61 protein-coding genes and 2 pseudogenes (1 of these 63 running past the window's edge) are annotated in these 57,671 nt (G+C 33.8%); 54 read left to right on the top strand and 9 right to left on the bottom strand.

Going from position 1 to position 57,671, the window contains the following annotated elements; genetic code table 11:
- From brnQ4 to AC1DS7_RS06725, 3 genes are all read left to right on the top strand, one after another.
- Nucleotides 1–686, top strand: the 3' portion of a protein-coding gene (gene brnQ4, locus AC1DS7_RS06735; RefSeq protein WP_431182189.1) for a branched-chain amino acid transport system II carrier protein BrnQ4. 652 nt of this gene lie to the left of the window's left edge; 686 of the gene's 1,338 nt are visible here — the last part of the coding sequence; its start codon lies off the left edge, out of view; it ends in the stop codon at nt 684–686.
- A 65-nt stretch (nt 687–751) separates the two neighbouring features.
- Nucleotides 752–1,081 (top strand): chaperone CsaA, encoded by a 330-nt coding sequence (csaA, locus tag AC1DS7_RS06730; protein ID WP_215588967.1) that lies wholly within the window; start codon nt 752–754, stop codon nt 1,079–1,081.
- Nucleotides 1,062–1,628, top strand: coding sequence for a DUF1572 domain-containing protein (locus AC1DS7_RS06725; protein WP_002165929.1), 567 nt, complete (start codon nt 1,062–1,064; stop codon nt 1,626–1,628). Before csaA ends, AC1DS7_RS06725 begins: the two co-directional genes overlap by 20 nt.
- On the opposite strand, the pseudogene AC1DS7_RS06720 reads toward AC1DS7_RS06725, so the two are convergent.
- Both AC1DS7_RS06720 and AC1DS7_RS06715 read right to left on the bottom strand, forming a co-directional pair.
- A pseudogene (locus tag AC1DS7_RS06720) lies at nt 1,601–1,905 on the bottom strand (permease). The gene AC1DS7_RS06725 and the pseudogene AC1DS7_RS06720 overlap by 28 nt on opposite strands.
- A 4-nt stretch (nt 1,906–1,909) precedes the next feature.
- Nucleotides 1,910–2,206 (bottom strand): hypothetical protein, encoded by a 297-nt coding sequence (locus tag AC1DS7_RS06715; RefSeq protein ID WP_002012463.1) that lies wholly within the window; start codon nt 2,204–2,206, stop codon nt 1,910–1,912.
- A gap of 89 nt (nt 2,207–2,295) precedes the next feature.
- On the opposite strand from AC1DS7_RS06715, the gene spoIIP (AC1DS7_RS06710) reads away from it, so the two are divergent.
- From spoIIP (AC1DS7_RS06710) to AC1DS7_RS06655, 12 genes are all read left to right on the top strand, one after another.
- Nucleotides 2,296–3,450, top strand: coding sequence for a stage II sporulation protein SpoIIP (spoIIP, locus tag AC1DS7_RS06710; RefSeq protein WP_201067007.1), 1,155 nt, complete (start codon nt 2,296–2,298; stop codon nt 3,448–3,450).
- Between the two features lie 266 nt (nt 3,451–3,716).
- On the top strand, nt 3,717–4,214 hold the full coding sequence (locus tag AC1DS7_RS06705; RefSeq protein ID WP_002141410.1) for a GNAT family N-acetyltransferase: 498 nt from the start codon (nt 3,717–3,719) through the stop codon (nt 4,212–4,214).
- Between the two features lie 11 nt (nt 4,215–4,225).
- Nucleotides 4,226–4,966 (top strand): M15 family metallopeptidase, encoded by a 741-nt coding sequence (locus AC1DS7_RS06700; protein WP_002031537.1) that lies wholly within the window; start codon nt 4,226–4,228, stop codon nt 4,964–4,966.
- Nucleotides 4,967–4,989: 23 nt separating this feature from the next.
- Entirely contained in the window at nt 4,990–5,436 is a 447-nt protein-coding gene (locus tag AC1DS7_RS06695; protein WP_002141412.1) for an NUDIX hydrolase, read from the top strand.
- A 187-nt stretch (nt 5,437–5,623) separates the two neighbouring features.
- A complete protein-coding gene (locus AC1DS7_RS06690; RefSeq protein ID WP_016102163.1) occupies nt 5,624–7,099 on the top strand; it encodes an amidase family protein in 1,476 nt (491 codons plus the stop codon).
- Between the two features lie 701 nt (nt 7,100–7,800).
- Nucleotides 7,801–8,229: an NfeD family protein gene (locus tag AC1DS7_RS06685; RefSeq protein ID WP_002012470.1), complete on the top strand. Its 429-nt coding sequence runs from the start codon at nt 7,801–7,803 to the stop codon at nt 8,227–8,229.
- A gap of 2 nt (nt 8,230–8,231) precedes the next feature.
- The gene (locus AC1DS7_RS06680; RefSeq protein ID WP_002031527.1) at nt 8,232–9,200 is read left to right on the top strand and encodes an SPFH domain-containing protein; all 969 of its coding nucleotides are present in this window, start codon (nt 8,232–8,234) and stop codon (nt 9,198–9,200) included.
- A gap of 18 nt (nt 9,201–9,218) precedes the next feature.
- Nucleotides 9,219–10,430 (top strand): stage II sporulation protein P, encoded by a 1,212-nt coding sequence (gene spoIIP / locus AC1DS7_RS06675; protein ID WP_350457429.1) that lies wholly within the window; start codon nt 9,219–9,221, stop codon nt 10,428–10,430.
- A 91-nt stretch (nt 10,431–10,521) separates the two neighbouring features.
- A complete protein-coding gene (locus tag AC1DS7_RS06670) occupies nt 10,522–11,112 on the top strand; it encodes a histidine phosphatase family protein (protein ID WP_002141416.1) in 591 nt (196 codons plus the stop codon).
- Between the two features lie 6 nt (nt 11,113–11,118).
- Nucleotides 11,119–11,895 carry a Cof-type HAD-IIB family hydrolase gene (locus tag AC1DS7_RS06665; protein ID WP_215588969.1) on the top strand — a complete coding sequence of 259 codons (777 nt, stop codon included), beginning with the start codon at nt 11,119–11,121 and terminating at the stop codon, nt 11,893–11,895.
- Nucleotides 11,896–12,042: 147 nt separating this feature from the next.
- Nucleotides 12,043–12,588, top strand: a complete 546-nt coding sequence (locus tag AC1DS7_RS06660; protein ID WP_098635355.1) for a MarR family winged helix-turn-helix transcriptional regulator — start codon at nt 12,043–12,045, stop codon at nt 12,586–12,588.
- Nucleotides 12,589–12,792: 204 nt separating this feature from the next.
- Nucleotides 12,793–13,989: an MFS transporter gene (locus tag AC1DS7_RS06655; protein WP_098635410.1), complete on the top strand. Its 1,197-nt coding sequence runs from the start codon at nt 12,793–12,795 to the stop codon at nt 13,987–13,989.
- Here the strand turns inward: AC1DS7_RS06655 and AC1DS7_RS06650 are convergent.
- The gene (locus tag AC1DS7_RS06650; RefSeq protein WP_078204815.1) at nt 13,958–14,419 is read right to left on the bottom strand and encodes a DinB family protein; all 462 of its coding nucleotides are present in this window, start codon (nt 14,417–14,419) and stop codon (nt 13,958–13,960) included. The two genes, AC1DS7_RS06655 and AC1DS7_RS06650, sit on opposite strands and share 32 nt — an antisense overlap.
- A 171-nt stretch (nt 14,420–14,590) precedes the next feature.
- Here AC1DS7_RS06650 and alr point away from each other — a divergent pair, with 171 nt between their 5' ends.
- Nucleotides 14,591–15,766: an alanine racemase gene (alr, locus tag AC1DS7_RS06645; protein WP_016120086.1), complete on the top strand. Its 1,176-nt coding sequence runs from the start codon at nt 14,591–14,593 to the stop codon at nt 15,764–15,766.
- 31 nt (nt 15,767–15,797) lie between these two features.
- Here alr and AC1DS7_RS06640 read toward each other — a convergent pair whose 3' ends face one another.
- Genes AC1DS7_RS06640 through AC1DS7_RS06630 form a run of 3 tightly spaced genes read right to left on the bottom strand, consistent with a single transcriptional unit; the run spans nt 15,798 to nt 18,293 of the window.
- The gene (locus AC1DS7_RS06640; RefSeq protein ID WP_002189385.1) at nt 15,798–16,511 is read right to left on the bottom strand and encodes a class I SAM-dependent methyltransferase; all 714 of its coding nucleotides are present in this window, start codon (nt 16,509–16,511) and stop codon (nt 15,798–15,800) included.
- On the bottom strand, nt 16,504–17,391 hold the full coding sequence (locus AC1DS7_RS06635) for a GNAT family N-acetyltransferase (protein ID WP_215588970.1): 888 nt from the start codon (nt 17,389–17,391) through the stop codon (nt 16,504–16,506). Before AC1DS7_RS06635 ends, AC1DS7_RS06640 begins: the two co-directional genes overlap by 8 nt.
- Nucleotides 17,392–17,414: 23 nt before the next feature.
- Nucleotides 17,415–18,293, bottom strand: a complete 879-nt coding sequence (locus tag AC1DS7_RS06630; protein ID WP_215588971.1) for an aminoglycoside phosphotransferase family protein — start codon at nt 18,291–18,293, stop codon at nt 17,415–17,417.
- Between the two features lie 363 nt (nt 18,294–18,656).
- Here AC1DS7_RS06630 and AC1DS7_RS06625 point away from each other — a divergent pair, with 363 nt between their 5' ends.
- The gene (locus tag AC1DS7_RS06625; protein ID WP_215588972.1) at nt 18,657–19,865 is read left to right on the top strand and encodes a macrolide family glycosyltransferase; all 1,209 of its coding nucleotides are present in this window, start codon (nt 18,657–18,659) and stop codon (nt 19,863–19,865) included.
- Nucleotides 19,866–20,034: 169 nt separating this feature from the next.
- Nucleotides 20,035–20,892 carry a YitT family protein gene (locus AC1DS7_RS06620; protein ID WP_476998867.1) on the top strand — a complete coding sequence of 286 codons (858 nt, stop codon included), beginning with the start codon at nt 20,035–20,037 and terminating at the stop codon, nt 20,890–20,892.
- 44 nt (nt 20,893–20,936) lie between these two features.
- Here AC1DS7_RS06620 and pdxR read toward each other — a convergent pair whose 3' ends face one another.
- Nucleotides 20,937–22,337, bottom strand: a complete 1,401-nt coding sequence (gene pdxR, locus AC1DS7_RS06615; RefSeq protein WP_476998866.1) for a MocR-like pyridoxine biosynthesis transcription factor PdxR — start codon at nt 22,335–22,337, stop codon at nt 20,937–20,939.
- A 131-nt stretch (nt 22,338–22,468) separates the two neighbouring features.
- Between pdxR and AC1DS7_RS06610 the strand changes: the two genes are divergently transcribed.
- The 28 genes and pseudogenes from AC1DS7_RS06610 to AC1DS7_RS06475 all read left to right on the top strand — a co-directional run bounded on the left by AC1DS7_RS06610 (nt 22,469) and on the right by AC1DS7_RS06475 (nt 49,318).
- Nucleotides 22,469–22,891, top strand: coding sequence for a GNAT family N-acetyltransferase (locus AC1DS7_RS06610; RefSeq protein ID WP_098632210.1), 423 nt, complete (start codon nt 22,469–22,471; stop codon nt 22,889–22,891).
- A gap of 150 nt (nt 22,892–23,041) precedes the next feature.
- A complete protein-coding gene (locus AC1DS7_RS06605) occupies nt 23,042–24,169 on the top strand; it encodes a metallophosphoesterase (protein ID WP_476998865.1) in 1,128 nt (375 codons plus the stop codon).
- A gap of 231 nt (nt 24,170–24,400) precedes the next feature.
- Nucleotides 24,401–24,979, top strand: a complete 579-nt coding sequence (locus AC1DS7_RS06600; protein ID WP_476998864.1) for a GNAT family N-acetyltransferase — start codon at nt 24,401–24,403, stop codon at nt 24,977–24,979.
- On the top strand, nt 24,954–25,514 hold the full coding sequence (locus AC1DS7_RS06595; RefSeq protein WP_002127032.1) for a 2'-5' RNA ligase family protein: 561 nt from the start codon (nt 24,954–24,956) through the stop codon (nt 25,512–25,514). The genes AC1DS7_RS06600 and AC1DS7_RS06595 overlap by 26 nt, the downstream gene beginning before the upstream one ends.
- Nucleotides 25,511–25,996 carry a GNAT family N-acetyltransferase gene (locus tag AC1DS7_RS06590; protein ID WP_002127033.1) on the top strand — a complete coding sequence of 162 codons (486 nt, stop codon included), beginning with the start codon at nt 25,511–25,513 and terminating at the stop codon, nt 25,994–25,996. The genes AC1DS7_RS06595 and AC1DS7_RS06590 overlap by 4 nt, the downstream gene beginning before the upstream one ends.
- A gap of 12 nt (nt 25,997–26,008) precedes the next feature.
- The gene (locus AC1DS7_RS06585; RefSeq protein ID WP_002012492.1) at nt 26,009–26,398 is read left to right on the top strand and encodes a cupin domain-containing protein; all 390 of its coding nucleotides are present in this window, start codon (nt 26,009–26,011) and stop codon (nt 26,396–26,398) included.
- Nucleotides 26,379–26,807 carry a GNAT family N-acetyltransferase gene (locus tag AC1DS7_RS06580; protein WP_002127034.1) on the top strand — a complete coding sequence of 143 codons (429 nt, stop codon included), beginning with the start codon at nt 26,379–26,381 and terminating at the stop codon, nt 26,805–26,807. Before AC1DS7_RS06585 ends, AC1DS7_RS06580 begins: the two co-directional genes overlap by 20 nt.
- Before the next feature lie 308 nt (nt 26,808–27,115).
- Entirely contained in the window at nt 27,116–27,412 is a 297-nt protein-coding gene (locus AC1DS7_RS06575; RefSeq protein WP_000918598.1) for a WXG100 family type VII secretion target, read from the top strand.
- A gap of 125 nt (nt 27,413–27,537) precedes the next feature.
- The gene (esaA, locus tag AC1DS7_RS06570; protein WP_476998863.1) at nt 27,538–31,275 is read left to right on the top strand and encodes a type VII secretion protein EsaA; all 3,738 of its coding nucleotides are present in this window, start codon (nt 27,538–27,540) and stop codon (nt 31,273–31,275) included.
- Nucleotides 31,247–31,750: a type VII secretion protein EssA gene (gene essA, locus AC1DS7_RS06565; protein WP_002127039.1), complete on the top strand. Its 504-nt coding sequence runs from the start codon at nt 31,247–31,249 to the stop codon at nt 31,748–31,750. The genes esaA and essA overlap by 29 nt, the downstream gene beginning before the upstream one ends.
- Nucleotides 31,751–31,754: 4 nt before the next feature.
- A complete protein-coding gene (locus AC1DS7_RS06560) occupies nt 31,755–32,006 on the top strand; it encodes an EsaB/YukD family protein (RefSeq protein ID WP_016120098.1) in 252 nt (83 codons plus the stop codon).
- A gap of 72 nt (nt 32,007–32,078) precedes the next feature.
- Nucleotides 32,079–33,278 (top strand): type VII secretion protein EssB, encoded by a 1,200-nt coding sequence (gene essB, locus AC1DS7_RS06555; RefSeq protein ID WP_002127042.1) that lies wholly within the window; start codon nt 32,079–32,081, stop codon nt 33,276–33,278.
- 43 nt (nt 33,279–33,321) lie between these two features.
- Nucleotides 33,322–37,833, top strand: coding sequence for a type VII secretion protein EssC (essC, locus tag AC1DS7_RS06550; protein ID WP_476998862.1), 4,512 nt, complete (start codon nt 33,322–33,324; stop codon nt 37,831–37,833).
- Between the two features lie 12 nt (nt 37,834–37,845).
- The gene (locus tag AC1DS7_RS06545; protein ID WP_002127046.1) at nt 37,846–38,268 is read left to right on the top strand and encodes a YwqH-like family protein; all 423 of its coding nucleotides are present in this window, start codon (nt 37,846–37,848) and stop codon (nt 38,266–38,268) included.
- Nucleotides 38,269–38,271: 3 nt separating this feature from the next.
- Nucleotides 38,272–38,568, top strand: a complete 297-nt coding sequence (locus AC1DS7_RS06540) for a TIGR04197 family type VII secretion effector (RefSeq protein ID WP_000503886.1) — start codon at nt 38,272–38,274, stop codon at nt 38,566–38,568.
- A 20-nt stretch (nt 38,569–38,588) separates the two neighbouring features.
- Nucleotides 38,589–40,091: a T7SS effector LXG polymorphic toxin gene (locus AC1DS7_RS06535; RefSeq protein ID WP_476998861.1), complete on the top strand. Its 1,503-nt coding sequence runs from the start codon at nt 38,589–38,591 to the stop codon at nt 40,089–40,091.
- Between the two features lie 29 nt (nt 40,092–40,120).
- Nucleotides 40,121–40,903: a hypothetical protein gene (locus AC1DS7_RS06530; protein WP_033732157.1), complete on the top strand. Its 783-nt coding sequence runs from the start codon at nt 40,121–40,123 to the stop codon at nt 40,901–40,903.
- A 135-nt stretch (nt 40,904–41,038) separates the two neighbouring features.
- Nucleotides 41,039–41,500, top strand: a complete 462-nt coding sequence (locus AC1DS7_RS06525; protein ID WP_002186034.1) for a DUF5085 family protein — start codon at nt 41,039–41,041, stop codon at nt 41,498–41,500.
- Nucleotides 41,497–41,943: a DUF5085 family protein gene (locus tag AC1DS7_RS06520; RefSeq protein WP_002186033.1), complete on the top strand. Its 447-nt coding sequence runs from the start codon at nt 41,497–41,499 to the stop codon at nt 41,941–41,943. The genes AC1DS7_RS06525 and AC1DS7_RS06520 overlap by 4 nt, the downstream gene beginning before the upstream one ends.
- 116 nt (nt 41,944–42,059) lie before the next feature.
- A complete protein-coding gene (locus AC1DS7_RS06515) occupies nt 42,060–42,593 on the top strand; it encodes a hypothetical protein (RefSeq protein ID WP_002186031.1) in 534 nt (177 codons plus the stop codon).
- Nucleotides 42,594–42,823: 230 nt separating this feature from the next.
- A complete protein-coding gene (locus AC1DS7_RS06510; RefSeq protein ID WP_476998860.1) occupies nt 42,824–43,069 on the top strand; it encodes a hypothetical protein in 246 nt (81 codons plus the stop codon).
- Between the two features lie 182 nt (nt 43,070–43,251).
- Nucleotides 43,252–44,034 (top strand): hypothetical protein, encoded by a 783-nt coding sequence (locus AC1DS7_RS06505; protein WP_476998859.1) that lies wholly within the window; start codon nt 43,252–43,254, stop codon nt 44,032–44,034.
- 61 nt (nt 44,035–44,095) lie between these two features.
- Nucleotides 44,096–44,872, top strand: a complete 777-nt coding sequence (locus AC1DS7_RS06500) for a hypothetical protein (RefSeq protein ID WP_050000273.1) — start codon at nt 44,096–44,098, stop codon at nt 44,870–44,872.
- Between the two features lie 168 nt (nt 44,873–45,040).
- A complete protein-coding gene (locus AC1DS7_RS06495; protein ID WP_050000274.1) occupies nt 45,041–45,814 on the top strand; it encodes a DUF3952 domain-containing protein in 774 nt (257 codons plus the stop codon).
- Between the two features lie 277 nt (nt 45,815–46,091).
- Nucleotides 46,092–46,307, top strand: a pseudogene (locus AC1DS7_RS06490) (hypothetical protein); the annotation flags it as partial.
- Between the two features lie 132 nt (nt 46,308–46,439).
- Nucleotides 46,440–47,234, top strand: coding sequence for a hypothetical protein (locus tag AC1DS7_RS06485; RefSeq protein ID WP_078422406.1), 795 nt, complete (start codon nt 46,440–46,442; stop codon nt 47,232–47,234).
- A gap of 199 nt (nt 47,235–47,433) precedes the next feature.
- The gene (locus AC1DS7_RS06480; protein ID WP_476998858.1) at nt 47,434–48,267 is read left to right on the top strand and encodes a DUF3952 domain-containing protein; all 834 of its coding nucleotides are present in this window, start codon (nt 47,434–47,436) and stop codon (nt 48,265–48,267) included.
- A 208-nt stretch (nt 48,268–48,475) separates the two neighbouring features.
- Nucleotides 48,476–49,318, top strand: a complete 843-nt coding sequence (locus AC1DS7_RS06475) for a DUF3952 domain-containing protein (protein ID WP_476998857.1) — start codon at nt 48,476–48,478, stop codon at nt 49,316–49,318.
- 104 nt (nt 49,319–49,422) lie between these two features.
- Here AC1DS7_RS06475 and AC1DS7_RS06470 read toward each other — a convergent pair whose 3' ends face one another.
- Nucleotides 49,423–50,208, bottom strand: coding sequence for a GNAT family N-acetyltransferase (locus AC1DS7_RS06470; protein WP_088045639.1), 786 nt, complete (start codon nt 50,206–50,208; stop codon nt 49,423–49,425).
- 131 nt (nt 50,209–50,339) lie between these two features.
- On the opposite strand from AC1DS7_RS06470, the gene ytfJ reads away from it, so the two are divergent.
- The 4 genes from ytfJ (at nt 50,340) to AC1DS7_RS06450 (ending at nt 52,356) form a co-directional block, all read left to right on the top strand.
- The gene (gene ytfJ, locus AC1DS7_RS06465) at nt 50,340–50,765 is read left to right on the top strand and encodes a GerW family sporulation protein (RefSeq protein ID WP_002127061.1); all 426 of its coding nucleotides are present in this window, start codon (nt 50,340–50,342) and stop codon (nt 50,763–50,765) included.
- 160 nt (nt 50,766–50,925) lie between these two features.
- Nucleotides 50,926–51,702 carry a hypothetical protein gene (locus tag AC1DS7_RS06460; RefSeq protein ID WP_002085994.1) on the top strand — a complete coding sequence of 259 codons (777 nt, stop codon included), beginning with the start codon at nt 50,926–50,928 and terminating at the stop codon, nt 51,700–51,702.
- Between the two features lie 51 nt (nt 51,703–51,753).
- Nucleotides 51,754–52,074, top strand: coding sequence for a hypothetical protein (locus AC1DS7_RS06455; RefSeq protein WP_002118741.1), 321 nt, complete (start codon nt 51,754–51,756; stop codon nt 52,072–52,074).
- A 69-nt stretch (nt 52,075–52,143) separates the two neighbouring features.
- Nucleotides 52,144–52,356 carry a hypothetical protein gene (locus AC1DS7_RS06450; RefSeq protein ID WP_002012518.1) on the top strand — a complete coding sequence of 71 codons (213 nt, stop codon included), beginning with the start codon at nt 52,144–52,146 and terminating at the stop codon, nt 52,354–52,356.
- 30 nt (nt 52,357–52,386) lie between these two features.
- Here AC1DS7_RS06450 and AC1DS7_RS06445 read toward each other — a convergent pair whose 3' ends face one another.
- Nucleotides 52,387–52,725 (bottom strand): hypothetical protein, encoded by a 339-nt coding sequence (locus AC1DS7_RS06445; RefSeq protein ID WP_001253195.1) that lies wholly within the window; start codon nt 52,723–52,725, stop codon nt 52,387–52,389.
- Nucleotides 52,726–53,083: 358 nt separating this feature from the next.
- On the opposite strand from AC1DS7_RS06445, the gene AC1DS7_RS06440 reads away from it, so the two are divergent.
- From AC1DS7_RS06440 to AC1DS7_RS06425, 4 genes are all read left to right on the top strand, one after another.
- Complete coding sequence (locus AC1DS7_RS06440) at nt 53,084–53,764, top strand: class I SAM-dependent methyltransferase (protein ID WP_002127066.1); 681 nt, start codon at nt 53,084–53,086, stop codon at nt 53,762–53,764.
- 93 nt (nt 53,765–53,857) lie between these two features.
- Nucleotides 53,858–55,546, top strand: coding sequence for a formate--tetrahydrofolate ligase (locus tag AC1DS7_RS06435; RefSeq protein ID WP_002031556.1), 1,689 nt, complete (start codon nt 53,858–53,860; stop codon nt 55,544–55,546).
- A 90-nt stretch (nt 55,547–55,636) separates the two neighbouring features.
- On the top strand, nt 55,637–56,164 hold the full coding sequence (locus AC1DS7_RS06430; RefSeq protein WP_002065080.1) for a hypothetical protein: 528 nt from the start codon (nt 55,637–55,639) through the stop codon (nt 56,162–56,164).
- Nucleotides 56,165–56,183: 19 nt separating this feature from the next.
- Nucleotides 56,184–57,353 carry a DEAD/DEAH box helicase gene (locus AC1DS7_RS06425; protein ID WP_002012513.1) on the top strand — a complete coding sequence of 390 codons (1,170 nt, stop codon included), beginning with the start codon at nt 56,184–56,186 and terminating at the stop codon, nt 57,351–57,353.
- Nucleotides 57,354–57,671 lie beyond the last annotated feature (318 nt).

The following is a 57,671-nucleotide window of genomic DNA, read 5'->3' as shown; positions in this document are numbered from 1 at the left end:
GCTCTAAAGGGATAAAAGAGAGTAGTCAAGTTGCAAAAATAACAATTGTATCAGGTATTATTGCTGTACTTGGTTTAACGTTAATCTATTTATCACTTGCTTATCTTGGTTCAACAAGTACATCACTTGGGATCTCAGAGAATGGTGGACTTATTTTAACGAATGTTGTAAATGAGTTATATGGAACAAGTGGTAAAATTTTATTAGGACTTGTTATTATACTCGCTTGTTTAACAACTTCTGTTGGATTAACATCTGCTTGTGCGGGCTTCTTTACAAACGTATTCCCAAAACTTTCGCATAAAACGATTGTAACAATGGTATGTGTGTTTAGTTTAATTGTATCTAACTTAGGTTTAACACAATTAATCGCAGTCACTTTACCAGTGTTAATGATTATTTATCCAGTTGCAATCGTATTAATCGTACTTTCATATTTCCATAAATGGATTGGAAAGCGAAATACAATTTATATTGGTGCAATATTAGGTGCATTGTCAATTAGTTTATTTAATGGCTTAGAAAGTGCGAACATAAAAATTGACGGGGTTTCAAATGTACTACAAATGTTACCATTATATAAAGAAGGAATAGGATGGTTAATCCCAGCATGTATTGGCGGGGTTCTCGGTTTCTTCTTCTATAAATCAAATGAATCAAGTGAGTTACAAAAGAAAGGTGCCTAGGCGCCTTTCTTTTTTGAAGGGGATTTTTATGTTTTGTCTAAGTAATAATTGGGAGGATTGATAAAATGGCTAGTTTTGAAGATTTTTTGACTTTGGATTTACGAATTGGAACTGTAACACATGCAGAGGAATTTAAAGAAGCGAGAGTGCCAGCGATTAAACTAGAAATTGATTTTGGGGAGCTTGGGGTCAAGCAGTCAAGTGCTCAAATTACGAAGAGATATAATCCAGAAGACTTAATCGGTCAGCAAATTGTTGCTGTTGTAAGTTTTCCGCCAAAGCGTGTAGCTGGATTTAAATCGGAAGTGCTTGTATTAGGTGGAGTTCCTGAAGCTGGTGATGTTGTGTTGCTTCAGCCTAATATGGAATTGCCAAATGGAACGAAAATTAGTTAGTGTGAAGGTAGGGGTAAACATGGATATCGGACGAGAATATTTACAATGTGCCATTTCGAATTTCAAGGCAACACAAAAACAAGGAGAACGTGTACTTTCTCAATTATCTTATGAACAGATAATGTGGTCTGCTTATGAAGAGACAAATAGTATCGCGATTATTATTAAACATTTACATGGTAATATGCGTTCAAGATGGACGGAATTTTTAACGTCTGATGGCGAAAAAATAGATCGTAACCGAGATGGTGAATTTGAAGGTGGGTACAATTCAAAACAAGAAGCGCTTGCTGCGTGGCAAGAAGGGTGGGAGTATGTCTTTAAAACGATGGATACTTTAACAGCAGAGCAGATTTTGCAGAAAGTATACATTCGCGGAGAAGAACACACTGTCATGCAAGCGATCGAAAGGCAAATTTCTCATTATGCTTTACATATTGGACAAATCATTTACATTGGTAAAATGTTAAAAGAAAATGAATGGGAGTGTTTAAGCATTCCTAGAGGTCAATCTACTAGTTATTTACAGAAAAAACGTTCAACGTAATAATAGGAAAGAAACCGATATAAAATAGGAAGCAAAAAATAAGCCAATTGATAGAGGGCTCCGTGAACATTAGAATGCTGCCAGCAATAAGCCCATATGTAATAAGAAAGAAACCAAAGAGTGTATTTATAGGAATAAAACGTGAGACAAATAATTGCTGATTTTTGAAACAAGTGTTGTGAAACAAATAAAAGCGGAAATGCCATGTAGAGGTAATAAGATCTTTCCTTCTCGTTATTCTTTTTTTACATTTATGACAGATGAACGGTGGTTGCATTTTATTACGCTCCATTTTTTATATTTGTAATAATGTAAGACAAAAGTAAGTATAAAGTGTATGTTCCTATATACGCTCCTGCAATAAGGAAAAATGGATTCAGTAAAATTCCATGAATGCTTGTCATGAAAACTAAATTTTGTATTAAAACATCATATATATTAATAGAAATAATTGTCCCGAGTACATACAGTGCTAAGTATGCGGAAATATGTAGCACAATACGAATTTTAGGATGTAAAGCAAACAAATAAAAAATAAATGATAAGACGATTGGTAATGTTCCTATTAGTAGCTTCAATTCATTTCACCTCATTAACAATATAGCCGGAATTTAAGCGGTCTATTCTCTAGAGCTTGTACATAACTTGAAATAGAGAGGGTGATAGTATGAATCGAGGCTTTTTTTACGTGAAATTAACAAGTGTACGCAAGTTAATTATATTTATTATTACTACGGTATTAGCGACTTTCTTTCTTATTAGTGTAATGGTAACTTCCATGAAAGAGACAAAGTCAACGTATTTATATAATTGGTTAAATGAGTTATCAATGAATGGTTACATGTACGTTATTGGGAAGGAGAATCATTATTTTACACAGGAGTACCGGAATTTGAATCAAGACTTTTCTATTTCTTCATTCCTCTTTTCGATGGCTACGAATATTCGTTTTGATGATGTACGTAGTTTTGTCGGGAAAGAGCTTCCTGGCTTTGGTAAGTACGATACAGAAATCGTTATCGCAGGTGAGGGAACAAATTATTCTAACTTACCGATAGAGTCGAGTGTTCCTCTTGAAGAAGTAGTGAAAGAACGGACTGGAGAAGGTGGACAAGCGCCAAAGCCTGATACGAATAAAGAGAAAAAACAACCAGCTCAAACGACTGGAAAAAGACAAGTTGCATTTATATATCATTCACATAGCTGGGAATCTTATTTGCCGTTACTTAACTTAACAAATGATCCTAATCCAAATAAAGCAACGAGTTCTGTAACGAATATTTCAATAGTTGGAGATCGCTTTCGTGAACAACTGGCAAGTGAAGGGATAGGTGCTACTAACGATAAGACTAATGTCGGTCAAAAGTTAATAAGTAAAGGATTGAATGATACTAGTTCTTATAAAATGTCACGGGAAATTGTACAAGAAGCGATGGCTGGTAATAAAGAATTACAATACTTCTTCGATTTACACCGTGATAGTGCACGGAAAAATGTAACAACAAAAACAATTGGAGATAAATCATATGCTAAGCTTGCTTTTGTAATTGGGAAAGGTAACAAAAACTATGAAAAAAACTTACAATTAGCAACTGCGTTACATGAGACGATTAGTAAGAAATATCCGGGAATGAGCCGTGGTGTAATTCAAAAAGGATTCCAAACAGGAAATGGAGTCTACAATCAAGACCTATCAGGACAAGCGATATTAATTGAAGTTGGCGGGGTAGATAATACAGAGGAAGAATTAAATCGATCAATTGATGCACTTGCTAAAGCATTTGGTGAATATTTTTGGCAAGCAGAAAAAGTGAATGGATAAAGTGAAATTTGAATTAGTGGTAGGCATTGCCGATGGTTATCAGCCTACATCAATTGGGGGAAAACGTAAGTGTACAGCTTACGTTTTTTGTTTGTCATGAAATGAGGATGATAAGATGTCACATTATAGACATAATTTGTAATTGCTATAGTAATATCGAAATTTGTCTATTTATAATAGGAGAATTAGAAAGGGATTTTCGCAAAAATAGAGAAAATCTTTTTACAAGGAAAATTTTTAACTAACAGAATGGGTAGGGGATCAAGGTGATACGAGAGATTCGAGTAGAAGATGCAACATCGTTTTTGCAATTAAATAAGCAATTGGACGAAGAAACGAAATTTATGTTATACGAACTAGGAGAAAGAAAAACTACAGTAGAGCAACAAGAAAAGATGGTCCACCGTTTTATTGAAAATGAATATGCGACAATATTTGTAGCAGTTGAAGAAGAGAGAATAGTAGGGTTTATTTTAGTTAATGGAAATAATATTCAAAGAAAGAGACATGTGGCAGGCATTGTAATTGGTATTTTGCAAGAGTATAGTGGCCGAGGTATTGGAACGAGTTTGTTTAAAGAAGTGGAGAAGTGGGCAAGATTACATGATGTATGGCGTTTAGAATTAACGGTAATGGCCCACAATACAAGAGCTCAGGCACTATATAGCAAAATTGGATTTGAACAAGAAGGTGTCAAAAAATCTGCTCTTATCATCGATGGAAAAGGTATCGATGAGTATGAAATGGCCAAATTATTAAAATAAGAGGTCGTTATATGAAAAAAAGATGGGCACTACTTGGTATCGTAGCAATGATACTGATCATTGGAGTAGCAGGAATAAATTATAAGATGTACAAGGAGCAAGAGGCGAAGGAAGTAAATGTAAACAATATATTTCCGAAAGCTAAAGAAACGATTGCTAATATGGATGGGGATATCGCAGTCATTAGTAATCCAAGTTCGATGCTTGTACTTGTGAATAAAAATAGGCGTTTACCAGATGGGTATAGACCGCCAGATTTAGTTGTTCCGAAAGTACGTTACTCTAGTGAAGGTGATCAAGAGAAGAAAAAGATGAGGAAAGAGGCAGCGGTGGCACTTGAGGAAATGTTTCAGCAAGCCAATAATGAGCGGATTTTCCTTTTTGCAGTCTCTGGATTTAGATCTTTTGATCGACAAAAAGCATTAAATACAATGTATAAAAGACAAGATGGAGAAGCAAAGACAGCGATGTCTAGTGCAGTCCCTGGTACGAGTGAACATCAAACAGGACTAGCTATGGATATTACATCTCAATCTGCTAAATTTCAGCTAGAAACTGTTTTTGGGGAGACGAAAGAAGGAAAGTGGCTTTCTGAAAATGCCCATAAGTTTGGTTTTGTTATTCGATATACGAAAGAGAAAGAAGGGATTACCGGTTATCGTTATGAACCGTGGCATGTACGGTATGTTGGGAATCCGCAAGCTACATATTTATATGAAAACCAACTGACGATTGAAGAAGTAACGCAGTAATGAATTGAGGGGAGAGGGCTAAGATGACGATGTTATATAAGAAAAAGGTACATGCATATATTACGAGAGAAAAAGAAGGGGCTATGCAACTACTCGTTTTTAAACATCGTGATATACGAGAGGCTGGTATCCAAGTTCCAGGCGGGACGGTAGATGAAGGCGAAACGTTAGAGGCAGCAATTTTACGTGAAGTACAAGAAGAGTCAGGACTACGCCATTTTTGTATCGAGCGCTTCCTTTCTGATTACATTATTTATATGAAAGAAAAAAAGGAATATCAAAAACGTCATTTTTTCCACATTTCATTATTAACAGATGTGAAAGATACGTGGGAACATATAGTAAGTGCTGGTGAGGAAGACAAAGGTTTAGTATTTTGTTATGAATGGATTGATATTAACAAATGCCCTGAATTAGCAGGTAAACAAGGCGAGTTTTTACATTTGTTAGAAGAGGTATATGTAAAATAATAAAAAGAGTCTGAGGCGATATTGTATTCGTTTCAGACTCTTTTTATTTCTCTGGAAATTAAAGGTTTTTAAACTGGTGAGTTGAATTCCTGTATAGGGATAGTAGTTGTTAATACGAGGAGCGGAGAAAATGAAAAAGTAATAGATACACGTCATATATATAAGGGCTTATAAAAGGAGAATGAAAATGGAAATTCAGTTTAATACATTATTGCAAAAAGAATTAACAATTCATGATATTCAAAAGGAAATGGAAGCTGGGAAGTTAACTTCAAAAGAACTAGTCATGTATTATCTTCATAGAATCGCAAAGTATGACCAAGATGGACCGAAAATCAATTCTATTTTAGAAATCAATCCAGATGCTATCTTTATTGCAGAAGCGTTAGATTATGAAAGAAAGACAAAAGGTGTAAGAGGTCCATTACATGGTATACCTGTTTTACTTAAGGATAATATTGAAACGAATGACTCGATGCATACAAGTGCTGGTACGATTGCTCTAGAACAAAATATAAGTAGTGAAGATGCATTTCTTGTTAAAAAGCTCCGAGAAGCAGGTGCGATTATACTAGGGAAAGCAAATATGACAGAGTTAGCAAACGGAATGTCTTTTGAAATGTGGGCTGGATATAGCGCTAGAGGCGGTCAAACGATTAATCCTTACGGTACAGGAAAGGATGATATGTTTGTTGGTGGATCGAGTACAGGATCTGCCGTTGCAGTTGCTGCTAACTTTACTGTATTATCCGTTGGAACAGAGACAGATGCTTCTATTTTAAGTCCAGCTGTTCAAAACTCTGTAGTAGGTATTAAACCGACAGTTGGTTTAATTAGCCGTAGTGGAATTATTCCGTTCACATATTCTCAAGATACAGCCGGTCCGTTTGCTAGAACGGTAACAGATGCTGCTATTTTACTAGGGAGTCTAACTGGGGTGGATGAAAAAGATGTAGCTACTCATAAAAGTGAAGGCATGGCATATCAAGATTATACATCTTATCTTGATGCTAATGGTTTAAAGGGAGCGAAGATTGGTGTTTATAGCAATGCGCCAAAAGATTATTCCGAAAATGGTGAGTACGATGAAAAATTGTTTGAGGAAACGATCCAAGTATTACGTAGTGAGGGAGCGACAGTAGTAGAAGATATTGATATTCCGTCTTTTCATAGGGAATGGAGTTGGGGAGTTCCACTTTATGAGCTGAAGCACAGCTTGGATAACTATCTTTCTAAATTACCTTCTACTATTCCAGTACATTCTATTTCGGAGTTAATGGAGTTTAATAAAAACATAGCAGAAAGAGCTTTGAAATATGGACAAACTAAATTAGAAAGAAGAAAAGATTATCCTAATACGTTAAGAAATCCAGAATATTTAAACGCAAGATTAGAAGATATATATTTTTCGCAAAAACAAGGTATTGATTTTGCGTTGGAAAAATATAATCTGGATGCGATACTGTTCCCTTCTTATATAGGATCTACTATATGTGCGAAAGCAGGTTATCCGTCTATAGCAATGCCTGCGGGATATATGGATAATGGGAGGCCTTTTGGAATTACTCTTGCAAGTGCTGCTTTTAGTGAAGGGGCATTAATTAAACTAGCATATGCTTTTGAACAAGCGACAAAACATAGAAAAATGCCAAACTTATCGTAAATAGAAACGAGAGAAGGTTGCCTGAAATGGATTTATGGAGGCCAGCCTGCTCTTATTAATAGCTAAAAGTATTGTCGATTTCTTTTGAGGAATCGATATCTCATATCGAATCGTTGATATATTGTAAGTTGTAATATATATAATTGAAAAATCGTTGATATAAATTCATTGGACTATTTAGTTGGAAGTCTTATATAAGAAATAAATCACTTAGATACAATATGTTAAATAGAAATCTCTTTCTTTGGCAATCTCTGATGCTTTAATTAACGAAAAGACAAACAAGTAGAACATAAAATAAGAAAAGAAGCGATAATATAAATAGTACGAACATCGAAAATATCGGTAATTGTAGCTGATTTAGTTGTATACAATGTCAGCGAGGATAATACACATTTTGGAGCCTAAATAGTAAGCTAGTGAACGTTTCGGCAATAAGAAGCCCATCTTCAAATCAATAATATTTTTCAAATTATAATCAGAAAAATATATTTTTGAAAGAATTAAATTTTTTGTCATTTTTTGAAAGGGGTTTTCGTGTATAATGAAGAATATATTAATATAGCATTATATTAATGCTTGTTGTAACAGTGAATACATATAATAGCTTGTAGCAAACGCCCCCTCTATGAGAAAGGGCGGATAAACCATTCTTTTCTTCATATACATATAGAAAATGAGAAAGAAAGTGAGGGTTGCATATGGCTGGATGGGTGATTTGGTTTATAATAGCGGGTATTTTATTTATTGCAGAAATGTTGTCGATTACGTTTTACATGCTTTGGCTTGGAATTGGAGCTGTTGTCGGAGGTCTTATTGCTTTGTTTGCTCCTGATGCACTATTTTTACAAGTTGTTGTTGGGGCAATTGTAAGTTTAACATTGACTTTCTTTACGAAAAGAATTTCTAAAAACTTTCGAGAAGCAAAAGGTTTTACTGATACAGTAGATAAACTTGTTGGTAAAAAGGGAATTGTTATGCAAACGATTACAAGCGAAGTGAACGGTATTGTGAAAGTGGATGGAGATACTTGGACAGCTATTTCGGATACTCCTATTGATGCTGGAGAAAAAGTCGTTGTTATACAGAGGCATAGTACTATTTTACAAGTGAAAAAGGAGAGTGAATAAATATGGCAGTAGCATTAACGTTAACGATTATTTTCGCATTGATTGTCGTTGTATTTATTGCATTGACAATTAAAATTATTTCTCAGCAAAAAGTTGGGGTCGTTGAAAGGTTTGGTAAATTTCAACGGATTATGCACCCAGGATTAAATATTCTAATCCCAATTGTAGACCGCGTTCGTGTATATCACGATTTGCGTATTCAACAAACGAATGTACCACCACAAAAGGTAATAACGAAAGATAATGTACAAGTAGAAATTGATACAATTATTTTCTATCAAATTGTTGAACCAGAGCTTGCGACATATGGTATTTCAAACTATGAATATGGTGTTCGTAATATTACATCTGCAACAATGCGTCAAATTATTGGTAAAATGGAGCTTGATGAAACATTATCAGGTCGTGAAAAAATTTCAACAGAAATTCGTTTAGCACTTGATGAAGCGACAGAAAAATGGGGCGTTCGTATTGAGCGTGTCGAAATAGTCGATATTAATCCACCAAAAGATGTGCAAGTATCAATGGAAAAACAAATGAAAGCAGAACGTAATAAACGTGCGATCATTTTAGAAGCTGAAGCAGCGAAACAAGATAAAGTCCTTCGGGCTGAAGGGGAAAAACAAAGTAAAATTTTAATGGCTGAAGGGGATAAAGAAGCGCGTATTCGAGAAGCTGAAGGTTTAAAAGAAGCAAAAGAATTAGAAGCGCAAGGGGAAGCAAGAGCGATTGAGGAAATCGCAAAAGCAGAACAAAACCGAATTGAATTACTTCGCGCAGCAGATTTAGATGAACGCGTACTTGCTTATAAATCGTTTGAATCATTAATTGAGGTTGCAAAAGGACCAGCGAATAAAGTCTTTATTCCGTCTAATGCAATTGAAACACTTGGTACTCTTGGTGCAATTGGGGAAATCTTCAAAGAAAAACAAGCGAAGAAATTACCTTCGTCAGATACAGAAAAAGAATAATAAGAGTGAGAAAGAGAAATGGGATGCCATTTCTCTTTTTTTTTTGCGTATATTACGAAAAGCTTGTACATATCCATGTATAAAGAAGGTGATACAGTGAAGAAGTATGCAACCCGTATACATGGGAAGAAACTAATCTCGTTACTCTTTCTATATGCACTAGTCATAATTATTATTGCGTCGATTTTGACGTCGCTTTTACATACAATGAAATCGAATTACGTGAATCAATGGTTTGGAAAAGTATCGATGCAAGGTTTTGTTCAAATGATAGAAAGTGAGAATCGCTATTACGGATTTGATTATTTTAAGCAGAATAAAAGGGAGTCATTTGGAAATTTAATGTTCTCGATTGCGACGGATTTGAAAATTAAAGATTTAAGAACGTTTGTCGGTAAAGAAGTGCCTGGTATGTCAAAGTATTACTCTAACATTATCGTAGCTGGGGAAGGGACAAACTTTACGAATATCCCAAATGAATCTAGTGTACCGATTGAAGAAGTAACGAAAGAGCGAGAAGTAGCAAAAGATAAAGTTACAGAAGCTGAAAAGAATAATCCGGTTCAGAAAAAGAACGGAGCGAAAAAAGGTGAAAGTGCAGTATATATTTATCATACACATAGCTGGGAATCTTTCTTTCCGTTATTACCAGGGGCTACCGATCCATCAAGTCCAGATGTAAATGTGTCCTTACTAGGGAAACGTATGAAAGAACAACTTGAAGGACAAGGAATTCCGGTAGTTCATGATAAAACGAATATGGGGGATTTATTAGCGAGTAAAAAATGGAAATGGCCGCAATCATATAAAGCGTCTCATGAATATGTAAAAGAAACATTAGCACAAAATAATAAAATTGCGTTTCCGATTGATATACACCGTGATGATCAGCGGAAGAAGGTAACAACAAAAGTAATTAACGGGAAATCGTATGCAAGATTATATTTTATAATTGGGATGGAAAATGAAGGGCGTGCTGAAAATGAAAAAATTGCAAGAGCAATCAATAGTTATTTAGATGAAAACTATTACGGGTTAAGCAGAGGGATCTTTCCAAAGTATAAAAAAGATGGAAATGGCGTTTATAATCAAGATTTATCTAAAAATGCGATGTTAATTGAAGTTGGTGGTGTGGATAATACGCTAGACGAACTATATAATACTATTGATGTGTTAACGGAAGCGTTTAGTAAGTATTATTGGAATGATGCAGAGAAAGTGAATGGATGAGGGGCGGGAAACCGTTCCTTTTTTGTTATATAAAGTTAAGAATGTGATATAATGGAGTTTTGTGAATATAAAACAAGGGAGCGGAAGAAACATGCAAATACTACTAATACGCCACGGTGAATCAGAAGCAGATATTTTAAATGTACATGAAGGTCGAGCTGACTTTGAATTAACAGAAAAGGGAAGACAGCAAGTACAAAGACTTGTACAGAAAGTGAAAGCAGATTTCCCGCCAGATTTCATTTGGGCAAGCACATTAAAACGTGCTCGCGAAACTGGTGAAACATTAGCAGAAGGAATTGGGTGCCCAATTCAACTAGAAGAAGAATTAATGGAGTTTAATAATGGGGTACAAGCAGGGTTATCATTTGAAGAAGCGAAAAAATATCCAGAGCCAAAATTTCTTCATGATCGTTTTGAAAACGGGGAATCATTTATTGAATTTAGAATGAGAATAGAAGGGATTTTTTCTAAAATCGTGACAGAGAATACATATGACCGAATTGCAATTGTTGCACACGGTGGTGTAATAAATAGTATTTTACGAGCGTTTTTCCAAATGCCAATTAGCATGGACTATTATTTTAAAATGGGAGATACGGGAATTAGTTTGATTGAACTTACGGATAAACAGAAAACTATTCATTTTATAAATGATACAAATCATTTAGAGGGAATGTAAGAGGATATGTACAAAGTTGTATTTTTTGATGTGGATGGTACTCTTTTAAGTGAGATTGATAGAAGTATGCATGAAAGCACAAAAGAAGCGATACAAAGGTTAATAGATAAAGAAATTCACGTAGTTGTTACAACAGGGAGACCATATAGTTTATGCTCACAATTTAAAGAGCTGGGCATAAATACGTTTATTTCTGCAAATGGTGCACATATAAAATGTGCTGATGAAGTTATACATAAATCGGTACTTTCAAGTGGAATTGTTCATGATATTTCAAATTTCGCTGAATTACATGGTCACAGTGTTTCTTATTTTACAGAGGAATTTGTAATGAATGGTATTGCCTCAAAAGACGAACGTGTAATACGAGCATTAAATGAAACGTTAAATTTAGAGCGGTATCCTGACAAAGTTAGAAACTTATCAGAAGAGATTTATTGTGTATGTCTGTATGCTGATGAAACAGAAGCTCAAAAATTCTTTGAAAGATATCCAGCACTTACGTTTGAACGTTTTCATGGTTACGTTATGAATGTGTTGGAAGATAGTAAAGTATCGAAGCTAACTGCAATTCAAAAGGTATTGGAACATCTGGAAATTTGTAAATCAGAAGCAATTGCTTTTGGTGACGGTGGAAATGATGTTGAGATGTTACAGTATGTAGGACTAGGAATTGCGATGGGGAATGGCGGAGAAGAGTTAAGAACAAGAGCAGATTTCGTTACAAAGAAATCAAGTGAAGGTGGCATTTCTGTTGCTTTAAAAGAGTTTGGGATTATTTAGAAATATTAGTTAGTCAGTGTGGAAAATCCTGTTTTAAAAACAGGATTTTTTTGTCTAACAATATTCTTGCAATAGAAGGAAGAAAATGAGTATAATGAAAAGTAGTTAGGTAAGCTAATTAAATAAAAGGAAGGAGAGTGAAAATGAATGGATTCAAAAAAAGATGCTCTTCCTTTAGGGATTGAGCCTTATGCAGAGTTAATAAAAAAGACAGCATCAGCGGATACGGATCCAATCGCAGCAAAACTTGGTTTGTTAATGTTATGGACGTCTGATAATGTTCTAGATGCAGTTGACGTAGATTTAGCTCCGCTTGGTATTTCAGAAAGTAAATTAGATTTTTTACTGTTGTTTATTTTGCGTGAAATGGAATCGAATGGGGGAGAAGTGAACATGAGCCCTTCGGATATTGCGAGCCGATTAGGGATTACACGTGCTTCTGTCACTGGCTTATTAGATTGGATGGAGAAACGAGAGTTAATCGTAAGATTCAATCATTCTGAAGATCGAAGAAGATTAAAGGTGAAAATTACTCCGAAAGGAAAAGAACTAGTTGCGCATTCTTTACCGACTTTTTGGTTATCTTGCGCGTCGTTAGTTGATGACTTTAGTCAAGAAGAGCGTCAAACTTTAGAGAATCTCTTAAATAAAATGCAAGTAACTATGCAGAAGAAATTAGGAGAAGGCAGATAAAGCAGTTGATTGTGTGAGTCAACTTTTTTATTTAGACAAATAATTAGGTTACCTTATTATATGTCTAGCTAATTTGATGAAGGGTGGTGATATGTCTTTTAACGTAAACAAATTAAGTACGTGTTAAAGGAATGGCGTTTTGAGTAGTTTACTTTAGATGTTTTAAACCGATGGGGAAAATCATTGTAAGGGGGAGATTTTATGATGGAAATATCAAAAGAAGTAAATAGTGAAAGGAATTACACAATAATGACAGCGGTGTTATGTTGGGCGGGCATGGTAGTTATGTCCAGCCTATATGTGACGATTCCTTTAACCGCTCTATTTTCAGACCTTTTTAAGGTTTCATTAGCACAATCTGCGGCTACAGGCAGTATATTTTCTGTTGGCTTTGCTATAGGTTGTTTGTTATTTGGGGCAATCTCTGATAAATATGGGAGAAAAAAAGTGATCTTTATTGGACTGCTTGCACTGTCGATTGTTTCTTTTTTCTTAGGGATTGTGGATAGTTTATTTTGGCTTGTTATTCTTCGAGGGCTACAGGGGATAGCAGCAGCTACATTTTCTCCAGTAGCGTTAGCTTACGTTGTAGAAATGTTTCCGTTAGAAAAAAAGGTTACAACAATAGGGTTTGTTAGTACCGGTTTTTTAGTAGCTGGAATTGCAGGACAAGTAATAAGTACAGCTGTTAGTCAGCATTTTGGATGGCATATGGTGTTCTTTCTTCTTAGTATTGTCTATATCATTACTGCTGTATTGGTTCATTATTCTCTTCCGAAAGGGGAAACGTCTCAATCCAATACTGATATTTTGGGACCAATTAAACAGATGGGTAAAGTTTTTACACATAAAAGCTTAGTATTGAGCTATATGATTGCATTTGTTTTATTAATGGCTTTTGTTAACATGTATACTGTTTTAGGGAATTATTTGAGCAGTCCTACTTACAATTTAACTCCAGAACAAATTCTTTATTTTCGCTTAGCGGGGCTATTTGGTATGTTGCTGTCACCACTTGCGGGTCGTTTAACAAAGAGATTCGGAGTAAGGCAAGTTCTTCAGGGCGGATTGTTGGTCGCTATTTTTAGTTTAAGTTCAATGGGCTTTATTTCGAACCTGCCGCTACTTGTAATGATGAGCGTCTTTTTTGTAATAGGTATTGCTATATCCGTTCCGTCTTTAGTTTCTCTTGTCGGCCAATTAGGAGGAAAATCAAGGGGAATAGCAGTTTCTATTTATACTTTCGTTTTATTTTTAGGAACTAGTATAGGACCTATTATTTCTATTTATCTTATGAAAATAGGGGACTATGCTCAGACGTTTATTTTATTAGGATTGATACTCTTTATTGGTTTTGTTTTCGCTCTTTTTATTCGAATAAAGGAATGTAAGGGTCTTTAATATGCTCACATAATAAAATATGAATTTGTCCGCGATGATGATAAAAATGTGCAACGATTTCAAGCAACCATTCGAATCGAGAGTAAGAAATACCCCAATAAGCAGTCATAATTTCCGCTAACTCTTCGTTGGAATAGGATAAAAAAGTTTTAGAAAGTAAATCGTACCCTTGTATCATCGTTTGCTGTATTTGAGTAATTGTTTCTGGTGTTTGTTCTATATAAAAGGTATGTAAGTCTTTTTCCGTAATACCATTTAATATGAGTAAATCAGCATGGAAAATAAGGGAAAGATGTGTGCACATTTCAAATAATGACCGCTTTGATTCAATCGGCTTTATTTTCAAATCACTTTCAGTATATTGGTTCAGTATTTGAATGGAAGTATCGATAGCAATTTTAACTTGATTCAATGCAGATGGAACAAACATTGTAATTATTCTCACCTCCGTATATAATAGTTTCTTAAGGGTATTATATCATACTAAAAATTCCGAAAATTCTAGTAGTTTGACTAGCATAGTGAAAAGTATTATATTGTAAAAGGTCATATGAAACGTGAAATAGAATGGAATGTAATTATTGAGTTAGGAGTTAGACCAATGAGCTTGAAATATGGAAGAGATACAATTGTTGAAGTTGACTTAAATGCGGTAAAACATAATGTAAAAGAATTTAAAAAACGTGTGAATGATGAAAATATTGCAATGATGGCTGCTGTAAAAGCGAATGGGTATGGTCATGGGGCAGTTGAAGTTGCGAAATCGGCTATTGAAGCAGGAATAAACCAACTTGCAGTTGCATTTGTAGATGAAGCAATTGAATTAAGAGAAGCTGGAATCACTGTACCTATTTTAATTTTAGGATATACACCAGTAGCAGCTGTAGAAGATGTAATTCAATATGACGTTATGATGACTGTTTATAGAGTAGAAGATTTACAAGGTATAGATGAAGTTGCAAACCATCTTCAAAAGAAAGTGCGAATTCATGTGAAAATTGATACAGGAATGAGCCGTATTGGTTTACAGGAAGAAGAAGTTAAACCGTTTTTTGAAGAGTTAAAACGTATGCGATATGTAGAAGTAGTAGGGATGTTTACACATTACTCTACCGCTGATGAAATAGATAAAACTTATACAAATATGCAAACAAGTTTGTTTGAGAAAGCTGTAAATACAGCGGAAGAATTAGGAATTCATTTTCCATATATTCATAGTTCAAACAGTGCAGGATCAATGGAACTTAGTAACACATTTCAAAATATGGTTCGTGTCGGTATTGGAATTTACGGTATGTATCCTTCAAGAGAAGTGGATCATACAGTTGCTTCCTTACAGCCAGCGTTGTCTTTAAAATCAAAAGTAGCTCATGTTAAACATGCGAAGAAAAATCGTGGTGTTAGCTATGGGAATACTTATGTAACAACGGGCGAAGAATGGATTGCAACTGTACCGATTGGTTATGCTGATGGTTATAATCGTCAGCTATCTAATAAAGGGCATGCACTAATAAACGGAGTACGAGTACCTGTAATTGGCCGTGTTTGTATGGATCAGCTTATGCTAGATGTTACAAATGCAATGCCAGTACAAGTAGGAGACGAAGTTGTATTCTACGGCAAACAAGATGAAGAAGAGATTGCGGTGGAAGAAATAGCAGATATGTTAGGTACAATTAATTATGAAGTTACATGCATGTTGGATAGAAGAATTCCACGTGTTTATAAAAAAAATGATGAAACGACTGCGGTTGTAAATATATTAAGAAAAAAATAAGAAAAAACTGAATCGATATGATTCAGTTTTTTTATTTTTGACAAATGAAAAATGTTCTATTTGCACCATGTAGTTGAATGTTTTTAAATCCTACAGATTCCAACGAAGAAATTATTTCTTCATTGGAGTAACAGGCTTCCTCAAAAGAAAAGTCACTTCTTTTCCAACTATCATCTATGTCATGTTTAAATAGTATGAAGTTCATTTCTGCTCTGTTACTTTCACTATCATACGTGGAATCAATGGTACAAACATATTCTCGTTCTGAAATATGAAACGAAGCACTCCAGTTTTCAAGAAATCCTTTTTCTGTATTTATATCAAATGCGAATGTACCTCCATCATATAATGCCGAATAAACATGATGAAAAGCGTCTTTTAGCTCGTTTAATTTCATAATGTGATTTAAGCTATCACCGGCTGAGATGACGTAGTGGAATTGCTCATTTATATTGAAATAGCGAGCATCATCGACGATGAAGGTTGCATCTGGCGCATTTTGACGTGCGTGTTCGATCATTTGAGCAGAACCATCTATACCAGTTACTATAAAATTATTATCAATTAGTTTCCTAGTAAGATGACCAGTCCCGCAGCAAAGGTCTAATATACGGGAGTGGGAAGCGGCATCTTGTAAAACGAATTTATGATAGGCTGGATAGGAGTGTTCTGCAAAATGTCCCCAATGTTTATTATAAATGTCTGCAAAAATATCATAATCAGAATAAATTAGTTTTTTAGACATATGTATTCTGCTCAAAATTCATTAAATTATAATAGTCATGCTTCTTTTTAATTTCAAAACCACATTGTGTATATAGTTTTAAAGCATTGTTATTTTTCGTTGCGACGTCTAGTTCAATTGTTGAAACTCCTTCTGTAATAAGTGTATGTACCATATAACTAAGAATACCTTTACCATATCCTTTACCTTGATAAGAAGGATGAACTGCAAATCCTGATAGTGTAGTAGATTGCTCTTGCTCAGTAACTGTAATCGTTCCTATCACTTTTTCATCGATAAGAGCACTGTAAACTTGATGGGAAGATGAATTCATCATCTTTTGTAACCAGGTGGATGTATTTGCTGCCGAATCTCCAAAAGCTTCACTAGCGATTTCTATAAGATCAGGAAGTAATTCAGAAGATGCAACGGTAAGATTAATATTATTTTTCATTGTTTTTTGTGCTTCGTTTGTTTTGAACTCCATACCGTATTCACTGTATAAATAAGGAAAGTTCATTTGTTTTGCAAATGATTTCCCTGAAATAGAGTCACCATTAATTATAAGAAGGGCTTCATCTGCCTCTCTTTTTTGTATTTCTTTCATTGCGGTTTGTAAAAGAGTAGTGCCTATATGTTGTTTCCTATAGTTCGGATGAACAAACCCTATTAACTCCAGTTTTGTCGGTCTCTCAAAGTCATACATACTTAATGCACCGATTAATTGAGTATCATCATAAAATAGAAAATCATTTACCACTTCTATATTACGGGCAGTTAAAAAGTTTATATGTAAATCTGACGAGTAATCAATTTGATCGTGTTGTCCGCAAATATGAGATAAATCTTTCATTTGCTGAATTTCGTTTGCTGTTAAAGATTTCTTTTGTTCAATATTCATTTCATAATCCCTCTCATTCGTATTTAAAAATAGGATGGATGACTTAGCCACTTGTCTAACTCTACACTGCCCTGAACAGATAATAACCGGTACAAATATCGATAGGGATGTCTACATTCTTCAAGACGAGGAATGGGCATAATGGTTTCGTAACCTTGTTTAAAAGCATGAGCCTCTTTTTCTGTAAGTACATATTCTAATCCAATAAAATCAAACTCTCGTGGAGCAATTACATAAGCTTCTGTATCTACTAAACCAGTAATAGATTGACCATCTGATAAAAACTGAGTAGGATCCATATCAATTAAAACGAGTGTAGATTCCTTTGGTGCAGGCAAGGAAGATAGCTGTGATTCAAAAGTATGAAATGCGTTATGGATGCTCGCGTTATCGGAATGGAACCTATTTACAAGTTCTTTACTGACTTTTAATATGTGAGATTTAAATTCTTCTAGTGGAATGTGGAAAGTGCTTGATGGGTTTCCTATAAACTCTGCTTGAAACGAATGAATTTCTGCTAGTCCTTTTCCAAGGCTGAATAAAATTGAATCAGGTTGTCCGAGAAAGGATTGCAGCGTATTTCCGGTTAGTTTTTCGACGATTACATACTCTCGCTCATTTAAAACATGTTTTTGCAAAATAGTCGGGATGGGTAAGGTAGTATGCTTTTTCAATAATGCGTGTATTGTTTCTAAATGATGTACATGCCTTGGATCAATTCCAAAAAGGTTTTTACATCCCCACCAAAAATCATTGTTGGGCTCTTCAGTCATTTTTGAAGAGCGAACAATAACTTCTTCAGCTGCTGTTTTAACAAGAAACACGTCGCTTGCATGGTCTTCATAGCCCGGATGTAGTGCTTGAACAGATATAATAGGTGAAATGAATAGTTGTTGTAGCATGAAAGAGCTCCTTTTTCTGTAAATTCTATAAATTCATTATATAACAGAATATGTACCAAGTGGATAATGATGGGGACAACATAGAACTTAAATAAATTTATGGTGAGAAATCAGTGTGAAAATTATATTTTTCTAGTTTTGTATGAATTATCAAAATAATGTTTCTGATGATAAATCTGTAAAAATACCTGAATGTAAATCCCGTATTTTTCAATAAATGAAAGGTTAAGCCTACTTTTATAAGAGTTATAATGTAGGTTATGAAAAATATTTCTCAATAATAAAATGAAGAGAAAAATATGAAGAAGTAGAATAGATTACTTAATAGTTTTAAATTAATTATATTAGATAGGAGAGAATATTATGGCAAATGTACTCGTAATAAATTTCCCTGGAGAAGGTCATATAAATCCGACTTTAGCTATTGTAAGTGAGTTAATTCGGCGAGGGGAAACAGTTGTTTCGTATTGTATTGAAGATTATAGAAAGAAGATTGAAGCAACAGGTGCAGAATTCCGAGTGTTTGAGAATTTCCTCTCTCAAATTAATATTATGGAACGAGTAAATGAAGGTGGGAGTCCTTTGACGATGCTATCTCATATGATTGAAGCATCAGAGCGTATTGTTACTCAAATTGTAGAAGAAGCAAAAGGGGAAAAGTACGATTACTTGATATACGATAATCATTTTCCAGTAGGACGTATTATAGCGAATGTTTTAAAATTACCTAGCGTTTCTTCTTGTACAACGTTTGCTTTTAATCAGTACATTACTTTTAATGATGAACAAGAATCGAGACAAGTAGATGAAACTAATCCATTATATCAATCTTGTTTAGCGGGAATGGAAAAATGGAATAGGCAGTATGGAATGAAATGTATTAATATGTATGATATTATGAATCATCCTGGTGATATTACTATTGTATATACTTCAAAGGAATATCAGCCGCGTTCAGATGTATTCGATGAATCGTATAAGTTTGTCGGTCCATCAATTGCTACTCGAAAAGAAGTAGATAGCTTTCCTATGGAAGATTTAAAAGATAAACAATTGATTTTCATTTCTATGGGAACAGTTTTTAATGAACAACCTGAGTTATATGAAAAATGTTTTGAAGCGTTTAAAGATGTAGAAGCGACAGTCGTATTAGTTGTTGGTAAGAAGATAAATATAAGTCAATTTGAAAACATTCCGAATAACTTTAAGTTGTATAATTATGTGCCGCAATTAGAAGTATTACAGTACGCTGATGTATTCGTGACACACGGTGGTATGAATAGTTCGAGTGAAGCACTATATTACGGTGTCCCGTTAGTTGTAATTCCGGTAACAGGAGATCAGCCTTTAGTTGCGAAACGAGTGAGTGAAGTAGGAGCTGGAATAAGGCTTAATCGTAAAGAATTAACTTCTGAATTGTTAGGTGAGTCTGTAAAGAAAGTAATGTATGATGTAACGTTTAAGGAAAATAGTCGTAAAGTTGGAGAGTCACTTCGAAATGCTGGTGGGTATAATAGAGCAGTTGATGAAATATTTAAAATGAAAGTGAATTCATACTTAAAACTTAAATAAATGTTTGGAGCACACTTACTGAAATACGTAAGTGTGTTTTTATAAATAAATTACATAAAAAATCACTATAAAGGTGAAACTTTTGTGTATATAAACTGATATCTTTGAATTAGTAGTAAAATTACGTTAAAATAATACTAAGAAAATATATAAGTTTTGGGGGTAATGAATGAAAAAATTATTCGAATACGTATTATTAACAATTGGATCCATTATTGTAGCGGGCTCACTAGAACTTATTTTAGCGCCTAATGGCCTAGTAGACGGTGGGGTAACTGCGATTGCTATTATGGCAAATAAAGTTGCTGGATTACCGCTTTATGGAGTATTTTTAGGACTTAATATCCCAATTTTACTATTTACTGCAAAAGTAATGGGTAAGAAGTTCTTTATCCGTACGTCTTATGCAAATGTTGTTACAACACTTGGATTGATTTATTTAAAGCCATTTCCAGCAATTACAACTTCGGAATTATTAATTGTACTTTACGGAGGAGTTCTATTTGGAGTTGGTGTTGGGATCGTTGTAAAAATGGGCGGGGCAATTGATGGATCAGAAATGTTAGCTGTTTGGATGAACAAACATTTTAAAGTACCAATTAGCACATTTTTACTTGCTGTAAATGCGGTTATTTTTGTATTTGTTGCTATTTTATTTTCAATTGAGCAAGCGATGTTCTCATTAGCAATTTTCTATATTGTTACGAAAATGATTGATTTCATATTAGATGGTATTAATCAAGGAAAGAGCGTTATGATTATTTCTGGGGAAAATAAAGAAATAGGCGATTTGCTTATGAAAGAATTGCAATTATCCGTTACGTATCTACATGGAGAAGGTGGTTTTTTAGGAGAGCACAAGAAAATTATTTATTGTATTACAAACCGTTTCATTTATCCAAAAATGAAAGATCTCGTTCTCTCTGTAGATCCAACCGCTATAATTGAAGCTTCCTATTCAACAGAAACAACTGGTGTTAAGCGTCCAGGAAGGACTGCTCGATCAGGAGACGTATCAGAAAAATAGTGTGTAAAATAACTCCACATAAGTATAACTTATGTGGAGTTATTTTACTTAGGGAACCAGGCTTCCTTTAGTAATTTGACTACAATTTCGATACTATCTTCGGGAATGCTGCCGAAACCGAGTAGTACATATGACGCCTCGCTTAAATTATGTACAGAATCATATGTAGAGAGTGGGTATAATTTGATTTGTTGTTTTGCAGCAGTATGAATCAGTTCTTGTTCGTTCATACCATTATGAACATGAAGTACGATATGCAGTCCAGACTGTTCGCCAAGTATTTGAACACGAGATCCCATTTCATTTTTGATAGATTTAACTAGTAATGTGTGCTTTCTTTTATATAACGTACGACTACGGTTCAAATGGCGCTCCCAATCACCATTGTGAATAAAGGTTGCAAAAGCGAGTTGCTGTATTGTGGAAACAGTTTGTTTAAACTTACCTTCAAGCTCTGTATAGATTTTTAATAGATGAGTTGGTAAAACGATATACCCCATTCGCAAAGAAGGTAAGAAGGATTTCGAGAAAGTTCCCATATAAATAACGCGTTCATTTGAATCTAGTCCTTGTAAAGAGGGAATAGGTTTTCCTACATAACGAAATTCTCCGTCATAATCATCTTCAATAATATATCCTCCGCAATCATTGGCCCATCTTAATAATTCGAGCCTTCTAGATAATGGCATAATCATTCCAAGAGGAAATTGGTGTGATGGAGTGACGTATGCTACATTAGCACCTGATTCACGTAAAGCTGAAATATGAATCCCTTTATCATCTAAAGGGATAGGGTGAATAGGAAGATCAGCACTTTGAATCATAGCAGTTATACGGTGAAATCCAGGGTTTTCGATTCCGTATTCTTTTTTTGAACCAAGCAGTTGAAGCAGTAACCAAAGAAGAGGCTGCGTACCGGATCCGATAATAATTTGATCAGGTGTAGAATGTACCCCGCGGGCATGATATAAATATTTTGAAATATGCTCTCGTAGAACGAACTCACCTTGAGGATCTTCTTTAGCAAATAATTCATTTTCATATTGGAATAAAGTTTCTTGTAAAGCTCTTTTCCAGTTTGTAATTGGAAAAGCTTTTTGATCAATAAGTCCTTGGCTACAATCATAGTCATATTGTTCTTTTTTTATATTGTTAGCGCTGTTTGACACAACTTGTTGTTTATTTTGAATGACATCAATATCAACTTCTGCAACAAAAATCCCACGTTTCGGTTTACTTTCTACATAACCTTCAGCTAGTAATTGTTGATAAGCAGATTCAACAGTAATACGGCTAACATTAAGTTGTACCGCTAAATTTCTGTGAGAAGGAAGGCGTGTACCGGCAGGTAGTGATCCCTGAGAGATTTCTCGTTTCATATATTCGTAAATTTGTAAATAAATTGGTGTTTTACTTTCTAATTGCAATGGGATAGTAAGATCCATTTTATGAATTCTCCTTTAAAAACTGGCCATATAAAAAATAATCGAACTGTCACTTAAGTTAGGGGCAGTTACTTTTTATAATAATGATATAACATTTAGAAAATTTTATAAATAGTAAGGGGAGAATGATAATGAATATTAGAGAAGTAGTAACAGAAGCTGATTTACATGATGTATTCCCCGTATTACAGCAATTACGAACGAAACTTTCAAGAGAAGAAGCAAGTTCTTTATTTCAAAAAATGAAAAAAGAAAATTATAAACTACTTTCGTTACAGAATGAAGATGATGAAGTTGTTTGTCTTGCTGGTGTAGCAATTTGTGCGAACTTTTATAATGAGAAACATGTTTTCGTATATGACCTTGTAACTGCGGAAGCTCACAGATCGAAAGGATATGGTAAAGTTCTTCTGTCATATGTAGAAAAATGGGGGAGAGAAAAAGGGTGCAATTCTATCGTTCTTACATCAGCGTTTCCAAGAGTTGATGCCCATCGTTTTTATGAAAGAGAAGGCTATGATAAGGTAAGTTATTCTTTTTATAAAGAGTTATAATATTAAGTAGGTTCTATGTGAGGTAACATATAGAACCTACTTTTATTTAGAAGTTTAAGATGAAGAGGGTTAATTGCTTATTTTGTCGAATAGTTTCTTTATAATTGAGACGATAATATTGAATGTAAAGAAGGTTAGGGGAGTTCATACTTGGAAAAAATTCAGAAACTATTAATCCCAAAAGGTGTAAGAGTTATCGTAATATCTGATATTCATGGCGAATTAAATCTTTTAAAGGAATTATTACATAAAGTTAATTTTAAAGATGAAGATTATTTAATTATTAATGGTGATCTTTGTGAGAAAGGAAGAAATAGCATTGGCGTCGTAAACTATGTGATGGATCTAGTAGTTAGCAAGCAAAATGTTTATGTAATTGAAGGGAATTGTGAAGCTGTAGTTGAAGCGCTTGTAAATGAAAATCCTGCGCTAATAAATTATTTATGTACGAGAAAGAATACAATTTTTAATGAATGGCTAGCGAAATTGAACGTTACCGTTAATGAAGAAAGTGATATTTGTGAAGTGAAAAACATATTGATGGGCCGTTTTTCAAAAGAAATAAAGTGGCTAACAGAATTGCCAACTGCTATTGAAACTGATGATTATATCTTTGTACATGCTGGCCTTGAAGATAGAGAGAATTGGAGACAAACAGACAGGAAAAATGCAATTGCAATGCCAGAGTTTTTTAATAAATCACATAGAGCAGATAAGTACGTAATTGTTGGACATTGGCCTGTTGTGAACTATTCCGAAGAGGCGCCGTCTAACAATCCAGTTATTGATAAGGAGAAAAAAATTATTGCGATTGATGGTGGTAATGCGATTAAAGAAGCAGGGCAATTAAACGCATTTATTATTCAGAGGACAACTTCAGGTGATACGTTTTCTTATACATATGTAGATCATTTTCCGCAGTATGAAGTATTGGCCGATTTTAATGCGAATTCAGTAATGCAGGGTGGGGTTACATATCCACATTATTACATAGAACCTGTGGAGAGAATGAAAGGTTTTACCGTATGTAAACAACTAGGAACAAATGAATTACTTCATGTGAAAAACGAGTATATAAAGCAACTTGAATCAGGTGAGTATACAGTGAAAACGGATATTTCTTGTGCGCAAATCAGTATTAGAAAAGGGGATACAGTTTCTTTAATTGATGGTAGCTGCATGGGATATGATTTAATTAAAAAAGATGGTGTAGAAGGCTGGATAGAGAAAGGAATTCTACTTGAGGTAGAAAAGAAGGGAAATGTAATATTTAGCTAAAATGGGAGGGATATAACCTCCTGTTTTTTATTAACTATGCTACGAGCTCGTACTTCATCCAATTTTTTCCGAAGTTCAGTTTCTAAATTAAACTCGAAAAAATTGGCTAATTTATATAAATAATTCGTATCATATAACAAAATTATATAAAATAGAGTGGAGTTTTGTTTTGATTTTTCTGAAAAAATATTATAATTGTATATGAAATAAAGAGGAATGTAGGAGGAAATTATGCAAAACGTTATATTAAAGGGGAACAAAGTTACAATTCGTACAATAGAAGAATCAGATATCAAAACATTATGGAGCTTCATATATAAAGAAGAAAATCCAGAGTGGAAAAAATGGGATGCACCATACTTTCCAATAACAATGCAAGAATATACGCGATATAAAGAAAACTCACAAAAACGTTTAATAGAAGAGCCGCTATCGAATTTAATTGTCGAAAATGACGGTCAAATTATAGGGACAGTCGGATTTTATTGGGAGCATAAACCGACGCGTTGGTTAGAAATGGGAATCGTAATTTATGACCCAGCATACTGGAATGGTGGATATGGTACAGAAGCATTAACATTATATAGGGACTTACTATTTGAAAATATGGAGATTGGTAGAGTAGGGCTTACAACTTGGTCTGGCAATGAAAGAATGATGAAAGTAGCAGAGAAAATAGGAATGAGCTTAGAAGGAAGAATGCGAAAATGCCGATATTATAACGGGACATACTATGATTCTATTCGAATGGGAAGTGCTATGTGTAACGAAGGGGTGAGGAAGCATGTACGCTATCATTGCTACATTTGATTGTGTGTTCACTAATAAAATTAGAGAATTGCAAAATGAATTAACAAATATAATTGGAACAAATCCACTAGCCGGAGTAGAACCACATATTACATTGGCTGATTATAATGAGTTAGATGTTAATTTATATACTGAGAAGTTAGAGGAGTTTGTAGTTTTTCAAGAGAACATTGCTGCTGTAACTTTTCCTTCTGTTGGAACTTTTCCTACTAATAGAACGATCTTTCTAGCACCAACCATTACTGATGAGTTATTAAGACTTCATCATTCTTATCATGATTATTTCAAAGTTTTTCATGATAATCTACAGTCATATTACGTACCAGGAAAATGGGTTCCGCATTGCACGATTGCTAATGGGTTGAATTCAAATCAATTTTTAAGTGTAATGGAATATATATATGAAAAGTTTGATGTTACACTAGCTTCGATTGAGAAGTTAAAATTAATTAAGGTAAATTATGAAGATGGTTTTGCCATTTCTTCTAGTATTTTAGCAGAGTGTAATTTAAAGAGAATGGAGACATCGAGATGACATATGTAATTAGAGAAATGAAGCAAGAAGATATTCATGCTGTACAAAACGTAGCGAAAATAGCTTGGCATGATACTTACGAAGGAATTATTCCGGGAGAGATTCAAGACAACTTTTTAAATGAAGCGTATTCCGATGAAAAAATGAAATATCGCCTTGAAAATACACATTTATTTGTTGCGGAAGAAGAGGGAGAAGTAATTGGCTTTGCAAATTTTTCACCAATTAGACTGCAAAACGAAGCAGAATTAGGTGCGATTTATTTGTTGCCAGATCAGCAAGGGAAAGGGATAGGGACAGCTTTGTTACAAAAAGGGATCACGACGTTAAAAGGGATTCGAAAAATGTACATTCATGTAGAAGCGGAAAATGAAAAAGGAAAACGATTTTATGAAGCAAAAGGTTTTGCGGCTTTAGAGCAATTTGAAGAAGATTTCGAAGGGCATATGCTGCAAACAGTGAGAATGGTTTTATACATATAAGGAGGATCAGAAATGAAAATTTTTGATTTCAGTGAAAAAGTGGGAGAGCATATATCAGCATTTCAATCTAACTTTATAATGTCAAAAATATTAAAACATCAAGGGAATATACATATCGGTTCTATGCATCTACAACCGAATGGAGTTATTGGATATCATGAAGCAGTTGTATCTCAACTGCTTCTAGTTGTACAAGGAGAAGGATTTGTTTGCGGATCAGATAAAGAAAAAGTGAAGATAGGAGCTGGACAAGCTGCGTTTTGGGCGAAGGGAGAGTTACATGAAACGAGTACGGAAAAAGGATTGATGGCAATTGTAATTGAGTCAGACGGTCTTGAAAATGGTATTTCAATGATGATTAGAGGGCAGGAGGGAGAAAGGAATGATTACAAAAGCAGATGAGGAAGAAACGAAACAAATATTACATTATGCAGCTCAATCACTTTTCGAAGGAACGAGAGGGAATTGTCAACTAAGTACGGAAAAAGCGATTGAAATTACAAAACCTTTAGTAGAAAAAGGGGCATATTATATAGTTACAAAGGAAGAAAATAAAGTAGTGGGATGGATACTAATAGGAGAAAATGTGGACTATTTCTCTCGTGAAAAACTCGGTTTTATTTATGAATTGTATGTTTTTTCAGAGTATCGCGGGAGAGGATTATCACGAAAACTAATGAAAGCTGGGATCAAGGAACTACAAGAAAAGTATTCAGAAATTCGCTTGAATGTATTTACAGGGAACTTTGCAAAAGAAATGTACGAAGATTTTGGCTTCGTTGAAAGACAAGTAATCATGACGTTGAAGTGAGAAAACGATTTTAAGTGGGCGAAGAAACAAGAAAAAGAAAATGAGTATGTAATTTGTAAAGTTTATATTCTGAATTTTGGGTAAAAAAAGTTTTCTTTTTATTATTAAATAGAGGTAGAAACGCTTAGCAGTCCTTTTAAAAAAACAATAAATTTATATTATATAATATAATGTTATTATGTTAAAAGAGAAATTTTGGAAAAATATCATTTTTTTGTTTAGAAATTTTTAAATTATTGATATAATCAATTTGTAGAATTGATTTTGGGTTAATTTTACTATTTTAAAATTTTAAGGGGGATTTAATAATGGCAGGACAAATTCGTATGTCACCAGAGGAGCTTAAATCAAAAGCGACTCGATATGGACAAGGTGCAAATCAAATTGAGGACATTTTACGTCAGTTACAAAACTTACAAAATGAATTAAGAGGAGAATGGGAAGGTCGTGCTTTCGAAGGTTTTGATCAACAGTTCAATCAATTAAAACCAAAAGTACAAAACTTCGCAGAGCTATTACAAGAAATTAATATGCAGCTTAATAAAACTGCAGAGGCTGTTGCTAGACACGACGAAGATCTTTCTCGTAATTTCGGTCTACAATAAAAACGGGCAAAAGAAATATATAATTTAGCCATGCAACTTTTGTTGTATGGCTAAATTGCTTTAAAACTAGAGTAAGATAAGGAGTCCTTAACTTAATAGACTCGCAGCCGCAGGAGTGATAAGTAGTGAAAAAGTTTAAGTGGAGCATCTTGTTGTTTATTATTTTAGCTCTTGTGCTATCAACAGGAGTCTCCTATTTAGCATTAAATCAAAATGTTAAGAAAGCTAATGAGAATAGCACGCCAAAAATGACAGTTGCATTAGTAAATGAAGATCAAGGAACTGTATTTGAAGGGAATAAAATAGCGTTTGGAGATCAATTTGTTAAAAATGTAAATAAAAATACGAAACAAGAATGGTACGTAGTTAGTCGTGGAGTAGCAGAAAATGGTTTGAAAAATAATAATTACAATATGATGATTGTAATACCTAATGATTTTTCTAGGAAAGCTGTTGCGATTGATTCAGAACTACCAGAGAAATTAACGTTAAACTACAAAGTAAATGCAACTGGGAATAAAGATTTGAAAGCTGAGGCTGAAAATACGGCGTCTACAATTTTAGAGGATTTCAATAAGCAAATCATCGACGTTTATTTTGCAAGTATTATCGGTAAGTTGCAAGGTGCACAAGATAATATAGGCAAAATAATTGAAAAAGGAAACGTTCAAACAACTATGTACAAAAAAGATGTACATAGTCCTTTGGCAAATTATACAAATCAATTTAAAACAGTGCAAGATTATACTGGGGTTTCTGTTACTAGTTTCAAAGGATTTCAGGATGTTTTAAAAGGTTTCGGTTTAGCGTTAGATGAAGGGAATAAATCTAACAATACGTATTTAGATGGTTTTAATAACTTTCAAAAAATGCAAACTGATAATAATCTGTTAGCGAATAATTTCACGAATCAATTTAATCAATACATGAGTGATATGAATACAGGCGATGTTTTAAAGCAGTTAAGCGCATTAGAATCTGCTAATAAAGTTATTACAAATCAATTTACGCTTTCAGAGAAAGAACCAAATATTTTAGCTGATGCTTCAGCAATTCAAAAATATTTAACAGATGTAAAAAAACAAGTGTCAGAATATGATACAGAACTTGCAGGAAAGTTAGAAAGTGATATTCAAGGGACGATAATTAAAAAGTTAAAGCAATCTATGTCGAACGATGGAAAGCAAGAGATCTTTATAAATACATTAATGAAACAACCAGATGTTCGAATAAAGAAACAAATCGAAAGTTTAATTGCAAAATTACCTAGTTTAAACATGGAAGAAATCGTTCAAAGTGAATTGCCAGATGCAACGAAATTACAACTGCAAAATGTAATCCAATTTACAAATAAATATAATAAAGAAAATAATTTTTATTATGACCCTGTAAATAAAATATCTTTAGGAAATGCCATTAAAGAAGTAAAGGATAGACTTTATAAAGAGGGAATTACATTTAGTGATACGGCGAACGTAATTAAAATGGAATCTTCACAAACCTTGAAGATAAATATTCCAGAAGAATTTGAACTATATGGAAATACAGGGGCTTTACATATTGATGATGTGGATCGTACAAGTGACTTTCTTCAAAGCGAAGCAGGAGAAATTACAATACCTCCTCGTAATGAAGGGGATATAAAGATTAATCTGCATGTGAAGTTAAAAAATACAAACATCAATATAGATGTTTTCTCTCCTGTAATGTGGGACTGGAAATTGAGTGGGAATCATAAAAAAGAAACTAGTTCTGAAAAAGAAGAACCTAATAAAGAAGATAAAGGAACACAAACTGAAAACAGCAAGGTGGAAAATGTGGTTCATAAATCACAGTATGGCATAATGCCGTTAGTACACAATGCTAAAAAACCTATTATCAAAAAAATGGAAAATACAACAGGGAATAACGGAGGAAGCCAAGAAGGTGGATCTGGAATAGGTAACGGAGGAAACCAAGAAGGTGGAACTGGGACAGGTAACGGAGGAAACCCAAACCCTGGAACAGGTAATGGAGGAAACCCAAACCCTGGAACAGGTAATGGAGGAAACCCAAACCCTGGAACAGGTAATGGAGGAAACCCAGACCCTGGAACAGGTAATGGAGGAAACCCAGACCCTGGAACAGGTAATGGAGGAAACCCAGACCCTGGAACAGGTAATGGAGGAAACCCAAACCCCGGAACAGGTAATGAAGGAAATCCAGATCCTGGAACAGGTAATGGAGGAAATCCAGATCCTGGAACAGGTAATGAAGGAAATCCAGACCCTGGAACAGGTAATGAAGGAAATCCAGATCCTGGAACAGGTAATGGAGGAAACCCAGACCCTGGAACAGGTAACGGAGGAAACCAAAATCAAGGTGGTAACTCAACGACTATTGAAAGTACGACGAATCAAGTTGTACATCAAAAATCAGAAGAATTAACAAAAAATATATCTAGTGTATTAATAAAAGAAGCAGTAGATACAGTTGAAAGTTATCAAGGTTTAATTAGTCTGTACGAAATGTATTATGGGATTGATTTAAGAACGAAAGATGTAGGTCCTAAGCTAGAAGAGGGAAGTTTAGATGCAATTGCAACTGAACAATCTTTGTACTACGTATTAAATAAACAAAGCTTAATTGATTTAATTTCAAATCTTGTTTCATCAAGTATTACGACAGAAGTAAAGCAAGATATGACAGGTTTAAAACAAAAAATAGACTCTTATCAACAATTCATTACTAGTGCGGATCAAAATTCAATGCTACTAGCGGAGAAATTAAATGTAACGACGCAGCAAGCAACTAGTATGAATGAAAATTTAGGAGAGTATTTAAAAGGTTTAGCGAAATGGCGTGAGAGTAGCTTAAAGCTAGTTGAAGAACAGCAAGTGCTAACAACAAATAATACTGGTGAGCAAACAGCTGTTTTATCGTTAGATTCTGGTATTAAATCATTAATGATGCAAAGTCAGTCATTGGTCGAGAGTTCGAAGCATAGTTTAACAACATCAGACGATGTATATAAAACATTTGATCAAATTAATGGACAAGCAAAAGAAATTCAAGAAAGCGGAACGACAATTGTTTCAAAGGCTGATTCATTATTAAATGACTTTACAAAGAAAATGGACGATGATAAATCATTCTCCAAAAACTTTACTAAAATTTTGGCTAATAGCCGAATTGGTGATCGCCAAAATGAAATGTTATATCAATTTTTATCTAGTCCAGTTCAGAAACAAAATGATGGAGTCATTGTAGCTGGTAATGCTTTTACACCATATTTAATTGTATTAACTTGTTTTATTGTTGCGTTATTTACAGCATACGCAATTGCGAATCAGGAAAAGAAACGAACGCAATCAGATCATTTTGAAGAGAAATTCTCATTAATTGATATGAATGTACCAACTACAGTAGTGGCATTCGGTATATCAATTGTGGAAGGAATTAGTATAGGTATCATTTCTGGACGTCTTTTACAGTTCGGTCAAGATCAAAGTTTACTATGGATTGCGTTTATCACAATCATTATGATGGCGTTTGTATTGGTCTCAACATACTTATTACGACAAATAAAAATGGTAGGGATGTTTATACTATTAGTATTTTTAAGTATGTACCTATTTTTAACTGAAGCAGTTGGAAGTAAAGTAGATCAAATGTCGTCTGTTGGAAAGGTACGTCAGTTCTCACCACTTCAGTATATAGAAAGTTTTCTAAATGATTTTATTAGCGGTAAAGATACTGGAAAAGTTATTTTCATCGTGTTGTTTGTAATTGCCATTATCGGATTGGTTAGTAATCTATTTGTATGGCATAAGAAATGGGAGGAAAAAGAAGTAAATGATCAAACAATGGAGCATAGTGGCTAAGTTATCATTTCTCTCTATCCTTTTACTGTTTGTCGCGCTACCGATAAGGAGCGCGGCTGACAGTTATCTTGGTGATGATGGGAAGATTAAGTTTAAAGTAGACCGTGTTGAAGAAAACGACCAAGAAAAAAATAAAAAGGAACACAAGGAAACGGAATTAGATAAAGCATCGATTGAGTTATTTAATAAAGAAATAGAAGAAGAAATTCAGAAAAAGAAAAAGAAAGAACAAAAAGATATGGAAGTTTTACGAGATTCTCTTTTTATAAAACAAAAAGAAATAAATAGTGTTAAAGATACGAAAAATAGTTTGTTTAGCAGTGAATACGTTGTCAGAAAAAGTGCAGATGAAGTAGCGAATAATGAAACAATGAATGAAAAGCCAATTAGTACAACAATAATATTATTATTTGGCGGTGGCATTGTACTTATTTGCATCGGTATTTATACAGTTCTTCGCAAAAGTTGGAGGTAAAGTAATGGCAATACAAACACATATTAATGTAACGGTAGATTTTAGTAAATGGAATGAAAATACATATGATTTACGTATTCCGAATCATCAATCTATTAAATATTTGTTGAAAAATTTATTAGATACGCTAAAGATTGATAATCATGAAGGTTCACATTTTGTAATTAAAGTAAAGAATAAGTCAATTGTTTTAACAGATAATGATCGTTTAATCGATCACCAAATAACAGATGGAGATATTTTACAAGTTTTATAAAGAATATGTTTACTTTTAGTTATTTGAAAATAAGTTATTACGGGTTATAAAGAAAAGGAGAAGAGGATAAAAATGACGGAAAAAACAATTCAAATTGATGCAATGAACTATCAATTTCAAATAGAAAAGGAAAATTGGAAATTGGAGATGACAAAATCTCAAACACGTATAAAAGACTTCCGTCAATTTGATGTAATTACGGGCGCATCATCTGAATTTGTACCATTAACGATAGAGGAAACGGATGATATGTTTACCTTTATATTTCAAGTGGATAAAAAATTATATAAGTGGGATGATCTTAGCCGTTTTGGAAGAAATGAGAAATTAAGACTGCTTCGAAATGTTGCGCAGTTTCGTAAATATTTAAATAAACGAATCACGTTCTTTTTACATCCGGACAATATAGTTTTTAATGCTAATTTAATGCCAAGTATTATACATAGAGGAATTCGAGATATTGTTCCACCAACCCCGTTGTTAGAAGAGCAATTTTTAACACAATATAAGTGTCTAATTATCGCTTTATTCTCCCAAAAGCACAATTTTGATGATTTGTATGCTGGGTTACTAAAAGATGCAAAAGAAACAACATTTGAACAGACGGTTGCTCAAATGGAAAGCTTAGATGCATTACTGCAATTTCTTGATGACAGCTTTGAGAAGGAACAAACAAAAACAGAAAAAAATATGCAGTTAGTACCTAAAAAAAGCTATAAATCGTTTAAATACTTAGCTTTTTCCTTCATAGCGGCGACTGTGATTTTAGCTGCTCCTTTAATATATTTCACTTTTATAAAATTTCCTTATCAAAATAAATTATTAGAAGCAAATGCGAGTTTCATAGCAACTGATTATGACAAAGTAATTACTCAATTAAATGAAGAGGAATTTGAATCATTACCGGTTGCGTCTAAATATGAGTTAGCATTTGCATACATTACAGCTGAAAAACTAGGTGAAAATCAAAAGAAAGCAATTATGAAAAATATTAGTTTGAAAAGTGATGAAAAGTATTTACTTTATTGGATGTATAACGGAAAAGGTGATTTTGATAAATCATTAGATTTAGCTAAGACACTTGATGATCCGCAGCTTATTATGTACGGCCTTGTTAAACAAATTGAATCGCTGAAAAATAATCCGGACTTGTCAGGAGAAGAGCGTGATCAAAAGTTAAAAACATATGAGCAACAATTAGATGAGTATAAAAAGAAATATGGTAATTCATCAAGCGATAAAGACTTGTCGGCCACAGAGAAAAAAGAGTAAGCAAGGACTTGATGAGACAGTTGAAAAGGAGCAGTGAACACGGATGGAGCAACTATTAGTATTGACTTATGGAGACAAAATATATAAGTGCACATTACATCCAAATGAGCAATCAATAGTGTCGATTGGAAAAGAGTGGACAAATGATATTACGAATCCAAGTTTAGAACAAGAAGTAGAATTAAAGTGGAATAATGAAGTGAACGCTTGGATGGTACAAAATCAATTAATAGAGTTCAATAAGGAATTTGAGATTGGAAAAACTAAAGATGTGAGCTTGAAAATCTTTATATCTATTATTGGTACAACTAAAGTGTTTGATATCGGAACGAAACATTCTCTTACAATTAGTCAAAACAGTTATGATGATATTTCTATTATCGGGACAAATGTGGATTTAATGCTATCTCGTGAAACGTTGTACGATTCTTTTAGAGTAAACGTATATGAAGGGGATGTATTTCATAATTATACGAAGCTAAAAGATAGCGCTATGTTAGAAGCAGGAGATCAATTATATTTTGATGGTGTTTTAGTAGAGATAGGCAGTGAAGATATTCAAGTATTGTCTTCAGAAGAGAACGTTAAATCTACGTTACCTATTTTAGTAGAATCCGAAACGAATTATCAAAGTGGTTATCCAGACTATCATCGTTCACCACGTATTATTTACCGTGAACCAGAAGAGAAAATGACAATTGCAAAACCTTCAAGTATGCCGTCAAAACCGACTGAGCATTTGGCGAGAATTATTGCACCATCTCTTGTCATGATTGTCGTAACGGTATTACTCGCTATCTTTATGAAATATGGAATGTTTATTATTGCATCGATAGCGATGACATTAGTAACGATTATTGTTTCTGTCACATCTTATATAAAAAATTTAAAGCAATATAAAATTGACATTGTTGAACGTGATAAAAGTTATAGAGCGTATATAAAACAAAAAACGAAAGATTTACATGCAGAAAGTGAAAAGCAGCGTCATGCATTACAATTTCATAATCCAAATGTTGAAGTAATACGTAATATGGCTGTGCAAGTAAATCCACGTATATATGAAAAAACAATGCTACATCATGATTTCTTAACATTTAGCGTTGGGACAGGACAAGCTAATACGAGTTTTGAAATCCAATTTAATGAAGAAGAATTTAGTCAAACGAAAGATGAATTAATTGATATAGCACGTGAACTAAGACAGCGTTATCTTTCTTTGGAAGATGTACCTGTTGTAACAGATTTGATAAATGGACCGGTTGGCTATATTGGACAACGCTCTTTAGTGTTAGAACAATTACAATTATTAGTTGTGCAAACCGCGTTATTCCATAGTTATTATGACTTGCAGTTTATTACTATTTTTCCTGAAGAAGAAAAAGAAAAATGGGATTGGATGCGCTGGCTACCTCATGGAAGTGTTCGAGATATAAATGTACGTGGATTTGTATACCATGATCGTAGTCGTGATCAAGTGTTAAATAGTTTGTATCAAATATTGAAAGAACGAAAATTAAAACTAGATGAAAAAAGTTCAACTAATGAAAAAATGTACTTTGCACCGCACTATGTCGTTCTCATTACAGATGAAAAACTAATACTAGACCATGTTGTTATGGAATTCTTTAATGATGATCCGAGTCAATTAGGTGTATCACTTGTATTTGTACAAGATGTTATGCAAAGTTTACCGGAGCACGTGAAAACGGTAATTGATATAAGAGATGCAAAACAAGGGAACATCATCTTAGAGCAAGGAGAGCTTGTTAACCGTCAATTTAAATTGAATCATGTACCGAAAGGGTTCAATTTAGAAGATGTCTCACGTGCATTGGCACCGTTAAACCATTTGCAAAACTTAAAAAATAGTATTCCAGAAAGCGTAACATTCCTAGAAATGTACGGTGTTGAAAAAATAAAAGAACTGAATATCACAAGTCGTTGGGAGAAAAATGCAGCACATAAATCTTTAGCTGTACCACTTGGATTACGTGGTAAAGAAGATATCGTAAACTTAAACTTACATGAAAAAGCTCACGGGCCACACGGCTTAATAGCAGGTACAACCGGTTCAGGTAAGTCGGAAATTATACAATCGTATATTTTATCTCTAGCAGTCAATTTCCATCCTTACGAAGTTGCCTTTTTACTAATTGACTATAAAGGCGGCGGTATGGCGAATTTATTTAAAAACTTACCGCATTTATTAGGAACAATTACAAACTTAGATGGAGCACAAAGTATGAGAGCGCTCGCATCAATTAAAGCCGAATTACAAAAAAGGCAACGATTATTTGGGGAAAATGAGGTAAATCATATAAACCAGTATCAAAAATTGTATAAAGAAGGCTTAGTAAGTGAACCGATGCCACATCTATTTTTAATTAGTGATGAATTCGCGGAACTGAAGTCAGAACAACCAGAATTTATGAAAGAGTTAGTTTCAACAGCGCGTATCGGTCGTTCACTCGGAATCCATTTAATATTAGCTACGCAAAAACCGAGTGGTGTTGTAGATGATCAAATTTGGAGTAACTCGAAATTCAAACTAGCATTAAAAGTTCAAAATACGTCAGATAGTAATGAAATTTTAAAAACACCAGATGCTGCTGAAATTACATTACCAGGACGTGCGTACTTACAAGTTGGGAACAATGAAATTTATGAACTATTCCAATCAGCTTGGAGCGGAGCAGACTATGTAGAAAATAAAGAGGATAAAGAACATTTAGACGCAACGATCTATGCAATAAATGATTTAGGACAATATGAAATATTAAGTGAAGACTTAAGTGGACTTGGTAGCAGTAAAGAAGTAATAAGCGTACCATCTGAACTGGATGCTGTTATTGACTACATTCACGATTACGCAGAAATAAATGAAATTGAAGCGTTAGCTAGACCGTGGTTACCACCACTTCCAGAAAGCGTATATTTACAAGACTTACATGCTATTCAGTTCAAAGAAGCATGGACGAAAGAAAAGAAACCATTAAAAGCAACAGTTGGTCTACTAGATCAGCCTGAATTACAATCACAAACACCATTAACACTAGATATTAGTAAAGACGGACACGTAGCGGTCTTCTCAAGTCCAGGCTACGGAAAATCAACATTCTTACAATCAGTCATTATGGATGTAGCTCGTCAGCATAGTCCAGAGCATTTGCATGTGTATTTATTAGACTTCGGAACAAATGGCTTAATGCCATTAAAATCTTTACCACATGTGGCAGACATCATTACATTAGACCAAGTTGAAAAATGCGAGAAATTTCTTCGTCGCATAGAAGACTTATTAAAAGATAGAAAGCAATTGCTAAGTAAATATGGCGTTGCAAGTCTTGAAATGTATGAGAGAGCTAGTAAAGAAGTATTACCAACAATATTAATTACGTTAGATAACTATGATGCTGTTAGAGAAGCTGGATTTGTCGAAGACTTTGAACGCATTATTGCACAAATTGTACGTGAAGGGGCAGCGGTAGGAATTCATTTAATGCTTACGGCTACACGTCAAAATGCATTGAGAGTACAAGTAAATACAAATATTAAACTACAAATAGCGCTATATATGATAGATGAGGCAGAATCTAGAGCTATTGTAGGAAGAACAGAGTTGAAAATTGAAGAATTAGCAGGACGTGGTTTAGTTAAAATTGACGAACCAACAATCTTCCAAACAGCTTTACCGACAAAGGGAGAAGATGTACTTACTCGAATTGAAAATATACAAGCTGAAGGAAAAGAGATGGATTCCTTCTGGAATGGAGAAAGACCGAAAGCAATTCCTATGGTACCTGAAGTTCTGGAATACAAAGAATTTATTGCATGGCCAGAAACAAGGAAAATTATTGAAGCAGGCAAACTAACATTTGGTGTAGAAACAGAAAGCGTTACACCTCTCGAATTAGATTTAACGGAAGCGTCTAATATTGTTGTAGGGGGAATTAAGAAAGATGAAGTTGAAAATGTAGTTCATCAATTCCTTCAACAGTTAGCAGACAGTGGTCACTTTGACCTAGGTTTAATTGATACAAGAACACGCAATTTCTCAAACTATAGAGAGAGCTCTGCTTTATATGTAGCTGAAAAAACAGGAATTGAGAAAACGATTAAACAAGTTACAAATGCTTATAAATCGAGAGAAGCGGCGTTTAAAGAGGAGCAGGAAGCATCAAGTGAAACAGTGAACCCGGCAGAATTTATTAAGAAATTTAAGCCGATTGTAATCGTAATCGCAGATGTAAATGATATTTTAAGTAATTTAGAAGATAGCGATATATATAGTTTGGCGGAATTAATAACAAATGGTGCATTTATGGGCATCCACTTCGTAATTGGCTGTGATGTTGATTCAATTGACAGTCGATACGACTTAGTTTCAAAAACAATAAAAACGCAATCTCATGTTATTTTACTTAGAAAATCATCAGGCCAGATGGTCTTCGATGTATCTAATAAAGATTTAAGTAGTACAAAATTAAATCCATTTGAAGGGTATTTTGTTGAAAATCGTTTTGCTACTAGAATTAAAGTGCCAACTATTTAAGGGGGGATTTGCATGGGGATAGAGGAATTAAATAGTCAAAAATCTGGTTTATTAAGTAGTATAAGTCATCAACAAGGGCAATTGGCTGAATTACAAATGAAACTACGAAGGCTAATAACTGCTAAAGGGAAATTTGTAAATAATCTTGAAGCAATTAAACAAAATCAAGAGCAGTTTAAGTCTTTAGAAATAAACGAGAGTAGTTGGAAGGGGCAAAGAGCAACTACTTTTAAAGAAACGTATGAACAACAAGTCATTTCTAATTTAGGGAGATTTATTGGAGAACTAGGGAGAGTGCAAGAAGACATCGATCAAGCCATACGACGGCTTGAAAGAGAAATCGCTGCATGTGAGTCTAGTATTCTTTCTCTAAGTAGAAGTGTTTCAATGGTTGACGCTAGTATTCAAGTAGAAGTACAGAAGGCGGGGAAATGATAAATGGGGGAAATTAAATTAAATAAAGGGGTATTTGATGCGAAAGTAAGTGATTTGAAAAGTGGTGCTAGTGATTTAGGTAAGACTAAATTTAATGGTATGCAGTTACATCGTACGAATTTAAGTAAACTGAAAAAATATTGTGAAGCGATTGAAAAGTTATCGAAAAAAGTGCAGCAATATGAACAAATACTACAAAAGGATATTAGTAGAATTCAGCAAACAGGACAAGAAATGGTTCAGCAAGATGAAAAGCTTGGAAAAGATTTGAAAGACAGTTCAGCTCACCGTGCTATGTAAAGGGATAGGAGGGAGAAAATATGAGCAAAATCATAGAGTTACAAGAAGTAAAAGAACTGCAAGACCGCTTTAATTCAAGTGCTGAAGAGTTAAATCAACATTTGGAAACATTGCAGCAAAAAATAGAGGACTTTACACAAATTAACTCTTTTCAAGGGAAAGTTGCTGATACTATTAAGAATCATTTATCTACAGTTCATGGAGCTGTTATCACTGGATTTACAGTTACAACGGAAATGTTAAAAAGTCAATTTCAAAAAGCAATAGAGGAATTTAACAGTGAGGTTGACAGTGATGCAGATGCGAAAATTCATGGAAGTTATTTGGATGATGTAAAGAAAAAAGTTAATGGATATAGTGAGGGATTCAGCCACTCTAATGAAGAGGCAAAAAAAACAGTAGGTACGATTAGTGACATCGTCGCAATTCAATATCCATCATCATCAAGCATCACTGAAGGCGCTGTAAAAAGCCAAAAAGAAATCAGTGATACATTAGAAAAATTAGAGACTTATAATAGTAAGCAAAGTGACCTGCAAGAATTTGATGAATTAATGCGTAAGATAGATGAGGGAATGCAACAAATAAAAGTGAATAATGGGAATTTGTCTAGCGCTTCAATTGGGAAGCTATTAGCTGACACATCAATTGGAAATATCATTAAGGGATTGGCAGATGCCATGACTAAGTTTGATATTGGGAATAAGGGAGCTAAGGCTACTTTAAATGCCTACATACGCATGCATTATGTTACAAAGAAATTGGGTTTTGATGCCCTTTTTGATCCTAAAGGCCGAAAAGGTAAAGGGGCATATACATTATCGACTTCTAAGAAAGAAGATATGGTTTTAGCAGAAAGAATACTTAAAATGGATAATAAAGATGACGTTTTATTCAAATATTTACAGGATAAATTAGAATTTAAATTCGAGGGTTTGAAAACAACAAAGGAACAAATAAAAAAGGCACGCAGAAATATTTATAAATTACCAGAGTTTCAAAATTACGCAGATTTTCGGATGGATCGGGAGAACAAAGGAGTGCCTACCGCGATTGGGAAAAAAGGACTGAGTTCATTTAAAGCTGCTTGGGCAGACGGCTTAAAGGATATTAATCCTATGAAATGGAAAGAAGCGTTTAAAGGCCTAGGTAAAGCAGGAGGAATATTGAAAGGAGCAGGTATTTTTGGAGCGGTTGTGTCAGTTGGAGGTAATGTTGTTGATGCTAAAGAAGGTGGTTGGCAGTTAAAAGATGTAGTTGATGTAGCAACAGATTCAGCTGTAGATATTGGAGCAAATGCTGGAGCGATGGCAGCTGGTGCTGTAGCGGGGTCGTTTTTCCTTCCACCGCTTGGTACTGTGGTAGGAGCTGGTACGGCGGTAGTTGGTACATGGCTATTAAATAAAAAATGGAATGGGGAAGATAATGCGATAGATTATGTTAAAAAAGGAGTGAAAAATGTAACTGAAAAGATAAATGAAAAATTAAAAATAGGAGAAAAACTAAAATCTGTATTTTGGTAATTAGACTACACGAAAGGTGCTTATAGATGATGTGGAATATAAAAGAAGAAGATTTAGATAAGTTTAGGATGACATGTAAAGATCGTTTAAGTCCTGAGGGTGCAACGGTGTTTATGTTTGGAGGAATACTGTATAGTTCAATAGCTATTTTTTCTATTGTTTTATCAGCTGGTTGGGATTACTGCATAGCTCTTTTCAATGATATTGAAATTGTTAAGCTAGAAGTGTTGTTATATGCTCTGCAAATAATCTTTTTTATTCTATATTTATTTCCAAAAGCTCAATTTAAATTTCAAAAGTTACAAACATTTGTCGTATTATTATATGCATTTCAATTAGGGACTATAGGGTTCACTGTTTTTATTGTTTTTGAAATAGCTAATTCTTCAATTGACCAGATTGCATTAATATATGCAGGGTTATTATTTATAGGAGCAGTTATTGTCCATATTATGGCAACAATCGATACATTTAAACAAGCGAGTAAAGGTGCATTTAGTACGGATGAGAGATCCACTTCATTTTTTAGTAATACAAAAGGAACTATGATGAAGGTGGCCACAATATACGTACTAATTCTACTTATTTTGAGTTATTTTCGTAATGATTTTGCCTTAGACGATTTTATAATGGGGGGTGTAGTAGGGAATATTTTAATGTATGCAGTGGCTATTGGTGCAGCGGAATTTCAATTATTAGCTTATTGTAGATTTAAATTTCCGTCATTTAACATATCATGGGAGCAACATAAAAGAGAGACTCCAAGATATCAAAAGAAAAATAAAAAAGGGAAATCGAAACGTAAGGCGTAAAGGAAATGAGTCTAGTAGGTTTAAATGTTCGTCACTTACCATAATGTGGAAGGTATGTGAAGGAGAGTGTAAGTGACATTTGAAGAAACATAAAAAATATAGCCAAGAGAAAGAATAGTAAAAGGGGTAAGTATTATGAAAATTCAATATAAAGCGTTATCACTGTTAAATTTAATTAGTATTACTCAAATTGTAAAAAAAGAAGATTGGTTATTACCTGCTATCGCACTGAGAAATCAAGTTGTTCATAATGGAATATATGCTGTAGGTCCTGTTCTTTTTAAATATCAGCCATTGGACAATGAACCAGAGTACGGCGAATATACGTATTCTGTTCCAGTAAATGAACGTGTTAAATTAGGGGAGAATTCTGCATATGAATACGTTGATGGATTAATTATTGAAGAGGCATTAAGTGTTCGATTTACTGATGAAGATGGTGATATTGAGGATGCTTATAATTTAATACATGAGTTTGCAGAACAGCATCATATCAAGTTAGATAATGGTTTTTATCACGTATGTTTAGACGTATACGGTGACATGTGGCTAGATATTTATGCTCCTATTATAGAAGTAGGTGAAACAATAAAATGATAATTGAAGGACAAAGTATTGCATATACAAATGTTGTTTCGAAAGAGTACTATTTTCATTACGAAGATATGGAAGAAGCAATTGAACATTTTATGTCAGAAATTGCAACAGCGAATTTAACAATAAAAGGTCCGATGTTTTATGCTTTGAAAAATATACCATCTGATGAAAATATGTACGTTGAATTATTTATGCCGGTAAATGAAGATAAAATTCCAGCATCAGAAACACTTCAATTTAGGAGCTATTATTATGTTGATGAGATGCTCATGAAACGATATACGGGAGATTATGAAAAATTAACAGAGCAAGTATATGGTGAAATGCTTCAGTATATGGAGGATAATAATCTGAATTTAGCCTCGCCAATTTATCATGTGTTTAGCGGTGATGAGTCTTTACAGTATGTTGAAGTGAAGATTGCTGTATTTAATGAAGAATAATATTTTAAGCTTGTGATCTATAGGGAAAAGAAAGTTTCATAGAAATAATAATATGTGGATAGTTTTATTCTATAAAATCCGAGTGTTATTTTTGCTTTGAAAAGTGAGGGGGATGTATGGGTTTATTTTCTAGAGAAAGAAAAGTGTACTTTCAGCAAGATTGTAAAGAGAGAAATGCCGAGATAGTTAAACAAAAAATATTGAGTAAAGCTTCAGCATCTGAATGTATAATAACTGGTGAAATGCTTGATGAAATAATATCTGCTGAAAGTACTGTTGAAATGATTAATGATACTTTACGTTCTGGATCTGTGAAAGAAGGAATGGAAGATTCCCGATACCCTAAACTTTTGAGAGAAATTTCAAAAGTTTTATCCGTAAGTAATGTAAGTTTATTTCGCATGATTTTTTACTTTGACGTATATGAGATTCTTGTCGAAGTATCAAACACGACGAAAGCAATTATTCAATTTGAATCAGTAGATGAAGAGGTAAGAGATTCAACGTTTTCCGATATTAAAGTGATTGGTTTTATATATAGGAAAAAATCCACTGATCAGGAAATTGAAAAAATATCAGAGTGGATGTTAGAGTTTAAAGCATTGAGCGATAAGATAAAGGAACATAATGAAGCGTTGCAAAAGAGATAGTTTTGTATAGTATATGGGGATGTGACATAAATAAAACCTTCTCTTCTCTTTAGAATGAGGAGGTTTTTTATTCTAAAATCTCTATGTAATTGATTGAACAATTCGATATGAGATTTTTCAATTGGATTAATCTGTATTGGTAGTAGTTACGTTCTACAGTTCGCTTTGTTCTTATTTTGAAAGGGAAAATTTATTCGAAAGTCAATTTGTAAAGAGGGGAAGGAGTTATTTTGAATAAGGATCGGAATGTTTCGGAAACAGAGAAAAGTTTTTTTGAAAGGACAATAGTATCTATCTATAAAGCGTTAGAATTTATAATGAAATATACAATGATTCTAATAATGATAATGTCAATATTTGTGATAATTGCTGCTGTTTATTTTAAAATATATGAGGGTATAGGGGCGGGTGTATTCCTCTTAATCTCGTCATTATTTGCATATTTGGTATTTTTTAAGAAAAGTAAAAATGCCTAAATTAATAGCGAAAATAAAATTTCAAAGATTAACAACTATAATACGTTATTTGAAGAGGGAAAGTTTTGAATATGGCATGAATGTATAACAGCAAGAAAACCTTCTCTTTTCGTTAAAATGAGAAGGTTTTTATTTTTAATCTATATGATTTAAGTGAATGTGGTTAAAGGTGGGGCACTTGAATGTGGAAAATAAAAGAAGAAGATTTAGATCAATTTAGGGTGACATGTAAACGTCGATTAAGCCCTGAGGGTGCTTTAGGTTTTATGATAGGAACAATAGTGTACGTTTCAGTTATGATGTTTTTCCTTATTGGTACTTTAGTAACCTTTGGTTGGGACTACTATACTACTTTATTCGAAAAAACAATTGTTAAAATTGAACTTGTGTTATATAGCTTGCAAATAATTTTCTTAATTCTATATTCATTTCCAAAAGCTCGATTTAAATTTCAAAAGTTTCAAACGATTGTTGTGTTATTATATGCATTTCAATTAGGTACGATATTATTCACGGCTTTAATTCTTCCTGGAATGTCTGATTATACAATCGACGGAATTACATTAGTATATGTAGGCTTCTTATTTATAGGAGCAGTGGTTGTTCATATTGTTACAACGATTGATACGTTTAAACAGGCAAGTGAAGGGGCATTTAGTATAGATGAAAGATCAGCTTCCTTTTTTAGTAAAACAAAAGAAACTATGATGAAAGGGGCTTTAATATACGTATTATTGCTACTTATTTTGATTTATTTTCATAATAATTATGAGATTGATACTTTGATTGGATATGTAATAGGTACTGTTTTACTGTATACAGTAGCCGTTGGTTCAGCAGAATTCCAGCTATTGGTGTACTGTAGATTCAAATTCAAGTCATTTAATATGACATGGGAAGAGAATGAGAGAATGCGTGGGAGATTTCGAAAACAAAATAAGAAATTCAAAACGAAAAATAAATAATATATTAATAGAATTTTAGTGTTCGAAAAATAATTGAAACGTATAGAAGGTGAAAAACTGAATGTGGAACATAAAAGAAGAAGATTTAGATAAGTTTAGGATGACATGTAAAGATCGTTTAAGCCCTGAAGGTGCTACAGGATTTATGTTTGGAGGAATACTATTTAGTTCAATAACCATTTTTTCTATTGTTTTATCAGCTGGGTGGGATTACTGTATGCTTCTCTTTAATATAGGAATTGTTAAGTTAGAAGTGTTCTTATATATCCTACAAATAATTCTTTTAATTATTTATTCATTTCCGAAAGCTCAATTTAAATTTCAAAAACTACAAACCCTTGTTGTATTATTATATGCATTCCAAATGGCAACAATAGCACCTACTGCTTTGACTGTTACTAAAATGGCTAATAATTCAATTGACTGGATTACAATAATGTATGCGGGTTTATTGCTTTTGGGAGCAGTAATTTTTCATATTGTGACAACAATTGATACGTTTAAACAAGCGAGTGAAGGTGCGTTTAGTATGGATGAAAGGTCTGCTTCTTTCTTTAGTAAAACAAAAGGGAATATGATGAAGTGGGCTACACTATACGCAATAACTATTCTTATTTTGATATATTTTCATAACGATTATGGGTTTGATGATTTATTTATGTATGTAGTAGGGAGCTTTTTAATGTATACGATAGCCATCGGTGCAGCAGAATTTCAATTATTAGCTTATTGTAGATTTGAATTTCCATCATTTAACATTTCGTGGGAGCAACATAAAAGAGAAACTCCAAGATATCAAAAGAAAAATAAAAAAAGTAAATCGAAACGTAAGGCATAAAGAAAGTGTGTATTGTAAGTTTTGATGGTAAAAAAAGTAATGATTTAAAGGAGAGTATTTGAACTACCAAAAGAAATTTTAATTATGTAAGGTGATTAAAAGATTATCTAATTGAAAATGTAGAGAGAGTAGTGTGATGATGAAATGAACAAAAAAAGGGTGTCTAAAATGATTACTATCATAATAGTAATCAGCCTACTACAAGCATGTAGTTTTTTTGAAAAAAAGATAGAGTATGAGCCATTTGTCAAAGCTTTGGATGAAGGTGACATGAAAAAGGTTATGTCCGCTAGTGATGATGGATATGCGTATGTGAAACAAAGAGGTATATATAGTACATATGAGCAAAAGGAAGATGGAGAGCACAGTAAAACAATCTATCAAACTTCGAAAGGTATATATAATACGAAAGATAAAAGTTTATATGGAAATACAACACAAGAAATTACCTCGGAAGTAGATAATAAAAATTATAAAGAAGAAGTTAATTATAGTACAAATATTAGTTATGAGAATGGACAGGTACAAAGTGCGGATTCAAGTCTGGATGTTTCATACGTGAACTTAATTGTAGATCGTTTAAAAGGGATAGGGAAACTAAAGATGAAGCCAGGAGATGATATAAAAAAGTTTGATCAACCTAGTACTGTTGGATATAAACTAACTGAATCAGAGTTTCAGAGTATTATTAATGATAAGTTGAAAATACAATATGATGAATATGGTGGTGGATCGATCGCACTGCATATTGAGTTTACAAATGGTTCAGAGCAGATATTGGAAGTAAGTATTGTAATGAATTATAAGAAGAGAAATGAAGAAGGCAAGTTAGTAGAATACATATCACAAATACACACATCTTTTGATAGTCAACAAGGTAATAATCAAGATGCAAAAAAAGAATATATAGATTACAAAGTAAAGTATAAGAAGAATGAATAATTAGGAGAGGCACTTTAAGTAAGGGGGTGGAACTGGGTAAAAGGGTTAAGGGAATTTCTAAGAGTTATTAAATAAAATGTGATTTTTAAAAAAAGGTGGAACAACTAAATGGGGAAGACTTCAAAAGTAAAATAAACAATCTAAAACGAAAAGTAAATAATAGAGATCGTATTTAGGAGTATGAAAAATATTTGAAATGTCTAGAACGTGATAAGCCTGGATTTGGAATATAGAAAGGATTTCTAAGAGTTTAATAAGAAATGAGAAAGAAGGATAAATGATGAAAATAAAGGAAGAAGATTTCGGCCTTTTTGCAATTGAAAATAGAAACCGATTAAGTCCGGATTATATAAGAATCTTTTATGGGGGAGTTTTTGCATATACTTCTATACCCATGCTTATTATGTTTTTAGATTTTTTGTTGAACGGTGACAAGATTTCTCTAACTCCTTTTGAAAAGATAGTTGTACAAGCTGAGGTTAAGTTGTATGTTGATGTATTTTGTGTTTGTTAAACAAAGTAAAAAAGGCTAGTTTAATATGAAATACCAAAAACATTTATTTACTCTCAGTTTGTCTACAAAAATAGAGTTATTACATGATTTTAGAAAAGATGGTGTAATTATATGTGGAATATAAAAGAAAAAGATTTAGATGAATTTAAAATTACATGTAGAAATCGCTTAAGCCCAGAAGATTCTATGGTGTTTATGTTTGGAGGAATAGTTTATAGTTCATTATTCATGCTTTTTATTTTGGTAGCATTAATTAAGATTGGCTGGGGTTACTATCCAACTCTCTTTGACAAAATAATTGTTAGTATTGAATTAGTGTTATATGGTTTGCAAGTAATCTTTTTCATTCTATATCTAATTCCAAAAGCTCGTTTCAAATATCAAAAGTTGCAAGCATTTGTGATATTATTATTTGCATTTCAGCTAGGAACTATAGGATTCACATTATTTATACTTCCAGCAATTTCGAATTATTCAATTGATCAAATTACATTATTGTATGTGGGTTTATTGTTTCTAGGGGCAGTTTTTGTTCATCTGGTGACAACGATTGATACCTTTAAACAAGCAGAGAGTGGAGCATTTAGTATGGATGAAAGAGCAACTTCATTTTTTAGTAAAACAAAAGGCAATGCAATGATTGGTGTTACGATATATGTACTAACCCTTCTTATTTTAATTTATTTTCATAATAATTATGAAACAGGGGTTTTAGTGGGGTATATGGCAGGAACCCTTGTAATGTACGCAGTAGCAATAGGTGCAGCAGAGTTCCAATTATTAGCCTATTGCAGATTTAAATTTCCATCATTTTATATTTCATGGGAGGAACATGATAGGGAACGCCAGGAATTCTTAAAGCGTTATAAAGAGAGAGAGGAAAAGAAAGCGAAAGAAATAAAATAAGTTTTGATTTCTGAAAATTCGAACATATTATATAAACAATTAAGGATTGTATATATATCGATGGTATTAAAAATTAAAGTATCTTTAATATAATTCATATAAGTGAAAAAATACCAGTAAGTAAAGGTGAAATGTATTACTTTCCAAAAAAGAACATAATGAACTTAAAAATGCCTAGAGAAATCAACGGGGTGTCAGTATGAAGTTAAAGAAGAAAGCTAAGATGATGATAGTTCTGTCAATAGTATCAAGTTTATTAAGTGGATGTGGTTTTGGGGAGACGAAGATAGAGTATGAGAGATTAGTAAAGGCATTGGATGAAGGTGATATGAAGACGGTTATGTCTGCGAGTGATGATGGATATGCGTATGTGAAAGAACGGGTTATTGACTTTACCACAGAAAAAAATGGTGATGACAGAATTCATAATACGCTATATCAAACTTCTGAAGGTATATTTAATTTGAAAGAAAATTTATTATATGGAGAAACCAATCAAAAAATAACAAGTGATATTACGAACATAAAAGATAGACATAAGGATAATAAATATAAAGAAGAAGAAAAATATAGCACTAGGTTCATGTATAAAGATAGAAAGGCTTACGGTTCTGATTCGAGCTTGGATGTTTCACATGTAAAACTAATTTTTAATAGATTGCAAGGTGTTGGGAATTTACAACTGAAAGTAGAGGGAGATAAAAAGAAAGTTAATGAACCAAATACAGTTGGTTTTATGTTAACGGAATCACAATTTCAAGAAATAATTAACGATAAATTGAATTTACAATATGATAGTTTTGAAAAAGCATCAATTGCATTTAATTTTAACGATTCTAAAGATACGAAACAGCATCCAATGCAAATAATACAATTAACAATTTTAATTGTATATGAAAAGAAAAATAGTGAGGGGAAATTATTAATACATACTCAGCAAATATCTGTGAATTTTAGTGATAAAAAGGATAATGATCAGGAAGCTAAAAAAGATTATGTGAATTATGAAAAACAATATAAAAATGATAAGTGATTAAGTGAGTGTGTGAATTGAAGGGATAAAGTCATGGTGGAACCTTATTCATTATTAAAGAGTAATTCGTTGCTAAGTATAAAATATAGTGGAATAAGTATATTGAAAAATAGTTGCAATGAATATAGAAGTGAAAAAATGATTCTTCTTCAACTAAGTAAGATAAAGCTTATCTGATTGAATAGAGAGAGAGTAGTGTGATGATGAAATGAACAAAAAAAGGGCTTCTAAAATGATTACTATAATAGTAGCAATCAGCCTACTACAAGCATGTAGCTTTTTTGAAAAAAAGATAGAGTATGAGTCATTTGTTAAGGCATTGGATGAAGGTGACATGGGAAACGTTATGTCTGCTAGTGATGATGGGTATGCTTATGTGAAAGAGCGGATTGTTGATTTTACTATAGAAACAAGTGGTGATGAAAACCATTATAATACGTTATATCAAACTACTGAAGGTATATATAATTTGAAAGAAAAATTGTTATATGGAAAAACGTCTCAAAGAATAACAAGTAAAACAATAGATGAAAAGGATAGACATAAGGATATTAATTATAAAGAGGAAGAAAAATATAATACAAACTTTATGTATCAAAACGGAAAAGTTCAAGGTTCGGCTTCAAATTTGGATGTTTCTCCTGTGAAATTGATATTTAATAGATTACACGGTGTAGGGAAATTACAACTGAAAACAGGTGGTAATAGAAAAAAATTAAATGAACCAAATTCAGTTGGATTCACTTTAACAGAAGCACAATTTCAAGAAATAATTAATGATAAATTAAAATTGCAATATGATAAATTTGGAAATACATCAATTGTACTTAACTTTAATGATTCAATAGATAATGAAAAACACCCAATGCAAATAACAGAATTAATAATTTCAATTGACTATGAGAAGAAAAATGATGAAGGTAAAATGTTAACACATAGTCAGCAAATATATGTGTATTTTAGTAGTAAAAAAGATAACACTGAAACTGCCAAAGATAAATATAAAGAGTACAAAAAAGAATTTAGTAGCATAGGGAATAAGAAGAAATGATGAGATATAGGTACAAAAGAAAGCATCAACTTAGCAAAAAGAAGTCGCACTCGTTTAGTTAATATAAAACGGTGCGACTCCTTTTAATTTTGTTGAGAAAAAGCTTATCGATACATCGTCCACATTCCAATATCTTTAAACCCTAGTCGTTTATAAATTCGTCCAGCAGTTGGATTGTTATAAAATAGGCAAAGGGTTCGGCCTTCTTTCGTAAAGTCCTGAATCATTTTCTGTAATATGAGTGAAGCATATCCGTTTCCGCGATAATTCGAATGTGTACATACGCCAACTACCATAGCGGATAATGAATTTTCAGCGGAAGTTGAGGAGGATGCGATGATTGCGCCGTCTTTTTCAATATAATATGTACGTCCTGTATTTGTTTCGATAGCTTGCCTTAACATTTTTTCTGATTCATTAGCAGTCGGGAATTCAGCGATGTCACTTCGTAATTTCATAATTTGTTCTATATCATCGAGTGAGGCAAGTTTAATTGTTTCATGAATTGGTGTGCTAGGTAAGTTGCTGTCATTTAGACATTCGCAAAAATACATTTCATTTTTGGCGCCTAGTTGTACACTTGGAGCAGTTTCAAATCTTTCTACAATAGTTGACTTGCCAGAGAGTTTAAGCGGCTTATATGCGGAAAGAAGTGCCTCATAGTCAGTAACCACAAACTCTTCTTTACTATACGGTATAAATGTATCGTGAAAGCGAAGTAAAATCGATTTTAATGTTCCATTCTCTTTATATACGCCCCATAATTCTTGAAAGTCTGTTTCATAACCGAAAGCTTCTAAATCCCCAATAATAAACAAGTTAAGGGCTGCTTCTTCTTTTAGGTAAGCGAATACTTGTTCATGATCTTTCTTTGTTAATTTTCTCATCATAAAAAATCGACCTCTTTTTTATTTTTCTAAATATTACAACTTAAGTTTTTTGAAATCAATATAAAATTTTATGTTTAGTTCACAAAGTTTCGGAAAAACTAGGAAAGATATGACAAAGGAGGTTATGAACGGTGGATCATCCAATTCAAGGATTAATGAAAGCAGCAATGGAAAATTTAAAAGAAATGGTCGATGTAAATACGATTGTTGGAGAGCCTGTTCAAACGGCTGACGGTGGTGTAGTGTTAACGGTTTCTAAAGTAGCGTTCGGTTTTGGAGCAGGAGGTTCTGATTTCCAAACGAATGATGGACAAAGAGCGAACGGTAACCCTGCATTTGGTGGCGGTAGCGCGGGTGGTGTTTCTATTACACCAGTAGCATTTCTAGTCGTGAATAAAGACGGGGTAAATATTCTTCATTTACAAAATGCGACACATTTAGCAGAAAAAATAATTGAATTAGCTCCACAAACAATTGATAAAATTCAATCGATGTTCCAAACAGATGAAAAGAAAGAGGGAAATCATCACCCTCAAAACCCAGATGAAATCCTTTAAAAACGCCTGCTCATAAGCAGGCGTTTTTTCTTGTAATCAGTATGTAATAAAACACATGAAATTGTAAATAGTTTTTGAAGTTTTTTCTATGTTTCTAAAATTTTTCATGTTAAAATATGCTATAGAATTGAAACATATAAAACGAAGGTGGCTAGGTGCTTTGTCTGGAGGATCTGACCAAGTAAACAATATGATATATATTAATGGTAATCGTCGGGGTCATTGTTTTATTACATCTGGAATTACGTTTAAAGAGTTTGCAAGTAACATCCCTTCACCGCTTCATCAAGTATTGCTTTTAAAGCATAATTTTGAGTGGACAGATTTTCATTATCATACTTTATTTGAATATGTTGAGGAAGAAAACATACATAAACTCATTCAAGCAGAGATTGATGAATTTGATGAATTTTGTTGGGTAGATTTCGATGATGCAAGCGATTTAGATGAGTTAGAGCCAAAAGAAATTGCAGAATTATTATATTTGGCTCACAAAAAAGAACCACTTGGAAGAACGTTCTTCCCATTGTTGAAGAATAGATTTGTTTATTTTTCACATGATGACGGTTGGTACAACAAAGTGTATTACCGTAGAATCGGTGATTTTGTAGGAATGCTGAGTAAAGTGATTCCATATAAACTCGGTTCGTTTGGAAAGAAACGTTTTACTTTCTTCCAAAAATCAAAAATTTTCCCAGCAATTTCAAAGGAAGTTATCCTTGGGCTTATGCCGTTAATGGAAGATGGATTATACATTGATTTAGCGGGGAAAATTGAGTCGAGAAGAGGTCTTGAAATTCCGGTATATGTAGTAGGATCATTCGAAAGTACGGATGAGGTACTAGATAATATCGATGAATTGAAAGCGGAAGCAACAGAAACGGGTTGGCTCATTTTTGATAAGAAAGAACAAGAGTGGCAATGGGTTGTAGACTAAGAAAACTTGGCGCATGAAGTCAAGTTTTCTTGTCTTTTGAAAGGAGAACAAATGAAGAAATATTATACAATTGTGGGTATTGTAAGTATTATTCTCGTGGCAATATTACTCATAACTTGTCCGAAAGAATCAGATTTTAAATTGTATTTAGAGGATAAGTATGCATTGAAATGTGACGAGAGTAGCTTTGAATGCACGCAAAATGTAGATGAAAAAAAAGAGAAATTACAGTTTGAAAGTATTGATGCACGAAATGGTGTTTTCTTTATGACTGTAAAGCAAACGTATAAAACAGAAGCTGGTGTTACGAAAGAATATAGCGGAGTAGGTATATTCGGTACATTTCTTTTTGTTTCAGAGAAGACTTTCTAGTAATAGAAGGTCTTTTTTTTATGCTTATGTTCATATAGATGAAGTAAGACAAGCATAGGAGGGGTATTGATGAAGAAGGGATGTATCGTTTGTGGTGGTGAGGAGTTTTTTTCTTCAACATTATATGCACGTACGAAACAAGATTGGGCATATGCGCCAAACATGTACCGATTTGAAAAGGTGTTTATTGAGCATAGAGATGAAGAAAATTATCCAGTTTTTCAAGAAATTACAGCGAAGCATTGTTGTGGATGCGGTCATATTATGTTGTATCACGAATGAACACACCAAGTATAACTTGGTGTGTTTTTTTTAAAACGCTGACAAAGCAAGCGGATAGAGTAAAGTAAATAAAACAGAAAAACTACCAAAACCAATTGCGGTATATCCAAGTGTTCTCGCTCCAAAATTGACAGCTAATAAGCCAACTAAAATAGCAAGGGAGCCGAGTGTAACAGGATAAAAAGCAATGGAGAATAACGAAAGAAATAATGCGACATAGCCGATCATTGCACCGGTATTTGTACCTTCTATTTCATTTGCAATTTCTTTGCGCTCATGTCTAATCGGAATACCAGCCGGAGATATTTCAGCTGCATACTCTTCGTTTTTTTCACCACTTTTAAAATGATGATTTCTCTTTCTTCGCATGTACATCCCTCTCTTTCAATTGGGTGTATCTATAGTATCTTTCATAAGGAGCAGAACATGAGTATGAGTTAAACCCAAGTAAAGCAAAAATTGGAGAAAACAGATTCCGTTGTTATCCTGTTTATCCCGCTATTTGCCGTGCAGTAAGACCCCCACCTCAAAATTCGGCTGGAGCAAAGAAGTTAGATGGGAGTCGGGCTGCCAGTAAAAGCCCGATTGGTTCAAATAATAATCAGTGGGGGCGAACAAACACCCCCACTGATTAAAGTTTCACTTTATCTCCTTATGAAGATAAACAGGGATTTTGGAACATGATGTAGAATGAAATGAATGATAATACGTGAAGGTAGGGGAATGTATGGCGAAGTTTAATTGGCATGAATCGGCAGAGAAAAAATGGGATAACGATGCAGAGTTTTGGAATCAAAATAGTCAAGAAATGTGGGATAGCGGGAGCAGGAGTACAATCATTCCATTTTTTGAGCAGTACGTGGAAAAGGAAGTACAAGTGTTAGATGTTGGCTGTGGTGATGGGTATGGTACATATAAATTAAGTCTTACTGGCTACAAAGCGGTTGGGGTGGACTTATCGGAAGTTATGATTCAAAAGGGTAAGGAGCGCGGAGAAGACCCAAACTTATCTTTTATAAAAGGTGATCTTTCTTCATTACCATTTGAAAATGAGAAATTTGAAGCAATTATGGCAATTAATTCTTTAGAATGGACCGAGGAGCCGTTGCGAGCATTAAATGAAATAAAGCGTGTTTTAAAGAAAGATGGATACGCATGTATTGCAATTTTAGGACCGACAGCAAAACCGAGAGAGCACAGTTATCCGCGCCTATATGGCAAAGACGTTGTTTGCAATACGATGATGCCTTGGGAATTTGAACAGTTAGCAAAAGAACAAGGATTTGAAGTTGTAGATGGTACCGGCGTATATAAGCGTGGAGTAAATGAGAAGATGTTAGGTCAGCTACCTACAGAGTTACAACAAGCGTTAACATTTTTATGGGTATTTATGTTAAAAAACGTATAACAAAATTGAAGGGTTTTAGGAGGTAAATAAGTGCAGAAAATACAAAAAACTGATACAATATCATCAGAATCAATTAAAGGGGGACTAGGGTATATGACAACTACTACAACAGTTAAATCTGATATTGAAATCGCACAAGAAGCAAGTATGAAGAAGATTCAAGAAATTGCAGCTAATTTAAATATTTTAGAAGAAGAACTAGAGCCATACGGACATTATAAAGGCAAGTTATCTCTTGATATTTTTAAGCGTTTACAAGATGAGAAAGACGGTAAAGTTGTTTTAGTAACAGCGATTAACCCAACTCCAGCAGGAGAAGGTAAATCAACAGTAACAGTTGGTTTAGGCCAAGCTTTTAATAAAATTGGTAAGAAAACAGTAATTGCACTTCGCGAACCATCTCTTGGACCAACAATGGGATTAAAAGGCGGAGCAGCAGGTGGCGGTTATTCTCAAGTAGTACCAATGGAAGACATTAACCTTCACTTTACTGGAGATATTCATGCGATTACAACTGCCAATAACGCATTAGCGGCGTTTATTGATAATCATATCCAACAAGGAAACACACTTGGAATTGATACGCGTAAAATCGTTTGGAAACGCTGTGTTGACTTAAATGATCGTGCCCTTCGTAACGTAGTAATTGGCCTTGGTGGACCGGTTCAAGGTGTACCACGTGAAGACGGTTTTGATATTACAGTAGCATCTGAAATTATGGCCGTATTCTGCCTTGCAACAGATATTCAAGATTTAAAATCACGTCTATCTCGCATTGTTGTCGCTTATAATTTTTCAAATCAACCTGTAACAGTTAAAGATTTAGGAGTAGAAGGAGCGTTAACACTTCTATTAAAAGATGCATTAAAACCGAACTTAGTACAAACATTAGAAAATACACCAGCTATCATTCATGGCGGACCATTTGCGAATATCGCTCACGGTTGTAACAGTGTTATCGCTACGACAATGGCAGCAAAATTAGGTGATTATGTTATTACAGAAGCTGGATTCGGTGCAGATTTAGGTGCCGAGAAGTTTTTAGATATTAAAGCACGTGCAGCTGGTATTAAACCAGAAGCGGTAGTTATTGTTGCGACTATTCGTGCGCTTAAAATGCACGGTGGTGTGGCGAGAGATCAATTAAAAGAAGAAAATGTAGATGCGTTAGCAAAAGGTATGGAGAACTTACAGAAGCATGTTGAAACAATTCAAAGCTTCGGTGTTCCTTTCGTAATTGCCATTAACAAATTCATTACTGATACAGATGCAGAAGTTGCATACTTACAAGAATGGTGCAATGAGCGTGGCTATGCAGTATCCTTAACAGAAGTTTGGGAGAAAGGTGGCCAAGGCGGAGTTGACCTTGCTGAGAAAGTGTTAAAAGAAATTGAAAAAGGTGAAAACAACTACGCACCACTTTATGAATTAGAATTACCATTAGAAGAAAAAATTCGTACAATTGCTCAAAAAGTTTACGGCGCAAAAGATATTGAATTTGCTCCGAAAGCACGTAAGCAATTAGCTCAATATGAGGGAGAAGGTTGGAGTAACCTACCGATTTGTATGGCGAAAACACAATACTCTCTTTCAGATGATGCAACAAAATTAGGTCGCCCATCTGACTTTATCGTTACAATTCGTGAATTAAAACCATCTATCGGTGCAGGGTTTATCGTTGCGTTAACAGGAACAATGTTAACAATGCCAGGCCTTCCTAAACAACCAGCAGCACTACAAATGGATGTAAATGAAGATGGAAAAGCAGTAGGTTTATTCTAAAAGGTTGTAATTCATCTCGTTTATCTGTAAACTATATATACATCAAGTGGCGCCTTTCCATCGAAAGGCGCCTGTTTTTTGGAGGAAATTATGTTTGATCCAACTGCTTTTGAAAATTTAAAGGTAATTGTGGAAGGAGCTGTCTATGATTTCGATTTACACGGTGATATTCTCGTAACGGATCGAAAAGATGTGATGGACCTTGCTTCATTAAGTCGTATGTATAGTATTTCATTTCAACTAACAGAAACATTTAAAACGATGGTAGAGGCGACATTTTCACTATCTGTTGATGCAAAGAATTTATCAGGTGAAATATTAGAAGTACCTCAGTTTATACCAGGTTGTGAAATGAAGCTGGAATTCTCGTTCGAAATGGAGCAACCAGAGATAGGATGCGAAGAAATTGAAACTTTATTGCATTCTATATGGGGAAAAGAGCGAATGATTACGCAAAAAATTTCATACGAATATAATAAGCAAGCGATTTCATATCATAATAAGGTAGAGGTTCTATTTCAAAAATCGATTACAGAAGACCATGTTGATGATTTAATAGCTGTTATTTCACACATGATAGAAACGGTGCGAACAATACAACATTTTCTTCAAAAATAGAGATAAAGGAGAAAAACAAATGATAAAAGATATGCAACCATTTTTACAACAAGCTTGGGAAAAGGCTGGTTTTAAAGAATTTACTGAAATTCAAAAACAAGCGATTCCAACTATTTTAGAAGGACAAGACGTTATTGCTGAATCTCCAACTGGAACAGGAAAAACATTAGCGTACTTATTACCACTTTTACATAAAATTAATCCTGAAGTTAAACAACCTCAAGTTGTAATTTTAGCGCCAACTCGTGAACTTGTTATGCAAATTCATGAAGAGGTTCAAAAGTTTACAGCAGGAACGGACATTTCAGGTGCGTCTTTAATTGGTGGTGCGGATATTAAGCGCCAAGTTGAAAAATTAAAGAAACATCCGAGAGTTATTGTCGGTTCACCAGGACGTATTTTAGAGTTGATTCGCATGAAAAAATTAAAGATGCATGAAGTGAAAACGATTGTATTTGATGAGTTTGATCAAATTGTAAAACAAAAGATGATGGGTGCTGTACTTGATGTAATTAAATCAACGATGCGCGATCGTCAATTAGTATTCTGCTCGGCGACAATAACAAAAGCTGCAGAAGATGCGGCACGTGATTTGACAGTTGAACCACAATTAGTACGTGTAACACGTTCAGAGGCACAGAGCCTAGTTGAACATACGTATATCGTTTGTGAGCGTCGTGAAAAAAATGATTATATTAGAAGAGTTATGCATATGGGAAATGTAAAAGCAGTTGCCTTCTTAAATGATCCATTCCGTTTAGATGAAATTACTCAAAAACTGAAGTTCCGTAAAATGAAAGCAGCAGCACTTCATGCAGAGGCAAGCAAACAAGAGCGTGAAGTAACGATGCGCGCGTTCCGTAGCGGGAAATTAGAAATATTACTTGCTACTGATATTGCAGCACGTGGATTAGATATCGATGATTTAACACACGTAATCCACTTAGAGTTACCAGACACAGTAGACCAATATATTCACCGCTCAGGACGTACTGGACGTATGGGCAAAGAAGGAACAGTTGTTTCTCTTGTAACAGAACAAGAAGAGCGTAAATTACTTCAATTTGCGAAAAAATTAGGTATCGTGTTTACGAAACAAGAAATGTTCAAAGGAACATTTGTAGAATCGAAACCACCAGCACCAAAGAAAAAGAAACCAGCTTTTACTGGTAAGAAAAAGCCTAGATAATGTGAAACTTTAATCAGTGGTGGCTGTTCCCCACTGATTATTAGCCCTCACCAATCGGGCGTTTTCGGGCAGTTAATCTCCCACCTGACTTCATTCCACTAACCTAATTTTGAGGTGGGAGTCTTATTGCACGTAAAATAGCGGTATAAAAAAAAGCAAAGACGTAACTATGCTTAGTTACGTCTTATTTTGTGGAATAATAGAAGTAATTTAATTAACGACTATTAAAATTTCATCTATCGTAACATTAAAAATATTAACGATTCTACAGGGAATATTGATAAAGGTGTAGCATTTCTAGTTTAGTTTGTACAAGGA

The sequence above is a fragment of the Bacillus sp. P4_E1 genome (assembly GCF_056401715.1).
This window is presented reverse-complemented; position numbering and strand designations above follow the sequence as displayed.

Bases quoted from the DNA above. Each gene is read 5' to 3' on its own strand.
- csaA (WP_215588967.1), top strand. From the start codon at position 752: ATGGCTAGTTTTGAAGATTTTTTGACTTTGGATTTACGAATTGGAACT.
- AC1DS7_RS06725 (WP_002165929.1), top strand. From the start codon at position 1,062: ATGGAACGAAAATTAGTTAGTGTGAAGGTAGGGGTAAACATGGATATC.
- spoIIP (WP_201067007.1), top strand. From the start codon at position 2,296: ATGAATCGAGGCTTTTTTTACGTGAAATTAACAAGTGTACGCAAGTTA.
- AC1DS7_RS06700 (WP_002031537.1), top strand. From the start codon at position 4,226: ATGAAAAAAAGATGGGCACTACTTGGTATCGTAGCAATGATACTGATC.
- AC1DS7_RS06695 (WP_002141412.1), top strand. From the start codon at position 4,990: ATGACGATGTTATATAAGAAAAAGGTACATGCATATATTACGAGAGAA.
- AC1DS7_RS06690 (WP_016102163.1), top strand. From the start codon at position 5,624: ATGGAAATTCAGTTTAATACATTATTGCAAAAAGAATTAACAATTCAT.
- AC1DS7_RS06685 (WP_002012470.1), top strand. From the start codon at position 7,801: ATGGCTGGATGGGTGATTTGGTTTATAATAGCGGGTATTTTATTTATT.
- AC1DS7_RS06680 (WP_002031527.1), top strand. From the start codon at position 8,232: ATGGCAGTAGCATTAACGTTAACGATTATTTTCGCATTGATTGTCGTT.
- spoIIP (WP_350457429.1), top strand. From the start codon at position 9,219: ATGGGATGCCATTTCTCTTTTTTTTTTGCGTATATTACGAAAAGCTTG.
- AC1DS7_RS06670 (WP_002141416.1), top strand. From the start codon at position 10,522: ATGCAAATACTACTAATACGCCACGGTGAATCAGAAGCAGATATTTTA.
- AC1DS7_RS06665 (WP_215588969.1), top strand. From the start codon at position 11,119: ATGTACAAAGTTGTATTTTTTGATGTGGATGGTACTCTTTTAAGTGAG.
- AC1DS7_RS06660 (WP_098635355.1), top strand. From the start codon at position 12,043: ATGGATTCAAAAAAAGATGCTCTTCCTTTAGGGATTGAGCCTTATGCA.
- AC1DS7_RS06655 (WP_098635410.1), top strand. From the start codon at position 12,793: ATGGAAATATCAAAAGAAGTAAATAGTGAAAGGAATTACACAATAATG.
- AC1DS7_RS06650 (WP_078204815.1), bottom strand. From the start codon at position 14,419: ATGTTTGTTCCATCTGCATTGAATCAAGTTAAAATTGCTATCGATACT.
- alr (WP_016120086.1), top strand. From the start codon at position 14,591: ATGAGCTTGAAATATGGAAGAGATACAATTGTTGAAGTTGACTTAAAT.
- AC1DS7_RS06640 (WP_002189385.1), bottom strand. From the start codon at position 16,511: ATGTCTAAAAAACTAATTTATTCTGATTATGATATTTTTGCAGACATT.
- AC1DS7_RS06635 (WP_215588970.1), bottom strand. From the start codon at position 17,391: ATGAATATTGAACAAAAGAAATCTTTAACAGCAAACGAAATTCAGCAA.
- AC1DS7_RS06630 (WP_215588971.1), bottom strand. From the start codon at position 18,293: ATGCTACAACAACTATTCATTTCACCTATTATATCTGTTCAAGCACTA.
- AC1DS7_RS06625 (WP_215588972.1), top strand. From the start codon at position 18,657: ATGGCAAATGTACTCGTAATAAATTTCCCTGGAGAAGGTCATATAAAT.
- AC1DS7_RS06620 (WP_476998867.1), top strand. From the start codon at position 20,035: ATGAAAAAATTATTCGAATACGTATTATTAACAATTGGATCCATTATT.
- pdxR (WP_476998866.1), bottom strand. From the start codon at position 22,337: ATGGATCTTACTATCCCATTGCAATTAGAAAGTAAAACACCAATTTAT.
- AC1DS7_RS06610 (WP_098632210.1), top strand. From the start codon at position 22,469: ATGAATATTAGAGAAGTAGTAACAGAAGCTGATTTACATGATGTATTC.
- AC1DS7_RS06600 (WP_476998864.1), top strand. From the start codon at position 24,401: ATGCAAAACGTTATATTAAAGGGGAACAAAGTTACAATTCGTACAATA.
- AC1DS7_RS06595 (WP_002127032.1), top strand. From the start codon at position 24,954: ATGTACGCTATCATTGCTACATTTGATTGTGTGTTCACTAATAAAATT.
- AC1DS7_RS06590 (WP_002127033.1), top strand. From the start codon at position 25,511: ATGACATATGTAATTAGAGAAATGAAGCAAGAAGATATTCATGCTGTA.
- AC1DS7_RS06585 (WP_002012492.1), top strand. From the start codon at position 26,009: ATGAAAATTTTTGATTTCAGTGAAAAAGTGGGAGAGCATATATCAGCA.
- AC1DS7_RS06580 (WP_002127034.1), top strand. From the start codon at position 26,379: ATGATTACAAAAGCAGATGAGGAAGAAACGAAACAAATATTACATTAT.
- AC1DS7_RS06575 (WP_000918598.1), top strand. From the start codon at position 27,116: ATGGCAGGACAAATTCGTATGTCACCAGAGGAGCTTAAATCAAAAGCG.
- essA (WP_002127039.1), top strand. From the start codon at position 31,247: ATGATCAAACAATGGAGCATAGTGGCTAAGTTATCATTTCTCTCTATC.
- AC1DS7_RS06560 (WP_016120098.1), top strand. From the start codon at position 31,755: ATGGCAATACAAACACATATTAATGTAACGGTAGATTTTAGTAAATGG.
- essB (WP_002127042.1), top strand. From the start codon at position 32,079: ATGACGGAAAAAACAATTCAAATTGATGCAATGAACTATCAATTTCAA.
- essC (WP_476998862.1), top strand. From the start codon at position 33,322: ATGGAGCAACTATTAGTATTGACTTATGGAGACAAAATATATAAGTGC.
- AC1DS7_RS06545 (WP_002127046.1), top strand. From the start codon at position 37,846: ATGGGGATAGAGGAATTAAATAGTCAAAAATCTGGTTTATTAAGTAGT.
- AC1DS7_RS06540 (WP_000503886.1), top strand. From the start codon at position 38,272: ATGGGGGAAATTAAATTAAATAAAGGGGTATTTGATGCGAAAGTAAGT.
- AC1DS7_RS06535 (WP_476998861.1), top strand. From the start codon at position 38,589: ATGAGCAAAATCATAGAGTTACAAGAAGTAAAAGAACTGCAAGACCGC.
- AC1DS7_RS06530 (WP_033732157.1), top strand. From the start codon at position 40,121: ATGTGGAATATAAAAGAAGAAGATTTAGATAAGTTTAGGATGACATGT.
- AC1DS7_RS06525 (WP_002186034.1), top strand. From the start codon at position 41,039: ATGAAAATTCAATATAAAGCGTTATCACTGTTAAATTTAATTAGTATT.
- AC1DS7_RS06520 (WP_002186033.1), top strand. From the start codon at position 41,497: ATGATAATTGAAGGACAAAGTATTGCATATACAAATGTTGTTTCGAAA.
- AC1DS7_RS06515 (WP_002186031.1), top strand. From the start codon at position 42,060: ATGGGTTTATTTTCTAGAGAAAGAAAAGTGTACTTTCAGCAAGATTGT.
- AC1DS7_RS06505 (WP_476998859.1), top strand. From the start codon at position 43,252: ATGTGGAAAATAAAAGAAGAAGATTTAGATCAATTTAGGGTGACATGT.
- AC1DS7_RS06500 (WP_050000273.1), top strand. From the start codon at position 44,096: ATGTGGAACATAAAAGAAGAAGATTTAGATAAGTTTAGGATGACATGT.
- AC1DS7_RS06495 (WP_050000274.1), top strand. From the start codon at position 45,041: ATGATTACTATCATAATAGTAATCAGCCTACTACAAGCATGTAGTTTT.
- AC1DS7_RS06485 (WP_078422406.1), top strand. From the start codon at position 46,440: ATGTGGAATATAAAAGAAAAAGATTTAGATGAATTTAAAATTACATGT.
- AC1DS7_RS06480 (WP_476998858.1), top strand. From the start codon at position 47,434: ATGAAGTTAAAGAAGAAAGCTAAGATGATGATAGTTCTGTCAATAGTA.
- AC1DS7_RS06475 (WP_476998857.1), top strand. From the start codon at position 48,476: ATGAACAAAAAAAGGGCTTCTAAAATGATTACTATAATAGTAGCAATC.
- AC1DS7_RS06470 (WP_088045639.1), bottom strand. From the start codon at position 50,208: ATGATGAGAAAATTAACAAAGAAAGATCATGAACAAGTATTCGCTTAC.
- AC1DS7_RS06455 (WP_002118741.1), top strand. From the start codon at position 51,754: ATGAAGAAATATTATACAATTGTGGGTATTGTAAGTATTATTCTCGTG.
- AC1DS7_RS06450 (WP_002012518.1), top strand. From the start codon at position 52,144: ATGAAGAAGGGATGTATCGTTTGTGGTGGTGAGGAGTTTTTTTCTTCA.
- AC1DS7_RS06445 (WP_001253195.1), bottom strand. From the start codon at position 52,725: ATGCGAAGAAAGAGAAATCATCATTTTAAAAGTGGTGAAAAAAACGAA.
- AC1DS7_RS06440 (WP_002127066.1), top strand. From the start codon at position 53,084: ATGGCGAAGTTTAATTGGCATGAATCGGCAGAGAAAAAATGGGATAAC.
- AC1DS7_RS06435 (WP_002031556.1), top strand. From the start codon at position 53,858: ATGACAACTACTACAACAGTTAAATCTGATATTGAAATCGCACAAGAA.
- AC1DS7_RS06430 (WP_002065080.1), top strand. From the start codon at position 55,637: ATGTTTGATCCAACTGCTTTTGAAAATTTAAAGGTAATTGTGGAAGGA.
- AC1DS7_RS06425 (WP_002012513.1), top strand. From the start codon at position 56,184: ATGATAAAAGATATGCAACCATTTTTACAACAAGCTTGGGAAAAGGCT.